The organism is Luteimonas gilva, from assembly GCF_005239095.1.
Taxonomy (GTDB): domain Bacteria; phylum Pseudomonadota; class Gammaproteobacteria; order Xanthomonadales; family Xanthomonadaceae; genus Luteimonas_C; species Luteimonas_C gilva.
In genome coordinates, this window is record NZ_SZUA01000002.1 from 1,069,162 (window position 1) to 1,126,832 (window position 57,671).

General features: G+C 65.0%; 50 protein-coding genes and 2 tRNA genes (2 of these 52 only partly in view). 39 read left to right on the forward strand and 13 right to left on the reverse strand.

Annotation, left to right across the window (positions count from 1 at the left end):
- Together ybeY and FCE95_RS12900 are read right to left on the reverse strand one after the other, a co-directional pair.
- A protein-coding gene (gene ybeY / locus FCE95_RS12895) for an rRNA maturation RNase YbeY (protein WP_137267414.1) crosses the window boundary here: on the reverse strand, positions 1 to 220 show its beginning. It extends 269 nt beyond the left edge of the window; 220 of the gene's 489 nt are visible here — the first part of the coding sequence; its start codon is at positions 218 to 220; the stop codon falls past the left edge of the window.
- Positions 221 to 231: 11 nt separating this feature from the next.
- Entirely contained in the window at positions 232 to 1,209 is a 978-nt protein-coding gene (locus FCE95_RS12900) for a PhoH family protein (RefSeq protein WP_137267415.1), read from the reverse strand.
- 99 nt (positions 1,210 to 1,308) lie between these two features.
- On the opposite strand from FCE95_RS12900, the gene FCE95_RS12905 reads away from it, so the two are divergent.
- The 6 genes from FCE95_RS12905 to FCE95_RS12930 all read left to right on the forward strand — a co-directional run bounded on the left by FCE95_RS12905 (position 1,309) and on the right by FCE95_RS12930 (position 8,595).
- A complete protein-coding gene (locus FCE95_RS12905) occupies positions 1,309 to 1,986 on the forward strand; it encodes a TetR/AcrR family transcriptional regulator (protein WP_137267416.1) in 678 nt (225 codons plus the stop codon).
- A complete protein-coding gene (locus FCE95_RS12910) occupies positions 1,983 to 2,960 on the forward strand; it encodes an HlyD family secretion protein (RefSeq protein WP_137267417.1) in 978 nt (325 codons plus the stop codon). The genes FCE95_RS12905 and FCE95_RS12910 overlap by 4 nt, the downstream gene beginning before the upstream one ends.
- Before the next feature lie 166 nt (positions 2,961 to 3,126).
- The gene (locus FCE95_RS12915) at positions 3,127 to 4,077 is read left to right on the forward strand and encodes an ABC transporter ATP-binding protein (protein ID WP_137267598.1); all 951 of its coding nucleotides are present in this window, start codon (positions 3,127 to 3,129) and stop codon (positions 4,075 to 4,077) included.
- Positions 4,074 to 5,192: an ABC transporter permease gene (locus tag FCE95_RS12920; RefSeq protein WP_137267418.1), complete on the forward strand. Its 1,119-nt coding sequence runs from the start codon at positions 4,074 to 4,076 to the stop codon at positions 5,190 to 5,192. The genes FCE95_RS12915 and FCE95_RS12920 overlap by 4 nt, the downstream gene beginning before the upstream one ends.
- 213 nt (positions 5,193 to 5,405) lie before the next feature.
- On the forward strand, positions 5,406 to 7,181 hold the full coding sequence (locus FCE95_RS12925; RefSeq protein WP_189644745.1) for a DUF1800 domain-containing protein: 1,776 nt from the start codon (positions 5,406 to 5,408) through the stop codon (positions 7,179 to 7,181).
- A 22-nt stretch (positions 7,182 to 7,203) separates the two neighbouring features.
- Positions 7,204 to 8,595: a DUF1501 domain-containing protein gene (locus tag FCE95_RS12930; protein WP_137267420.1), complete on the forward strand. Its 1,392-nt coding sequence runs from the start codon at positions 7,204 to 7,206 to the stop codon at positions 8,593 to 8,595.
- A 168-nt stretch (positions 8,596 to 8,763) separates the two neighbouring features.
- Here FCE95_RS12930 and FCE95_RS12935 read toward each other — a convergent pair whose 3' ends face one another.
- From FCE95_RS12935 to miaB, 3 genes are read right to left on the reverse strand one after another with little or no spacing between them, the layout of a single operon-like run.
- A complete protein-coding gene (locus FCE95_RS12935; protein WP_137267421.1) occupies positions 8,764 to 8,970 on the reverse strand; it encodes a hypothetical protein in 207 nt (68 codons plus the stop codon).
- A 13-nt stretch (positions 8,971 to 8,983) separates the two neighbouring features.
- Positions 8,984 to 9,478, reverse strand: coding sequence for a GNAT family N-acetyltransferase (locus FCE95_RS12940; RefSeq protein ID WP_137267422.1), 495 nt, complete (start codon positions 9,476 to 9,478; stop codon positions 8,984 to 8,986).
- Positions 9,475 to 10,905 carry a tRNA (N6-isopentenyl adenosine(37)-C2)-methylthiotransferase MiaB gene (gene miaB, locus FCE95_RS12945; protein WP_189644746.1) on the reverse strand — a complete coding sequence of 477 codons (1,431 nt, stop codon included), beginning with the start codon at positions 10,903 to 10,905 and terminating at the stop codon, positions 9,475 to 9,477. Before miaB ends, FCE95_RS12940 begins: the two co-directional genes overlap by 4 nt.
- Positions 10,906 to 11,053: 148 nt before the next feature.
- Here miaB and FCE95_RS12950 point away from each other — a divergent pair, with 148 nt between their 5' ends.
- The 6 genes from FCE95_RS12950 (at position 11,054) to FCE95_RS12975 (ending at position 16,236) form a co-directional block, all read left to right on the forward strand.
- Positions 11,054 to 11,974 (forward strand): lytic transglycosylase domain-containing protein, encoded by a 921-nt coding sequence (locus tag FCE95_RS12950; protein WP_137267423.1) that lies wholly within the window; start codon positions 11,054 to 11,056, stop codon positions 11,972 to 11,974.
- A gap of 293 nt (positions 11,975 to 12,267) precedes the next feature.
- Positions 12,268 to 12,876, forward strand: a complete 609-nt coding sequence (gene petA / locus FCE95_RS12955; RefSeq protein ID WP_137267424.1) for a ubiquinol-cytochrome c reductase iron-sulfur subunit — start codon at positions 12,268 to 12,270, stop codon at positions 12,874 to 12,876.
- 3 nt (positions 12,877 to 12,879) lie between these two features.
- Positions 12,880 to 14,151: a cytochrome b gene (locus tag FCE95_RS12960; protein ID WP_137267425.1), complete on the forward strand. Its 1,272-nt coding sequence runs from the start codon at positions 12,880 to 12,882 to the stop codon at positions 14,149 to 14,151.
- 82 nt (positions 14,152 to 14,233) lie between these two features.
- Positions 14,234 to 14,932 carry a cytochrome c1 gene (locus FCE95_RS12965; RefSeq protein WP_137267600.1) on the forward strand — a complete coding sequence of 233 codons (699 nt, stop codon included), beginning with the start codon at positions 14,234 to 14,236 and terminating at the stop codon, positions 14,930 to 14,932.
- Positions 14,933 to 15,079: 147 nt separating this feature from the next.
- Complete coding sequence (locus tag FCE95_RS12970) at positions 15,080 to 15,715, forward strand: glutathione S-transferase N-terminal domain-containing protein (protein ID WP_137267426.1); 636 nt, start codon at positions 15,080 to 15,082, stop codon at positions 15,713 to 15,715.
- A gap of 98 nt (positions 15,716 to 15,813) precedes the next feature.
- Complete coding sequence (locus FCE95_RS12975) at positions 15,814 to 16,236, forward strand: ClpXP protease specificity-enhancing factor (protein WP_137267427.1); 423 nt, start codon at positions 15,814 to 15,816, stop codon at positions 16,234 to 16,236.
- A gap of 30 nt (positions 16,237 to 16,266) precedes the next feature.
- Here the strand turns inward: FCE95_RS12975 and FCE95_RS12980 are convergent, their stop codons facing one another.
- The 4 genes from FCE95_RS12980 to FCE95_RS12995 form a co-directional block, all read right to left on the reverse strand.
- The gene (locus FCE95_RS12980; protein WP_137267428.1) at positions 16,267 to 16,590 is read right to left on the reverse strand and encodes a DUF3301 domain-containing protein; all 324 of its coding nucleotides are present in this window, start codon (positions 16,588 to 16,590) and stop codon (positions 16,267 to 16,269) included.
- A gap of 134 nt (positions 16,591 to 16,724) precedes the next feature.
- A complete protein-coding gene (locus FCE95_RS12985) occupies positions 16,725 to 17,846 on the reverse strand; it encodes a DUF2272 domain-containing protein (RefSeq protein ID WP_137267429.1) in 1,122 nt (373 codons plus the stop codon).
- A gap of 82 nt (positions 17,847 to 17,928) precedes the next feature.
- Positions 17,929 to 18,789, reverse strand: coding sequence for a carboxylating nicotinate-nucleotide diphosphorylase (gene nadC, locus FCE95_RS12990; protein ID WP_137267430.1), 861 nt, complete (start codon positions 18,787 to 18,789; stop codon positions 17,929 to 17,931).
- Positions 18,786 to 19,055, reverse strand: a complete 270-nt coding sequence (locus tag FCE95_RS12995; RefSeq protein ID WP_137267431.1) for a Trm112 family protein — start codon at positions 19,053 to 19,055, stop codon at positions 18,786 to 18,788. Before FCE95_RS12995 ends, nadC begins: the two co-directional genes overlap by 4 nt.
- A 58-nt stretch (positions 19,056 to 19,113) precedes the next feature.
- On the opposite strand from FCE95_RS12995, the gene purE reads away from it, so the two are divergent.
- Both purE and FCE95_RS13005 read left to right on the forward strand, forming a co-directional pair.
- Positions 19,114 to 19,617: a 5-(carboxyamino)imidazole ribonucleotide mutase gene (gene purE / locus FCE95_RS13000; RefSeq protein WP_137267432.1), complete on the forward strand. Its 504-nt coding sequence runs from the start codon at positions 19,114 to 19,116 to the stop codon at positions 19,615 to 19,617.
- Positions 19,614 to 20,762 (forward strand): 5-(carboxyamino)imidazole ribonucleotide synthase, encoded by a 1,149-nt coding sequence (locus FCE95_RS13005; protein ID WP_137267433.1) that lies wholly within the window; start codon positions 19,614 to 19,616, stop codon positions 20,760 to 20,762. The genes purE and FCE95_RS13005 overlap by 4 nt, the downstream gene beginning before the upstream one ends.
- Before the next feature lie 158 nt (positions 20,763 to 20,920).
- Here FCE95_RS13005 and FCE95_RS13010 read toward each other — a convergent pair whose 3' ends face one another.
- Entirely contained in the window at positions 20,921 to 21,499 is a 579-nt protein-coding gene (locus tag FCE95_RS13010; RefSeq protein WP_137267434.1) for a superoxide dismutase, read from the reverse strand.
- 115 nt (positions 21,500 to 21,614) lie between these two features.
- Between FCE95_RS13010 and grxD the strand changes: the two genes are divergently transcribed.
- The 13 genes from grxD (at position 21,615) to FCE95_RS13075 (ending at position 36,487) form a co-directional block, all read left to right on the forward strand.
- Positions 21,615 to 21,935, forward strand: coding sequence for a Grx4 family monothiol glutaredoxin (grxD, locus tag FCE95_RS13015; RefSeq protein ID WP_137267435.1), 321 nt, complete (start codon positions 21,615 to 21,617; stop codon positions 21,933 to 21,935).
- Complete coding sequence (locus tag FCE95_RS13020) at positions 21,932 to 22,675, forward strand: SDR family NAD(P)-dependent oxidoreductase (protein WP_223266887.1); 744 nt, start codon at positions 21,932 to 21,934, stop codon at positions 22,673 to 22,675. The genes grxD and FCE95_RS13020 overlap by 4 nt, the downstream gene beginning before the upstream one ends.
- Entirely contained in the window at positions 22,672 to 23,271 is a 600-nt protein-coding gene (locus FCE95_RS13025; protein WP_137267436.1) for a YhgN family NAAT transporter, read from the forward strand. Before FCE95_RS13020 ends, FCE95_RS13025 begins: the two co-directional genes overlap by 4 nt.
- 253 nt (positions 23,272 to 23,524) lie before the next feature.
- On the forward strand, positions 23,525 to 26,764 hold the full coding sequence (locus FCE95_RS13030; RefSeq protein ID WP_137267437.1) for a TonB-dependent receptor: 3,240 nt from the start codon (positions 23,525 to 23,527) through the stop codon (positions 26,762 to 26,764).
- 91 nt (positions 26,765 to 26,855) lie between these two features.
- Complete coding sequence (gene ppnN, locus FCE95_RS13035) at positions 26,856 to 28,238, forward strand: nucleotide 5'-monophosphate nucleosidase PpnN (protein WP_137267438.1); 1,383 nt, start codon at positions 26,856 to 26,858, stop codon at positions 28,236 to 28,238.
- Positions 28,239 to 28,448: 210 nt separating this feature from the next.
- Positions 28,449 to 28,913 carry a GspH/FimT family pseudopilin gene (locus FCE95_RS13040; RefSeq protein WP_317616485.1) on the forward strand — a complete coding sequence of 155 codons (465 nt, stop codon included), beginning with the start codon at positions 28,449 to 28,451 and terminating at the stop codon, positions 28,911 to 28,913.
- The gene (gene pilV / locus FCE95_RS13045) at positions 28,910 to 29,392 is read left to right on the forward strand and encodes a type IV pilus modification protein PilV (protein ID WP_137267440.1); all 483 of its coding nucleotides are present in this window, start codon (positions 28,910 to 28,912) and stop codon (positions 29,390 to 29,392) included. The genes FCE95_RS13040 and pilV overlap by 4 nt, the downstream gene beginning before the upstream one ends.
- Entirely contained in the window at positions 29,389 to 30,543 is a 1,155-nt protein-coding gene (locus FCE95_RS13050; RefSeq protein ID WP_137267441.1) for a PilW family protein, read from the forward strand. The genes pilV and FCE95_RS13050 overlap by 4 nt, the downstream gene beginning before the upstream one ends.
- Before the next feature lie 12 nt (positions 30,544 to 30,555).
- Positions 30,556 to 31,062, forward strand: a complete 507-nt coding sequence (locus FCE95_RS13055; RefSeq protein ID WP_137267442.1) for a pilus assembly PilX family protein — start codon at positions 30,556 to 30,558, stop codon at positions 31,060 to 31,062.
- A 10-nt stretch (positions 31,063 to 31,072) separates the two neighbouring features.
- A complete protein-coding gene (locus FCE95_RS13060) occupies positions 31,073 to 34,777 on the forward strand; it encodes a pilus assembly protein (RefSeq protein WP_137267443.1) in 3,705 nt (1,234 codons plus the stop codon).
- A gap of 26 nt (positions 34,778 to 34,803) precedes the next feature.
- Positions 34,804 to 35,223, forward strand: coding sequence for a type IV pilin protein (locus FCE95_RS13065; RefSeq protein WP_137267444.1), 420 nt, complete (start codon positions 34,804 to 34,806; stop codon positions 35,221 to 35,223).
- 334 nt (positions 35,224 to 35,557) lie between these two features.
- Positions 35,558 to 35,980 carry a TcpQ domain-containing protein gene (locus FCE95_RS13070; RefSeq protein ID WP_137267445.1) on the forward strand — a complete coding sequence of 141 codons (423 nt, stop codon included), beginning with the start codon at positions 35,558 to 35,560 and terminating at the stop codon, positions 35,978 to 35,980.
- Between the two features lie 174 nt (positions 35,981 to 36,154).
- Positions 36,155 to 36,487 (forward strand): VirB8/TrbF family protein, encoded by a 333-nt coding sequence (locus FCE95_RS13075; RefSeq protein ID WP_137267446.1) that lies wholly within the window; start codon positions 36,155 to 36,157, stop codon positions 36,485 to 36,487.
- Positions 36,488 to 36,679: 192 nt separating this feature from the next.
- Here the strand turns inward: FCE95_RS13075 and FCE95_RS13080 are convergent.
- Together FCE95_RS13080 and FCE95_RS13085 are read right to left on the reverse strand one after the other, a co-directional pair.
- Positions 36,680 to 36,756 (reverse strand) — tRNA-Asn (locus FCE95_RS13080).
- A gap of 58 nt (positions 36,757 to 36,814) precedes the next feature.
- A complete protein-coding gene (locus FCE95_RS13085; protein WP_137267447.1) occupies positions 36,815 to 37,354 on the reverse strand; it encodes a GspH/FimT family pseudopilin in 540 nt (179 codons plus the stop codon).
- A gap of 131 nt (positions 37,355 to 37,485) precedes the next feature.
- Here FCE95_RS13085 and uvrB point away from each other — a divergent pair, with 131 nt between their 5' ends.
- Entirely contained in the window at positions 37,486 to 39,552 is a 2,067-nt protein-coding gene (uvrB, locus tag FCE95_RS13090; protein ID WP_137267448.1) for an excinuclease ABC subunit UvrB, read from the forward strand.
- An 86-nt stretch (positions 39,553 to 39,638) separates the two neighbouring features.
- A tRNA-Val gene (locus FCE95_RS13095) sits at positions 39,639 to 39,713 on the forward strand.
- A 48-nt stretch (positions 39,714 to 39,761) separates the two neighbouring features.
- Here the strand turns inward: FCE95_RS13095 and FCE95_RS13100 are convergent.
- The gene (locus FCE95_RS13100) at positions 39,762 to 40,562 is read right to left on the reverse strand and encodes a MipA/OmpV family protein (protein ID WP_137267449.1); all 801 of its coding nucleotides are present in this window, start codon (positions 40,560 to 40,562) and stop codon (positions 39,762 to 39,764) included.
- 310 nt (positions 40,563 to 40,872) lie between these two features.
- On the opposite strand from FCE95_RS13100, the gene FCE95_RS13105 reads away from it, so the two are divergent.
- The 10 genes from FCE95_RS13105 to FCE95_RS13150 form a co-directional block, all read left to right on the forward strand.
- Positions 40,873 to 41,724, forward strand: coding sequence for an HpcH/HpaI aldolase/citrate lyase family protein (locus FCE95_RS13105; RefSeq protein WP_137267450.1), 852 nt, complete (start codon positions 40,873 to 40,875; stop codon positions 41,722 to 41,724).
- 52 nt (positions 41,725 to 41,776) lie between these two features.
- Positions 41,777 to 44,212 (forward strand): sodium:solute symporter family protein, encoded by a 2,436-nt coding sequence (locus FCE95_RS13110; RefSeq protein ID WP_223266888.1) that lies wholly within the window; start codon positions 41,777 to 41,779, stop codon positions 44,210 to 44,212.
- 74 nt (positions 44,213 to 44,286) lie between these two features.
- Entirely contained in the window at positions 44,287 to 45,168 is an 882-nt protein-coding gene (locus FCE95_RS13115; RefSeq protein ID WP_137267451.1) for a LysR family transcriptional regulator, read from the forward strand.
- 368 nt (positions 45,169 to 45,536) lie between these two features.
- Positions 45,537 to 47,774, forward strand: coding sequence for a TonB-dependent receptor (locus FCE95_RS13120; protein ID WP_137267452.1), 2,238 nt, complete (start codon positions 45,537 to 45,539; stop codon positions 47,772 to 47,774).
- A gap of 68 nt (positions 47,775 to 47,842) precedes the next feature.
- Positions 47,843 to 49,132: a serine hydrolase domain-containing protein gene (locus tag FCE95_RS13125; RefSeq protein ID WP_137267453.1), complete on the forward strand. Its 1,290-nt coding sequence runs from the start codon at positions 47,843 to 47,845 to the stop codon at positions 49,130 to 49,132.
- On the forward strand, positions 49,129 to 50,118 hold the full coding sequence (locus tag FCE95_RS13130) for a ribokinase (RefSeq protein ID WP_137267454.1): 990 nt from the start codon (positions 49,129 to 49,131) through the stop codon (positions 50,116 to 50,118). The genes FCE95_RS13125 and FCE95_RS13130 overlap by 4 nt, the downstream gene beginning before the upstream one ends.
- Positions 50,115 to 52,298: a formylglycine-generating enzyme family protein gene (locus FCE95_RS13135; protein ID WP_137267455.1), complete on the forward strand. Its 2,184-nt coding sequence runs from the start codon at positions 50,115 to 50,117 to the stop codon at positions 52,296 to 52,298. Before FCE95_RS13130 ends, FCE95_RS13135 begins: the two co-directional genes overlap by 4 nt.
- Entirely contained in the window at positions 52,295 to 55,258 is a 2,964-nt protein-coding gene (locus FCE95_RS13140; protein ID WP_189644748.1) for a ThuA domain-containing protein, read from the forward strand. The genes FCE95_RS13135 and FCE95_RS13140 overlap by 4 nt, the downstream gene beginning before the upstream one ends.
- Positions 55,255 to 57,108: a glycoside hydrolase family 127 protein gene (locus FCE95_RS13145; protein ID WP_137267457.1), complete on the forward strand. Its 1,854-nt coding sequence runs from the start codon at positions 55,255 to 55,257 to the stop codon at positions 57,106 to 57,108. Before FCE95_RS13140 ends, FCE95_RS13145 begins: the two co-directional genes overlap by 4 nt.
- Positions 57,109 to 57,208: 100 nt before the next feature.
- Positions 57,209 to 57,671: the start of a CaiB/BaiF CoA transferase family protein gene (locus FCE95_RS13150; RefSeq protein ID WP_137267458.1), read on the forward strand. The gene runs 755 nt beyond the window's last position; 463 of the gene's 1,218 nt are visible here — the first part of the coding sequence; the start codon lies at positions 57,209 to 57,211; the stop codon falls past the right edge of the window.

A 57,671-nucleotide genomic window follows, 5' to 3' on the forward strand; every position in this document is an offset into this window, starting at 1 on the left:
GGAAGCTCAAGACGTTGGTCGCGTAATCCTTGCCGCGGTAATGGCGGTTGAGCGCGCGGCCTTCCTTATTGTCGACGATGCGGATGGCCAAATCGGCCTCGAGAATGCGCCCGTGCAGCGCGGCGGCGACCCATTTGCGGAAGCTGGTGGCAGCGGGCAAGCCGGCCCGAGGCACGGCATAGCCGACGGAAACATCGAGGCGAACGGGGCCGCGGGTCATAGGCTTGGAGTTTACGCCGCTCCGGTCCCGGCGTCTTTCGCATCGCGCGCGTCGTACGCGTTCACGATGCGCGCGACCAGCGGATGCCGCACCACATCGCGCGATTCGAAGAAGGTGAAGCTGACGCCTTCGACGTTGTGCAGCACGTCGACCGCGTCGCGCAGGCCCGAGCGCACGTGCTTGGGCAAGTCGATCTGGGTCAGGTCGCCGGTGACCACGGCGGTGCTGCCGAAGCCCAAGCGCGTCAGGAACATCTTCATCTGCTCGATGGTGGTGTTCTGCGCCTCGTCCAGGATCACGAACGCGTCGTTGAGCGTGCGGCCGCGCATATAGGCCAGCGGCGCGATTTCGATCACGTTCTTTTCCAGCAGCTTGATCACCTTCTCCACGCCCAGCATTTCGTACAGCGCGTCGTACAGCGGACGCAGATACGGGTCGACCTTCTGGGTGAGATCGCCGGGCAGGAAGCCGAGCTTCTCGCCGGCCTCCACCGCGGGGCGCACCAGGATCAAACGCTGCACCCGCGATTCGTTCAACGCTTCGACCGCCATCGCCACGGCGAGGAAGGTCTTGCCGGTGCCGGCCGGGCCGACGCCGAAATTGATGTCGTGGGTGGCGATCGCGTGCAGGTATTTGGCCTGGTTCGGGCCGCGGCCGCGGATGGTGCCGCGCTTGACCCGGATCGCGACGTCCTGCGGCACCACGTCCTGTTCGCGGCCGTCCACGGCCGCGCTCAGGCGCAGGTTGATCGCGTGATCGTCGAAAGCTTCTTCGGCCGCTTCGGAGTAGAGCGTGCGCAACAGCTTTTCGGCACGGGCTGCGGCTTCGCTCGGCCCGGTGATCCGGAATATGTTGCCGCGGTTGGCGATTTCCACGCCGAGGCGCAGCTCGATCTGGCGCAAATGGCCGTCGAACGGGCCGGCCAGATTGGCCAGCCGCTCGTTGTCATCGGGTTCCAGGACGAAATCGCGTTGGTTGGGGGTTGGCATAGGCGGGGAAGCGTAGCGCGGCCCCCGTTAAGCGGCCACAGACGGAGTTCGTACAGAGCGGACTTGCAAATAATTAATCAATCAATTAATATAAATTCCATGGATAAGCCCAAATCTCCCGGAGCCTCCCGAGGCCATAAGAAAACAGGCAAGCGGGCGGTCGGCAGGCCGCAGCGCGATGCCCGCGACCTGCGTCCGCAGCTGCTCGATGCGGCCATCGCCTGCTTCATCCGCCAAGGCATGGCCGCGACCTCGCTGCGCGCCATCGCCACCGAAGCGGGCGTGACCCCGGCTTTGCTGCACTACTACTTCGGCGACAAGGCGCAATTGCAGGAGGCCTTCGTGCAGGAGCGGATGATGCCGGCGTTCATGACCGTGCGGGAGGGGATGGTGCGCGCCGGCGACGACGTCGCCGCCACGGTCGCCGCATTCGTCAATGGCGTGACCGAGGTGGTGCGCGGGCATCCTTGGTTTCCGCAGATCTGGGTGCGCGAAGTGCTGAGCGAAGGCGGCGCTTTGCGCGACTTGCTGATCACCCGAGTCGCGCCCGAGATCACCCGCACCATCGCCGGCCGTTTCGCCGCCGCGCAAGCGCGGGGCGCTTTGAATCCGGATCTGGATCCGCGGCTGCTGATGACTTCTCTGATCGGACTGACTCTGTTCCCGATCGCCGGTACGCCGATCTGGCGCCAGATTTTCGATGCCCAGGATCTGGGCCTGGACGATATCCGCATGCACGCGCTCGCTTTGCTCGATCGCGGATTGGAGCTGAAATGAAACCGATCGCCATGTCCCGGTTGCGCACACCTTTCTTCGCCGCGGCGATCCTGGCGCTCGCCGCCTGCCAGCAAGAGCCGCCGCAGGCGCTCGGCACGCTGGAATTCGACCGCATCACGCTGCCGGCGCCGGTCAGCGAGAAGATCGTGCGAATCGACGTGCGCGAAGGACAGCAAGTCGCGGCCGGCGCGCCGCTGATGCGACTGGAATTGACCCGCACAGAATCGCAGCTCGCCGCCGCTAAAGCGCAGGCGCAGCAAGCTCGCGATGCGTTGCAAGAGTTGAAGACCGGACCGCGCAGCGAGGACATCGCGCAAGCGCGCGCCAACCTCGCCGCCGCGCAAGCGCAGGCGCGCGACGCGCAGGCCTATTACGCGCGGCTGCAGCCGCTGGGCCGGCAGAAACTGGTCGCCGCCTCCGACGTGGATCGCGCCCGCGCCGCCGCGGGCAACGCCCAGGCGCAAGTGAGCGCGGCCGAAGCCGCCCTGCTGGAATTGGAACGCGGCACGCGCAGCGAGCAGATCGCGCAGGGCGAGTCCGCGCTGGCCGCGGCCGAGGCGCAGGCGGCGACCCAAGCGGTAACGCTACAGAAGCTGGATCTGGTGGCGCCGCGCGCGGGCCGGGTCGACAGCGTGCCGTACAAACTCGGCGATCAGGCGCCGGTCGGCGCGCCGCTGGTGGTGATGCTCATCGGCGATGCGCCGTACGCGCGCGTGTACGTGCCCGAGCCGATCCGCGCAGACGTACAAGTCGGCCAGGCCGCGCGGGTCTTCGTCGACGGTCGCGACCAAGCCTTGAACGGCCGCGTACGGATGATCCGCAGCGAACCCAGCTTCACGCCGTACTATGCGCTGATCGGCAAAGACGCGGCCCGGCTGAGCTATCTGGCCGAAATCCAGCTGGACAAGAGCGCGGCGGAATTGCCGGCGGGTTTGCCGCTGCGGGTCGAATTCGCGAAAGGCAACGAAAAATGAGCGCGCGGGTTTTCGCCTCTGCCTTTCTTTGTAGAGCGGAGCTTGCTCCGCTGCTCTGGATTTCGATTCTCGGCCGAGAAGAAAAAGCAGCGGAGCAAGCTCCGCTCTACAAAGCGCCGAGTGCGACAGCGCTATGAATACATCGCCGCAAAACAACGGTCTTGCCATTCGCGCTCGTGGCTTGAGCAAGACCTTCGGCCAGCTGCAGGCGGTGAAGGACGTCGACCTGAGCGTGCCGCGCGCTTGCGTGTACGGCTTCCTGGGGCCGAACGGTTCGGGCAAGTCCACCACCATCCGCATGCTGTGCGGGCTGTTGACGCCGACCGCCGGCGAAATCGAAGTGCTGGGCTTGCGTATTCCGGAACAGGCGGAGGAACTGCGCCGCCGGATCGGCTACATGACCCAGAAGTTCTCGCTGTTCGAAGACCTGACCGTGCGCGAGAACCTGGAGTTTTTGGCCGCGGTGCAGGACATCCCGAAGAAGGAAGCGGCCAAGCGCATCGACGAATTGGTCGAGCAATACCATTTCGAAGACCGGCAAAAACAGCTCGCCGGCACGATGAGCGGCGGCCAGAAGCAGCGTCTCGCCTTGGCCGGTGCGGTGATCCAGAAACCCGAATTGCTGTTCCTGGACGAACCGACCAGCGCCGTCGACCCCGAATCGCGCCGCGACTTCTGGGAGAAGCTCTTCGACCTGGCCGACGCCGGCACCACGATTCTGGTCTCCACCCACTACATGGACGAGGCCGAGCGCTGCCATCGCATCGCGATCCTCGATTTGGGCGTGCTGGTCGCCGACGGCACGCCGGCCGAGCTGACCGAAGCCCTGCGCGGCCGCACCGTGCTGGTCGACGCCGCGCAACCGCGCCGCGCGCAAAAAGCGCTGGTGTCGGTGCCTGGCGTGCTCAGCGTGGCCCAGATCGGCAACAGCTTGCGCGTGCTGACCGATGAGAACGGCGACGCCGCGGAGCGGATCCGCCAAGTCTTGCGCGACGCCGGTCTGCAGGCCGAAGTCGGCGCGTCGCAGCCGAACCTGGAAGACGTGTTCGTCTCGGCCACCGGCGGCGGCAGCGACGACGAACGCGGCGCCACAGGCAAACGGCAGGAGGCGGCATGAACTTCCGTCGCCTCTCCGCGATCGTGGTAAAGGAATTGCGCCAGATGCGGCGCGACCGCATTACGCTGGCCATGATCGTCGGCATCCCGGTGATGCAGTTGATCCTGTTCGGCTATGCGATCAATCTGAATTTGCGCGGCTTGAGCGCAGGCGTGGCCGACCAGGCCAATACCGCCGCATCGCGCGCGGTGGTGATGGACATGGTGGCCACCGGCGTCGTCAAGCCGACCTTCAGCGCGACTTCGCCTCAGGAACTGATGGAACGCCTGCGTCGCGGCGAGATCAGCGTCGGCATCGCCATTCCACCGGATTTCGAGCGCCGCCGCTACGACGGCCGCGAGGCGGTGCAGGTGCTGGTCGACGGCAGCGACACCGTCGTGCAGAGCGCGGCGGTGCAGCTGGCGCAGATGCCGCTGGACAACGCGCCGACCGCCAATACGCGGCCGCTGCGCACGGGCGCGACCTCGCTCGGCGCCGGGCAGATCGGTGTGGTCAGTTTCTACAACCCGGAGCGGCGTTCGGCGGTGAACATCGTGCCCGGGCTGATCGGCGTGATCCTGACCATGACCATGGTGCTGTTCACGGGCGTCGCGATCGTGCGCGAGCGCGAACGCGGCAATATGGAACTGCTGATCGCCACGCCCGTCAGCCGTTCCGAATTGATGATCGGCAAGGTGCTGCCTTACGCCGCCATCGGCTTGATCCAGACCACGGTGGTGCTGGCCCTGGGCGTGTGGCTGTTCCAGGTGCCGGTGCGCGGCGGCGTTCTGGACGTCTATCTGGCCGCGGTGCTGCTGATCCTGGCTAATCTGACCTTGGGATTGCTGATCTCGACCAAGGCGCAGTCGCAGTTCCAGGCGATGCAAATGACGTTCTTCGTCTTCCTGCCCTCGATCCTGCTGTCGGGTTTCATGTTCCCGTTCGCCGGCATGCCGAAAGCGGTGCAGTGGCTGGCCGAGGTGTTGCCGCTGACCCATTTCCTGCGTTTGATCCGCGGCATCATGCTGCGCGGCGCCGGCCTGTGGGAGCTGTGGCCGGACGTGCTGGCGCTGCTCGCTTTCACCACGGTAATGATGACGCTGGCGATCCTGCGTTTCCGCAAGCGGCTGGACTGATTCCGTCCGGGCGTTCGCCCCGGCATGCGGGCCATTCATCCCATCGCGTCGGTGCCAAATCCGGACTGTGTGCTCCGTCAAAATTCCGTACGACGGCGCGTGCTAACGTCCGGCGCCGGTGGCGGGGGAAGCGCTATGGATTGGGGCGGTTGGCGGGTGTGGTCCGATGATGGCGGTTTCCGCATCTGGACGTGGATCGGGTCTTGGCCCGGATTGCAATTTTTACTGTTGCTGGCCGCGTTGCTGACGGTGCGGCAGGACACGCCTGCGCCCGCAGTGCGAACGCAAGCCGCGGCTGCGCGCACGGTTGCGTCCGCGTCGGCCGCCGCGACCGTCAAACCGCCGCCGAGCAAGTCGGGTCCGATGCCGGCGCAGCGTGCGCCGGTCACGGCTAACGATGCCGCGCGCTTCCTGGCCCAGGCCACTTTCGGGCCCAAGCTCGAAGAAATCGACCGTGTGACCCAGATCGGCTATGGCGGCTGGCTCGACGAACAATTCGCGCAGCCGGCGTCGTCGCAATTGGATTTCATTACCGCCGCAGGCCCGGACTACCAGCGCGAGTGGCGGTTGGACGCCTGGTTCATGAACGCGCTCGGCGGGCAGGATCCCTTCAACGCCTCGCTGGTCCACCGCGACCAATTACGCCAACGCGTCGCCTTCGCCTTGAGCGAGATCTTCGTGGTTTCCGACGCGACTTCCGACCTGCTGGGCGGCCAAGTACGCGGAATGACGCATTACTACGACACGCTCGCCCGCGACGCCTTCGGCAATTACCGGCAGCTTCTGGAGGACGTCACGCTGCATCCGGTGATGGGCATCTATTTGTCCGCGCTCGGCAACCAGAAGCCGAATCCGGCCAGCAACATTCGCCCCGACGAAAACTACGCGCGCGAAGCGATGCAGTTGTTCAGCGTCGGCTTGGTGATGCTCAACCCAGACGGTACGCCGAAGCTGGATACGGCCGGCAAGCCGATCCCGAGCTACAACCAGGAAACGGTGAAGGGTTTCGCCCACGTCTTCACCGGCTGGACTTTCAAGAAATGCGTGACCTTGGGCGATTTCACCTGCTACGTCTGGGATTCGTCCGATCCCTCGTGGACGTCGCGGATGGAGAACTTCGCCTCCTACCACGCCTCCGCGCAAGACAAGCAGTTGCTGATCTATCCGGGCGTGGCCCTGCCCAACGGCGTGCTGGCGGGCGGCGGCAGCGCGCAGAACAACCTGAAAGCCGCGCTGGACAATATTTTCAACCACCCCAACGTCGGCCCCTTCATCGGCAGGCAGTTGATCCAGCGCTTGGTCACCAGCAATCCCAGCCCGGCCTATGTCGCCCGCGTCGCGGCCGCGTTCGACAACAACGGCCAGGGCGTGCGCGGCGACATGAAAGCAGTGATCCGCGCGATCCTGTTCGACGCCGAAGCGCGCGACCCCGGTTCGCGGCCGCCGAATTTCGGCAAGGTGCGCGAGCCGCTGCTGCGCTTGACCCATCTGTGGCGGGCCTTGAACGCGCGTTCGCAATCGGGCCACATGGACGAGTTCTGGACCTTGGACATGAACATCGGCCAGTCGCCGATGTACGCCCCTTCGGTGTTCAACTTCTTCAGCCCGCGCTACACGCCCAGCGGCGAATTGACCGATTTGGGACTGGCCGCGCCCGAGTTGCAATTGGCCACCGATTACATGATGCCGAGCACCGAAGGCTATCTCGGCTACAAGACTTACGAGGTCTATACCGAGAACCCGGATCTGGGGCCGAACGAGATCGCGATCGACATCAGCCGCGACACGCCGCTCGCCGCCGATGCGGCCGCGCTGGTGGATCGCTACAACCTGCTGTTCTTGTCCGGGCAGATGTCCGCCGGCATGCGCCAAGCGCTGCTCACGCGATTGAACGGCATGCCCGCCAACAGCTTGGAAGCGCGCCGCACCCGGGTGAAGGAAGCTTTGTACCTGATCGTCAATTCGCCCGAATACGTGGTGCAGAAATGAGCGCGCGAACGAGGACGCCACGATGAAACGCCGAGAATTCCTGCGCAACAGCATCTGCGCCGCCCTGGGCGGCGCCGGCTTGTACTCGGCGCTGGGCAACCTGCGCCTGCTCGAGGCGGCGACCCGCGCGTATGGGCCGACGGCCTTCGACGACTACAAGGCCATGGTCTGCATCTTCATGTTCGGCGGCAACGACGCTTTGAACATGGTGATCCCGCGCGACGCGTCGCACTACAGCCAATACGCCACGGCGCGCGCGACGCTGGCGGTGCCGCAGTCCGCGCTGCTGCCGCTGACGCCGCAGGCCGGAGGCGGCGCGTCGGACGGCGCCGATTACGCATTGCAGGCTTCCACCAGCGCCGAGGAAACGGTCGGCATGAGCGGCCTGCAGTCGTTGTTCAACAACGGCAAGGCGGCGATCCTCGGCAACGTCGGCACGCTGGTGCGGCCGGTGACCAAGGCCGAGTTCCAGAACGGAACCGCGCCGCTGCCGCCGCAGCTGTTCTCGCACAACGACCAGCAATCGTACTGGCAGGTCTCGCGCAGCGACGACGGCCGCAATCTGGGCTGGGGCGGCCGCATCGCCGATCTGTTGCACGACGCCAACCCCGGCGCATTCATTCCTATGACGGTGTCGCTGAATTTCGAAAGCGGGTTGGAGCGCTCCGCGAACGGCAACCAATACGTGGTCGGCAACGACGGGCCGCGTTACTTCAACTGGTTCGAATGGGACGGCGATCGCCGCACCGCGTACCTGAAGCTGAATTCCAAGACCCAGGCGCACGCGATGGAACGCAGCTATGCGGCTTCGTTCCATCGCGCCCGCGAGAATGCGAGCGCGGTCGGCACAGCGTTGGAGAGCTCGCCGCCGCTGGCCACGCCGTTCCCGGACAACCATCTGGCGGGGCAACTGAAGATGGTGGCGCGACTGATCAAGGTGCGCGCCGAGCTGGGCATGAAGCGGCAGATCTATTTCGTGTCGATGGGCGGATTCGACCATCACGACGGGCTGCTCAGCGGCCAGCCGGTGCTGTTGGCGCAGTTGTCGCGGGCGGTGAAGGCGTTCTACGACGCGACCGTCGAGCTTGGCGTCGCCAACAACGTCACCGCGTTCACCGCTTCGGATTTCGGCCGCACGCTGTCGTCCAACGGCGACGGGTCCGACCACGGCTGGGGCGGCCACCATTTCGTCGTCGGCGGCGCGGTGCGCGGCGGGCGCTTCTACGGAACGATGCCCAAGCTGCAGAACGGCGGGGTCGACGATGCGGGTTGGGGGCAGATCATTCCGACCACGTCGGTCGACCAATACGCGGCGACGCTGGCGCGGTGGTTCGGGGTGGCGGATACGGATTTGGATTTGATTTTTCCGAATCTGGGGAATTTCAACAGCCGCAATCTGGGCTTCATGACTTAGCGAACATGGCTTTTTCCCTCCTCTGCGGAAGAGGATGCCCGAAGGGCAGGGGAGGGGAACGAGTGAAGCGAGTGCTTCTTCTCTATTTGCGGCCTTCCCAAAGCCGAACCCTCTCCCTGGCGCTTCGCGCCTTTCCCTCTCCCGTAAAAGGGAGAGGGACAAAGCGGATCAGTCGCGCTTGCGGCGCTCGCGCCAAGCGAGGAAAAGCGATAAAGCCAGCAACACGAACGAACCGATCAGCCATATCCAGGCGATCGCGTTCAACTGAAAATCGTTGCGATAAGCCTTGCCGTAGAACTGGGCCAAGCCGAGCACGGCGATGCCCAGGAACCAGAGGCTGAGCGCATAGCTCGGCCGTTGCGGCGAGCCCGTCATTGCCGGAGACGGTTCACAAGAACCGGTACATCACGTACGCGTCCACCGGCCCCAGTTGCGCGTGCCGGAACGCCTTCGGCAAAGTGCCGACGATCTCGAAGCCATGCCGCTGCCACAGCTTCACCGCGCCGGCATTGGTGCTGACGACGCAATTGAATTGCATCGCGACGAACCCCGCGCGCCGCGCCTCTTCCAGCGAGTGCTCGCACAGCAGCGCACCGATGCCGCGGCCGCGCACGGCCGAGGACACCATGTAGCTGCCGTTGGCGACGTGATCGCCCAGGCCGATTTGGTTGGGTGCCAGGCGATAGGCGCCCAGTACCTCACCGTCCGCTTCGGCGACGAAGCAGCGCGCCGGTTTCGTCGTCCACATATCCCGTCCCTGTTCGAAGCGCAGGTCGGGCGGGTAGGAATAGGTGTCGCCGCGGGCAACGATTTCCCGGAAGAACGGCCAGACGCGGTCGAATTCGTCCGCGCCGATTTCGCGGAACGTTACGTCGCCCGTCACCGGTCCGCTTCCGCATCGTCGGTCGCGACCACCCGCCCGCGCAACGAATTCGTCAGCGCTTCGGTGATCGTCACGTCCAAGAACTGCCCGATCAGCCGCGGGTGCCCCGGGAAATTCACCGAACGCATGTTCTCGGTCTTGCCGGTCAGCTCGTTCGGATTCTTTTTCGACGGACCTTCGACCAGCACCGACTGCACGCTGCCGACCATCTTCTTGGAGATCTCGGCCGAATGCGCATTGATGTGCGCCTGCAACCGCTCCAGCCGCGCGTGCTTCACCGCGTCCGGCGTGTCGTCTTCCAGATCGGCGGCCGGGGTGCCGGGGCGGCGCGAATAGATGAAAGAGAAGGACTGGTCGAAGCCGACGTCTTCGATCAGCTTCATGGTCTTGTCGAAGTCGGCATCGGTCTCGCCCGGGAAGCCGACGATGAAGTCGGACGAGACCGAAATGTCCGGCCGCACCGCGCGCAGCTTGCGGATCTTCTGCTTGAACTCCAAAGCGGTGTAGCCGCGCTTCATCGCCGACAGGATCCGATCGCTGCCGGCCTGCACCGGCAGATGCAGGTAATTGGCCAGTTGCGGCACGTCGCGATAGGCCTCGATCAGCGAGTCGGAGAATTCCAGCGGATGCGACGTGGTGAAGCGGATGCGGCCGATGCCTTCGATTTCGGCGATGGCGCGGATCAGCAATCCCAGGTCGGCGACTTCGCCCTCGCCGTACGGACCGCGGTAGGCGTTGACGTTCTGCCCGAGCAGGTTGATCTCGCGCACGCCTTTCGCGGCCAGTTGCGCGACTTCCACCAACACGTCCTCGAACGGCCGGCTGACCTCTTCGCCGCGGGTGTAGGGCACCACGCAGAAACTGCAGTATTTGCTGCAGCCTTCCATGATCGACACGAACGCGCTCGGGCCTTCGGCGCGCGGCTCGGGCAGGCGGTCGAACTTTTCGATTTCGGGGAAGCTGATGTCGACCTGCGGCTTGCCGGAGTCGCGGCGGGCGCGGATCAGTTCCGGCAGGCGGTGCAGCGTCTGCGGGCCGAACACCAGGTCGACATAAGGCGCGCGCTTGACGATGGCTTCGCCTTCCTGCGATGCGACGCAGCCGCCGACGCCGATAATCACCGGTTTGCCGTCGGCTTTGAGCGCCTTCCAGCGGCCGAGTTGGCTGAAGACTTTCTCCTGCGCCTTCTCGCGGATCGAGCAGGTGTTGACCAGGACCACGTCGGCTTCCTCGACGTTGTCGGTCAGCTCCAAGCCGTCGCTGGCGGCCAGCACGTCGGCCATCTTGGCCGAGTCGTACTCGTTCATCTGGCAACCGTGGGTCTTGATATAGAGCTTTTTCGCAACAGGCGAGCCTGTTGCGGGCTTGTCCTTAGCGGGCAGGGCAGTAGCACGCTCTTCGGCGGCCGGCGAAAGGATGTCGGTCATGGCAGTTCCGGGCGGCGGCGGTTAGTCCGTTCCGGATGGCGGGTGGAGAGGCCGAATAGTGTAGTCGGTCACGTCCCGGATGGCCCGCTGGATGCGTTTAACAATCAAGGGCTTGGCAACGGCGCCGGGAGGGGAGACACTCCGCGCGATGAAGGGGGCTAGGGGACTGACGCTGCTGATCTGCCTACTGGCGGCCGCTCCGGCCGTGGCCGGTACGGTCTACCGTTGCGACATGCCGGACGGCAGCCGCAGCTACGTCAGCAAGCGCCCGGCCGGCGCGCGATGCACCGCGGTCGGCCACTCCGGCGGTTCTTCGTCCAAAGTCAGGAAGGATCCCGCGGTCGCTTCATGGCTGCCGCCGAAGGCCGCGGTCGGCAGCGCGACGGCGCCCGCCACGGTGGCGGGATCGCCGGCTTCGGGCGCCGCGCCGGCATTGACGGCGTCGACCATCGCACCCGCGGCGGCTTCGACGCCGACGCGCAGCGGCCCGCGCCTAAACGCCGGCACCACCTACTGCTATCGCTCCGGCGGCGTGCTCAACTGCAAACCCTACGCGCCGCGCGGCATTCCGCTGGCTTCGGTGCGCAGGATCACCTACAGCTTCATGGAGACCTGCTTCGCCTGCGGCGCCCGGCCCGGGGTCAACTTCGGCACGCTGCGCTTGAACACCGCGGCCTACCAGCAGGAGATCAGCAACGCGGCGCGCGAATTCGGCGTCGAGGAAGCGATCGTCCGCGCCATCATCCACGCCGAGTCCGCGTTCAATCCGAACGCGTTGTCGCGGGTCGGCGCGCAAGGCCTGATGCAGTTGATGCCGGCCACCGCGCGCCGCTTCGGCGTGGGCAACGCCTTCGACGCCGGCCAGAACATCCGCGGTGGCGTGCAATACCTGGCTTGGCTGCTGAAGCGCTTCAACGGCGACCTGACCTTGGCCGCGGCCGGCTACAACGCCGGCGAGGGCGCGGTGGACAAATACCGGGGCGTGCCGCCCTACAGCGAAACCCAGCGCTACGTGCAGCGGGTCGGCGTGCTGGCCGAGCGCTATCGCGGCGGCGTGGCGAAACAATAGCCAGGGTCGGCGAGCCTTCGCAGAGCGGGCTTTTGTAGGAGCGGCTTTAGCCGCGAGCTTTTCCCATATTCCTGCGGCCTGAAGATAAGAGCTCGCGGCTAAAGCCGCTCCCACAAAGGCCGTCGCTGCGCGGGATCGGGGCCTAGAGAGCCCCGCAAACCGCTCTAGACCGCCGAAACGTTGTCGGGCGATTCAGCGTTCCGTTACACTTTGCCGTCTTTTGCGGCCGTTCCGGGATACGGGCCGGGCCGCGGCAGCCAGATAGCTACCAATCGTTTTTTGCGGAGTTCCGGATGTCCAACGATGGGGTCAAGGGTCCCGAAAACCTGGGCCGACGCAGGTTCCTGACCGCGACCACGGCCGTGGTCGGCGCGGTAGGCGCCGGGTTCGTGGCGGTACCGTTCATCAAGTCATGGCTGCCCAGCGCCAAGGCCAAACTGGCCGGCGCGCCGGTCACCGCCGATATCAGCGCTTTGCAGGAAGGCCAACGCCTGGTCCTGGAATGGCGCGGCCAGCCGATCTGGATCGTCAAGCGCTCCAAGCAGATGCTGGAAGTGCTGCCGACCCTGGATCCGCGTCTGGCCGATCCCAAGTCCAGCACCGATCAGCAGCCGGCGTACACCAAGAACGAGCTGCGCTCGATCAAGCCGGAAATTTCGGTGCTGGTCGGCCTGTGCACGCACCTGGGCTGCGCGCCGGAAATGGTCGCCGAGATCAAACCCGAGCCGTTCGATCCGGAGTGGAAGGGCGGCTACTTCTGCCCTTGCCACAAGTCGCGCTTCGACATGGCCGGCCGCGTCTTCGCCGGCGTGCCCGCGCCGATCAACCTGCTGGTGCCGCCGCACCACTACGAAAACGACACCACGATCGTCATCGGTGTCGATCCGACGGGGGCCGCGTAAGCCATGGCGAACATCCTGACGCGTACCGCCAACAACGTGATGGACTGGGTCAACGCGCGCGCGCCCGGCATGATGCCGGTCTACCGCAAGCACATGACCGAGTACTACGCGCCGAAGAACTTCAACTTCTGGTACTACATGGGCTCGCTGGCGTTGCTGGTGCTGGTCAACCAGATCGTCACCGGCATCTTCTTGACGATGCACTTCAAGCCGTCCGCGGCCGAAGCGTTCTCGTCGGTCGAATACATCATGCGCGACGTGGAATGGGGCTGGCTGATCCGGTACATGCACAGCACCGGCGCCTCGCTGTTCTTCATCGTGGTCTACCTGCACATGTTCCGCGGGCTGATGTACGGCTCCTACCAGAAGCCGCGCGAGCTGGTGTGGATCCTGGGCATGGTGATCTACCTGGTGCTGATGGCCGAAGCCTTCATGGGCTATGTGCTGCCCTGGGGCCAGATGTCGTTCTGGGGCGCGAAGGTGATCATCTCGCTGTTCGGCGCGATCCCGGTGATCGGCAACGGCCTGACCGAGTGGATCATGGGCGACTACCTGCCCGGCGACGCCACCCTCAACCGTTTCTTCGCCCTGCACGTGATCGCGCTGCCGCTGGTGCTGCTGCTGCTGGTGGTGCTGCATCTGGGCGCGCTGCACGAAGTCGGTTCGAACAACCCGGACGGCGTCGACATCAAGAAGGGGCCGAAGGGCAACCGCTGGGATGCGAACAAGCCGGCCGACGGCATCCCGTTCCATCCGTACTACACGGTCAAGGATCTGGTGGGCGTCGGCTTCTTCCTGGTGCTGGCCGCCTTCATCATCTTCTTCGAGCCGACCTTCGGCGGCTGGTTCCTGGAGCACGACAACTTCACCGAGGCCAACCGCCTGGTGACGCCGGAGCACATCAAGCCGGTGTGGTACTTCACCCCGTACTACGCCATGTTGCGCGTGGTGCCGTCGTTCTTCGCGATCAAGCTGTGGGGCGTGCTGGTGATGTTCGCCGCGATCGCGGTGCTGTTCCTGGTGCCGTGGCTGGACAAGAGCCCGGTCAAGTCCTACCGCTACCGCGGCAAGCTGTCGTGGGCGATGCTGCTGATGTTCGCGGTGTGCTTCCTGTGGCTGGGGAAGATCGGCGCGGGCCCGGGTACGGATCCGGTCGAGACCATCATCGGCCGCGTGCTCACCTTCCTGTACTTCGTGTTCTTCATCACCATGCCGCTGTGGACCAAGTTCGACAAGACCAAGCCGGTGCCGGAACGGGTGACGATGCATGACTAACAGCGCCCAGAACCCTTCGTACAGCCAGCCCTTCCGGAAGAACGCCCTCGTGAAGAAGCTCGCCATTTTCGCCGCCGGCCTGATGGTCTCGTTCGCCGCCGCCGCCGCCGAGCACGGCGATCTGCAGCAGTCCGGCACCGATCTGGGCGACCGCGCGTCGCTGCAGCGCGGCGCGCAGCTGTACATGAACTACTGCTCCGGCTGCCATTCGCTGAAATACCTGCGCTATTCGCGCATGGCAGAGGACCTGGGCCTCACCGAAGACGAGGTGATGAACAACCTCAACTTCACCGGCGCCAAGTTCGGCGAGCAGATCCTGGTGTCCATGCCGGCCGACGGCGCGGCCAAGTGGTTCGGCAAGATGCCGCCGGACCTGAGCCTAATCTCGCGCGTGCGCGGCAGCAACTGGATCTACACCTATCTGAAGTCGTTCTACGTGGACGAGAGCCGTCCGCTAGGCTGGAACAACAAGCTGTTCCCGAATGCGTCCATGCCGAATCCGTTGTGGCAGCTGCAAGGCTTGCAGCACGCCGAGTTCGGCAAGGCGGACGCGGGCGGCGATCGCCCGGTGGAGAAGCTGGTGATTCCGCAGCCGGGCACGCAGACGCCGGAGCAGTTCAACCAGACCGCGCGCGACATCGCCGCGTTCCTGGAATACGCCGGCGAGCCGGCCGCGCTCAAGCGCCAGGGCATCGGCGTGTGGGCGGTGCTGTTCCTGGCGCTGTTCACCTTCATCGCCTGGCTCCTGAAGCACGAATACTGGCGGGACGTCGAACACTAATGCGATTCCCTCGCAAGAGCCTGCACATCTATGTGCGGACTTTCCAAGAAAAGCGTCGCTTCGCCGATGCGCTCTTGGGCTTTGCGAGCAAGATGACGGCTGTCCGCAGCGTGCGGGCAGCGTTCGCTGGCAAAGGAGGGGTCGATGATGGCCGCCAGTCCGCGTATGCGTAACGCTTTGACGCTGTTCTCGTCCGTCGATGATGTGCTTTGCCACCGCGTGCGCCTGGTGCTGGCGGCGAAGGGCGTGACCTACGATTTCGTCCCGGTCGATCCGCAGAAGCCGCCGGAAGACCTGATCGACCTGAATCCATACCACTCGGTGCCGACCCTGGTCGAGCGCGAACTGGTGCTGTACGCGGCTTCGGTGGTCAGCGAATATCTGGACGAACGCTATCCGCATCCGCCGCTGATGCCGGTGGATCCGCTGTCGCGCGCGCGGCTGCGTCTGGCGATGCTGCGCATCGAGCACGATTGGGTGCCGCAAGTGCAGGCCATCCAACTAGGCAACAAGCAGCAGATCGAAGGCGCCCGCAAGCGGCTGAAGGAGCTGCTCACCGCTTCGGTGCCGCTGTTCAAGGCCAGCAAGTTCTTCCTCAACCCCGAAATGAGCCTGGCCGACTGCGCTATGGCGCCGATCATCTGGCGCCTGGACTCGTTGGGCATCCCGTTGCCGAAGGACGGCAAGGTGATCGAGGACTACGGCAACCGCATCTTCCGCAACCCGGGCTTCATCCGCAGCCTGACCGACGAAGAGAAGAAATTGCGGGAAGTTCCGATGTAAGGAGAAACTAGTGAAGAGAAACCAGAAACGAGTGAAAGCATGTCGCCGCGACTCGTTCCTAGTTCCTAACCTCTAGTTCCTGTTACACGTTCAACGCTATGAGCGAAGACGCGCCCCGCATGACCAGCCACCGTCCGTACCTGCTGCGGGCGCTGTACGAGTGGATCGCCGACAATGGCATGACCGCGCATCTGCTGGTCGACGCGACCCATGCCGGCGTGCAGGTCCCGCCCAGCGCGGTCAAGGAAGGCAAGGTCGTGCTGAACATCGCCGCGCGCGCGGTGGCCGGACTCGAGCTCGGCAACGAGGCGGTGAGCTTCACCGCGCGCTTCGGCGGCGTCAGTCAACAAGTATGGGTGCCGGTCGCCGCGGTGTTGGCGATCTATGCGCGAGAAACCGGGCAGGGCATGGCCTTGCCGGAAGACGTGGGCGGTCCCGCGCCGGACGACGAACCGCCTTCGCCGCCTTCGCCGGAAGACGACCCGGCCGCCAAACGCGCGCATCTGCGCGTCGTCAAATAGCCGCTCCCACAAAATGCCAAAGCGGGGATGTCAGTGCAGGGTTTCGTACTCGGGCAGCGGCCCGCTAAAGGAAACCAACTCGCCCCCGCGCAGCACCAGCCGGCCGACGTGGCGGTCGCTGCCGTCGCGCGAATAATCGAAACGGAAGCTGCGTTCGAACCCCAGCCAACCGTTGCGGCCGCGACGCAGGCGGATGCCGGTGGCGTGCACCGACTGGTCTAGCCATTGCACGTTCGCGGCGCGGCAGGCCTCGCGGCCCAGGGTTTCGGCGCGCTCGGCCGCGGCCCGCGCGCTGTTCCATAGGGCGAGGCCGATCGCGACGGCGATCATCAGCAGGAGCGGCAAGCTGGACATGATGGTCAGGTGCGGCCGAGGAACCGGTTTCGCAAGTATCGTCGGTTCGCGGCGGCTTTGTAGAGCGGAGCTTGCTCCGCTGCTCTTTGGCCCGGTCCACTAAAAGCAGCGGAGCAAGCTCCGCTCTACAAAGCCTAAAACGGTTGGGTTTGGGTAGGCGCGGGCTGCACAGGCGCGGGCTGCACAGGTGCGGGTTGCACAGGTGCGGGTTGCACAGGTGCGGGTTGCACAGGTGCGGGTTGCACAGGTGCGGGTTGCGCAGGCGCGGGTTGCGCAGGCATGCCTGTCGCCGTAGTCGGGTAATCGGCTGCGGGCTTGAGCTTCAACAGCACCGCCCAGTTCTGCCGATTGAAGTCGCAGGCGGCTTCGTTGCTGGGGCTGCAGGCGGCGGAATAGCTGCCCGAATCGCCGTCTTCGTAGCCCGACATCGACACCGGCCGCGGCAGCACCGCGCGTCCCTGCACGTCTAGCTTGAGTTTGCGCATGGTGACGCCGTTGAACACGTTGCCGCCGATCGTGCGCAGTTCGCGGTCCCGGCCGACCACGATGTCGCAATGGCTCGCCAACGAACCGCCGTTGGCGTTCAAGCGCGCGGTCAGGCCTTCGAAACCGTAGACCGAGCCGTTGCCGCGCACGAAGCACAGCAGATCGCCGGGGTCGGCGCGCTGCGTCGCCGGATCGGCGTAGTAATAGGGGCCGCCGGAATCGACGTTGAAAGCCTGGCGGATGTAGTCGTAATGCCGCGGCGAAGCGCGGAACCCGGGCACGCGCGCCTGCACCATCACGTAAGAGACGAATGCCGCCGACCATGCGTTGTCGACGATAAAGGCCCGGCACTCGGCCTTGCCTTGCGCGAATCCGGTCGGGAACTGGCAAGCGTAGGCGCCGGGGATATTGCTTTGCGACATCTCGTACAGCGTGCCGCTGTTGCGCCAATAGCCCAGCACGCGCTGCCAAGCTTCGGTGCCGTCGGCGAGCAGCGAATTTTCGGCTTCGGATACGCGATAGCTCGCCAGCCGGCCGTTGGCGTCGATGAAGGGCTGGTACCACATCGCGTGTTCGCGCAGCGCCACGGCGACGATGCGCTGCGCGGTGGAACCGGACAAATTCAAGGGCGGCACCGGCGTGCGCGGCGGCGGTTTGGAAACTGGCGCCTGCACCGGCGGCGTCGGCGGCGGCTTGCGCACGTTCGAACCGCAAGCGGCCGCCAGTAGTGCGAACGTCGCCGCGACAAGGCCTCCCCGTTTCATCTCCATCCCGTGCCGCTCCTTTGAGATTGCGCCGATGGTGGCAAAAGCCACTGCGAAAGCCAGGTGAATCGACGATAGCGCGCCCGAATCAGTTCCGATCCGGCGGTGGCCCGAGCTTCAGCGACAGGTCGATCGCCTGCACATGCTTGGTCAACGCGCCGATGGAGACGCAGTCCACGCCGTCCTCGGCGATCGCGCGCACCCCGGCCAGATCGACGCCGCCGGATACCTCCAAAGGAATACGTCCCGCGGCGATGCGTACGGCCATGCGCCGGGTCGGCGCATCGAAATCGTCGATGAGGATGCGTTCGCAGCCTTCGGCCAAAGCCTCTTCCAATTGCGCCAGCGTTTCGACTTCCACGATCAGCGGCAACTCCGGATGCATCGCCCGCGCGGCGCGGATCGCCGCGGTCAACCCGCCGGCGGCGCGGACGTGGTTCTCCTTCAGCATCACGGCGTCGTACAGCCCTATCCGGTGATTGACGCCGCCGCCGACGCGCACCGCGTATTTCTGCGCCAGGCGCAGGCCGGGCAGGGTTTTGCGCGTGTCAAGGATCTGCGCTTTCGTGCCGCGCACCGCGTCGACGTAGGCGGCGGTGGCCGTGGCGGTGCCGCTCAGCGTCTGCAGGAAATTCAGCGACGCGCGCTCGGCGCTGACCAGGCTGCGCGCGCGGCCTTGCAAGGTCGCCAATACCGTGCCTTTCGCGGCGCGATCGCCTTCTTCGATGCGCCAATCGATGCGCACGTCCGGATCCAGCGCGCGGTGGCAGGCGTCGAACCAAGGGCGTCCCGCGATCACCGCGTCCTGTTTGCACAACAGATAGGCCGCATCGGCGACATCGGGCAGCAGCGCCGCGGTGACGTCGCCTTTACCCAGGTCCTCGGCCAATGCGCGCGCGACGTCGGCTTGGATCGCAGTAGCCGGCGGCGGGTCGAAGCGGCCGCTCATGCGCCCGGGAAGCCGTCGATCTGCGCGGTGGCGATGCCTTCTTCGACCAGCAGCACGGGGATGCCGTCGTCGAGGCGGTAGACGGTCTTGCGGTCGCGGGTGACCAGCGCCTCGCGGATCGCCTCCGATTGCGCGGAACCGTCGTTGCGCTTCAAGCCGCCCGCGGCGACGCCGCGGTTCAAGGCGTCCAGGCCGCTCTTGTCGAGCAGGGCCAGGGGTTGCCGGTTGGCGGGGCAGACGAGGATGTCGAGCAATTTCCGGTCCATGGGCGGTGCCGTGAAGACGTGGGGCCGGTAGAATACGTCTTTGCGACTGGGGACGACCATGTCCGGCCAATCTAACCGCCCGCTCGTCGGCATCGTGATGGGCTCCCGCTCCGATTGGGAAACGATGCAGCACGCCGCGCAGAAGCTGGAAGCGCTCGGCGTTCCGCACGAAGTGCGCGTGGTGTCGGCGCACCGCACGCCCGACGTCCTGTTCGAATACTCCGCCACCGCGGCGCAGCGCGGCCTGCGCGCGATCATCGCCGGCGCCGGCGGCGCGGCGCATCTGCCGGGCATGCTGGCCGCGAAGACCGCAGTACCGGTGCTGGGCGTGCCGGTGCAGTCGAAAGCGCTGAACGGTTTGGATTCGCTGCTGTCGATCGTGCAAATGCCCGCCGGCATTCCGGTGGCCACGTTCGCGATCGGCCAGGCCGGCGCGTCGAATGCGGCGCTGTTCGCCGCGGCGATGCTGGCTTCGGATCACGCGGACATCGCTACGGCGCTCGATGCGTTCCGCAAGCGCCAGACCGACGAGGTCGCCCAGAACGACGATCCTCGCAAATGACGACGGTCGGCATCCTCGGCGGCGGGCAGCTGGCCCGCATGCTCGCGCTTTCCGGCGCGCCGCTGGGCCTGCGTTTCCTGGTGATGGACACCGCGGCGGACGCATGCGCGGGCCAGTTCGTGCCGATGGTGGTGGGCGACTATCGCGACGAAGCCGCGTTGGCCGAATTCGCGTCGCGGGTCGACGTGGCCACTTTCGATTTCGAGAACGTGCCGGCCGAAAGCGCGCAATGGCTGAGCGAGCGCGTGCCGGTGTTCCCGAATCCGCGCGCGCTCGGCGTCGCGCAGGATCGGCTGGCGGAAAAAACCTTGTTCCGCGAACTCGGCATTCCCGTGCCGGATTTCGCCGATATCGCCACGCGCGCAGCGCTGGACGAGGGCATCTCCCGCATCGGCGTGCCGTGCATCCTGAAGACGCGGCGGCTGGGTTACGACGGCAAAGGCCAGTTCCGGATCAAGTCGGCCGCGGACGTCGATGCGGCATGGCAAGCGCTCGGCGCGCAGGCGCAGACGGTCGGATTGATCCTGGAAGCTTTCGTGCCGTTCGAACGCGAATTGAGCGTGGTCGCCGTGCGCTCGCGCGACGGCGAATTCCGGGCTTGGCCGCTCACCGAGAATTGGCACGTCGACGGCGTGCTGTCGGCGAGTTTGGCGCCGGCGCAAGCTTCGTCCGAGCTCGCCGATACCGCTTTCGGCTATGCGCGGAAACTCGCCGAGGCCTTGGATTACGTCGGCGTGTTCGCACTGGAGCTGTTCTGCCGCGATGGACAATTATTGGCCAACGAGCTGGCCCCGCGCGTGCACAACTCCGGGCACTGGACCATCGAAGGCGCCGAGACTTCGCAATTCGAAAACCACCTGCGCGCCGTGCTCGGCCTGCCGCTGGGCGATACGCGCATGCTGGGCCACGCCTGCATGCTCAACTGGGTAGGCGAATTGCCCGATGCGGCGCCGGTGCTGCGCGAACCGGGCGGGCATTGGCACGATTACGGCAAGTCGCCGCGCGCCGGGCGCAAGGTGGGGCATGCGACGTTGCGGGCGGATTCGGCCGAAGGGATTACGCGAGCATTGCGGCGCGTGGGAGCTGGCTTGAAACGCGAAAGCCAGGTCGATCCCGTCGTCGCCCGCATCGCGGGTGCTTTGTAGAGCGGAGCTTGCTCCGCTGCTCTTGCTTCATCAGCGCGGTGATCGAAAAGCAGCGGAGCAAGCTCCGCTCTACAAAGCGAGGGTAGTGCGACGGAACCGGCTTACCCTCACCCAACCCTCTCCCGCGAGCGGGAGAGGGCACTAAACGGCATCGCGACTTATTTCAGGTTCGACGCGACGAAATCCCAGTTCACCAGATTCCAGAACGCCTCGACGTACTTCGGCCGCGCGTTGCGGTAGTCGATGTAGTAGGCGTGCTCCCACACGTCGCAGGTCAGCAGCGGGGTGTCTTCGCCGGTGAGCGGGGTGGCGGCGTTCGGGGTGCTGGCCAGGGCCAGCGAGCCGTCCGGGCGCTGCACCAGCCAGCCCCAGCCCGAACCGAAGGTGCCGATCGCGGTCTTGGTGAATTCTTCCTTGAAGCGGGCGAAATCGCCGAAGGCCTTGTTGATGGCCTCGGCCAGCTTGCCGGTCGGTTCGCCGCCGCCGAGCGGCTTGAGGCACTTCCAGTAGAAGCTGTGGTTCCAGACCTGGGCCGCGTTGTTGAACATGCCGCCCTGGGACTTGCGGACGATGTCTTCCAGCGCCATATCGGCGAACTCCGTCCCCTCGATCAGCTTGTTGAGGTTGTCGACGTAAGTCTTGTGGTGCTTGCCGTAGTGGTAGTCCAGGGTTTCGCCGGAAATATGCGGTTCCAGGGCGGTGCGGTCGTAGGGCAGGGCGGGCAGTTCGATGGCCATGGCTGGACTCGGTTTGGGCTAGGCGGAGGAGGAAATCGGGCAGCGCAAGGCCGCCCGGGTCTAAAATGGCAGTTTAACCGACGGGCCCGACGGCCCGTCATGCAGGAGAAGGGCAATGTCCGTAATGGAGCGGATCCAGGCCGAAGTCGAAGGCCATCCGATCGTACTTTTCATGAAGGGGACGCCGCAGTTCCCGATGTGCGGCTTTTCCAGCCGCACGGTGCAAGCGCTGAAGGCCGCCGGCGTGGGCCAGATGCATACGGTCAACGTGCTGGAAGAGCCCGAGATCCGCGCCAACCTGCCGCGCTATTCCAATTGGCCGACGTTCCCGCAGTTGTTCATCAACGGCGAGCTGATCGGCGGCTGCGATATCGCCTTGGAACTGTACGAATCCGGCGAATTGGCGCGGATGGTGGCGGAGACCCAGCGCGCGTGAGCGCATCGCCCGCTCTCGCCGCCGAATCGGCTTTGGCCGGGCGCGTGGTGCTCGTCGCCGGCGCGTACGGCGGTTTGGGCGCGGCCGCGGCCAAAGCTTGCGCGCGCGCCGGAGCGACGCTGGTGCTGCTCGGCCGTCGCGTGCCGAAGTTGAATCGCATCTACGACGCCGTCGCCAAGGAAGGGGCCGAGCCGTTGCTGTATCCGCTGGATATGGAAGGCGCCGCGCCCGGCGATTACGCCGACATGGCCGAACGGGTCGATGCCGAGCTCGGCCGTCTCGACGGCGTGCTGCATTGCGCGGCCGAGTTCCGCGGCCTGACGCCGCTGTCGCACGCCGATCCGGCCGACGTGGCGCGCGCGCTGCACATCAACGCGACCGCGCCGTGCTGGCTCACCCAGGCCTGCTTGCCGCTGCTGACGCGCGCGCCGGATGCGTCGGTGGTGTTCGCGCTCGACGAACTCGCGCGCGTGGGCCAGGCGTACTGGGGCGGCTATGGCCTGGCCCAGCATGCGCGCGCGGCGCTCGTGGGCATGCTGCACGCGGAACTCGCCGGCACTTCGGTCCGCGTCGCCGGCTTGCAGCCCGGCCCGATGCGCACTTCGCTGCGCTCCACCGCTTACGCCGACGACAACGACCGCAGCGCGCGCGATCCCGACGCTTACGCCGAAGCCTGCGTGACGCTGCTGTCCGCGGCCGGGGCCGAACATCGCGGCCAAGTCTGGCGCGTGCGCGCATGACCATCGCCTCGGCCGCGCTGCTGCTGTTCCTGATCCTGGATCCGCTGGGCAACATCCCCGTGTTCCTCAGCCTGCTGCGCGGCATGCCCGCGCGGCGGCAGCGCATCGTGCTGGCGCGCGAGCTGTTGATCGCGCTGGGCGTGCTGATGCTGTTCCTGTGGTGCGGCAAGTACGCGCTGGAGGCGATGCACCTGCGTCAGGAGTCGGTATCGATCGCCGGCGGCATCGTCCTGTTCCTGATCGGTATCCGGATGATCTTCCCGCCGCCGGAAGGCCTGATGGGCGAAATCCCGGAAGGCGAGCCCTTCATCGTGCCGATGGCCATTCCCTTGGTCGCCGGCCCATCCGGCATGGCGGCGGTGATGCTGATGGGCAGCCAGGAACCCGACCGCATGGGCGCCTGGAGCTTCGCTCTGATCCTGGCCTGGGGCGCGACCGCCGCGATCCTGTTCTCGGCCACCTTGCTCTACAAATTGCTGGGCCGCCGCGCCCTGATCGCCCTCGAGCGGCTGATGGGCATGCTGCTGGTGGCCATCTCGGTGCAGATGCTGCTGGACGGCATCGCCGCCTACCTGCGTGTAAGCGCTTCCGCTTGATCTCCGCCACCGGCGGACAAGCACTTAGAGAACCTTGCTGAGCCTGCGTCCGAAGCGCGGTTCAGCCGCGCATTGCAGGTATTTTCCAGCGTCATTTCCCTGTCATCTGCACCCGCTAACGTGTTAATCTGTCGTTAACCCGTGCAGAGCGTCACGCCGCCGGGTTTCAGGGGTTCCAACCGGGTTTCTTTTCGTCGCCATGCGCCGAAGCGCGCTTCGCTATTCCCATAAAAAGCTCGAGGTCACTAGGAAAATGACTCATACCAACCGTGTCCGGCTGTCCAAGCTGTCGCTAGGTCTGATCGTCGCGCTCGCCGCGGCGCCCGTGTTCGCCCAGAGCACTTCGTCCGGCATCGGCGGCCGCGTGGTTGGCGCCGACGGCGCGCCCGTGGCCGGAGCGGAAGTCACGATCACCCACGTCGAATCCGGCACGGTCAGCCGCGCCGTCACCGACGCGAACGGCCGTTACGCGGCGCGCGGTCTGCGCGTGGGCGGTCCGTACTCGGTGACGATCAACAAGGCCGGCGCGGGCACCAGTTCGAAGAACGAGGTCTATCTGCCGCTGGACCAGGTGGCCGAAGTCGATGCGCAGCTGAAGAACGACGTGTCCACGCTGGAAGCGGTGACCGTGGTCGGCGCTTCCAGCGCCGACGTGTTCCAGGCGTCCAACAAGGGCCTGTCGACCACCGTCAGCCAGCGCGACCTGCAGAACAACCCCTCGCCGAGCCGCTCGATCCAGGACGTCGCCCGTTTGGATCCGCGCGTGGTGATCACCGACCGCGCCCGCGGCGAAATCTCGGCCCTGGGCCAGAACAGCCGCTTCAACAACGTCACCGTCGACGCGGTCGGCGTCAACGACCCGTTCGGCCTGGAAGCCAACGGCCTGCCGACCATCGGCACGCCGATCTCGGTCGACACGATCGAGGAATACAACATCTCCACCGCCAACTACGCAGTGACCAACCGCCGTTCGGTGGGCGCCAACATCAACGCGGTGACCAAGTCGGGCACCAACGAGTTCCACGGCTCGGCCTACTACGCGTTCCGCAACCGCAACAACATGATCGGCGAGTCCCCGGAAGGCAATAAGTTCCAGGGCCTGGGCCGCGAATGGACCGGCGGCGTCACCCTCGGCGGCCCGCTGATCAAGGACAAACTGTTCTTCTTCGCCAACTACGAAGAATCGCACGCCAGCCTGGGTTCGGACTTCGGTCCGTCGGATTCCAGCGCCACCAACAAGATCGCCGGCATCACCCAGGCGCAGTTGGATGCGGTCATCGCCCGCGCCAAGGAGTTGGGCCTGATTCCGGGCACCCGCGAGGCCTCGTCCGATCTGGAAGGCAAGCGCGCCCTGGTCAAGATCGACTGGAACATCAACGACGACCACCGCGCCAGCTTCCGCTACCAGCGCAGCCGCGAAGACGAGCCGATCGTCACCAACGGCAACGGCAACAACAGCTTCGCGCTGTCCAGCTACCGCTACAACAAGCAGCGCAACACCGACAACTACGTGCTGAACCTGTACGACGACTGGAGCGATTCGTTCTCCACCGAGACCTCGCTGTCGTACCAGAAGTACGACCAGACCCGTAGTGCGCTGGCGCAGCAGCCGCAAGTCGGCATCGCCTTCGGCGGCACCGCGGCCAGCCCGCAAGGTCCGTTCATCAACCTCGGCGAAGACCAGTTCACCCATTACAACGTGCTGGGCGTGAAGACCTTGAACGGCTTCTTCGCCGGCATCTGGTACGCCGACGACCACACCATCAAGGCCGGCTTCGACTTCCAGCGCGACGAGTACTACAACCTGTTCGGGCGCACCCAGTTCGGCGCCTACACCTTCACCTACGCCAATTTCCTGGCCGGCGGCGCCAACCCGGTGTACAGCCAGTACGACCTGTACCGTCCCAAGGCCGGTTATACCCTGGACGGCATCGCCGCCGAGTGGACGCTGAGCCAGAAGGGCTTCTTCGTCGAGGACAACTGGCAGGTCAACGACAGCCTGTCGGTGCAGTACGGCTTCCGCTACGACGTCGCCAGCACCAACGACAAGCCGCTGTACAACCCAACGTTCGAGCAGGCTTTCGGCTTCCGCAACGACGCCACGATCAACGGCAGCCGCGTGATCCAGCCGCGCTTCTCGTTCAACTACAACTTCCCGACCGAGAAGTACCAGACCCAGCTGCGCGGCGGCATCGGCCTGTTCCAGGGCAATAGCCTGGGCGTGTGGCTGACCAACCCGTACCAGAACGACGGCCTGCGCGTGGACACCTATTCGGTGCGCACTTACAACCCGGCGGTGCCGTTCAAGTCCGATCCGTTCGGCCAGGTCACGCCGACCGTCGCCGCGAATTCGCAGCAGGCCGTGGACTCGCTGGATCCGGCCTTCAAGCAGCCGACCGTGTGGAAGGCCAGCTTGGCCTTCGATCGCGAGCTGCCGTGGTGGGGCACCGTGTTCTCGGCCGAGTGGCAGCACCTGAGCGTGAAGGACGCCATCTACTACAAGAACCTCAACATCGGCGCGCCTAACGGCCGCCTGCCCGATGGCCGCTACAACTACTACCGCACGCTCGGCCAGGCGCCGGTCTCCAACGATGCGCGCGTCAACCAGGACCGCCGCTTCGCACAAGCGGTCACCTTGTTGACCAACAGCGGCAAGGGCAGCGCCGACAACATCTCGCTGACCTTGCGCAAGCCGTTCGCCGACAACTGGGCGGCCAGCCTGGGCGTGTCGTACGGCCGCGCCACGGAAGTCAATCCGGGCACTTCCAGCCAGGCGAGCTCGAACTTCTCGAACAACGTCTGGATCAACCCGAACGAAGACGTCGCTTCCGATTCCAACTACGCGATCGACCGCCGCATCAACGCGTCGATCACCTGGCAGCACAATTTCTTCGGCAACTACGCGACCGCGATCTCGGCGTTCTACGACGGCCACACCGGCCAGCCGTACAGCTGGGTGTTCAGCAACGACGCCAACGGCGACTCGTACAGCCAGCGCGACCTGGTGTACATCCCGAACCGCGGCGACGTGGTGTTCCAGGCGGGCACGCCGCAGTCGGTGATCGACCAGTTCTACGCCTATATCGACAGCGACGACTACCTGCGCCAGCACAAGGGCGAAATCGCCACGCGCAACGCCAGCCGTTCGCCCTGGATCAACCAGATCGACCTGAGCATCCGCCAGGAGATCCCGGGCTTCTTCAAGGGCGCCAAGGGCGAGCTGCGCATCGACGTGTTCAACTTCGCCAACCTGCTCAACGACAAGTGGGGCCGCGAGGAGCGCATCGGCTTCCCGTTCGTCCGCAACCTCGCCGGCTACAACGGCGTCTGCGGCGCCACGGTCACGGCGACCTGTACGGCGGGCTCGGCCGGCAAGTACATCTATACGCTGCCGACCACCAACGGCAATTACGCTCCGGGCCAGTACATCATCTACGACGACAAGGCCGTTTCGCGCTGGTCGATCCTGGTTACGGCGCGCTACACGTTCTAAGCTGCAACCGCGAAAAGAAGATGGACGCATCGGCCGGGGAGACCCGGCCGATGGCGTTTCCGGGACTCCGAATTGCGCTAAAGTCGCAGGCATGAACGAAGCCGCGACAACCACCTTGCCGACCGTCGACGCCCGCATCTACCCGCGCGGCGGCCTGGACGTCCTTTCCCGCGACGAAGTCGCGCGCCTGCGCGATGCGTCCAGCGGCGGTATGCACGATCTGCTGCGCCGCTGCGCGCTGGCCGTACTGACCAGCGGCAGCTCTTCGGACGATCCGCGCGCGGCCGGCGAGCTGTATCCGAATTTCGACATCCAGGTGCTGCAGCAGGACCGCGGCGTGCGCATCGACTTGCTCAACGCGCCGGCCATGGCTTTCGTCGACGGCGAGATCATCCGCGGCGTGGCCGAACTGCTGTTCGCGGTCGTGCGCGACCTGGCCTACACCGCGATCGAGTTGGGCGAGCGCGGCAACTACGATCTGGATACCTCGGACGGCATCACCAGCGCCGTGTTCGGTCTGCTGCGCAACGCGCGCATCCTGCATCCGGCCGAGCCTAACCTGGTGGTGTGCTGGGGCGGCCATTCGATCGGCCGCGACGAGTACGTCTACACCAAGCAGACCGGCTACGAGCTGGGGCTGCGCGGATTGGACATCTGCACCGGTTGCGGCCCGGGCGCGATGAAGGGCCCGATGAAGGGCGCCACCATCGCCCACGCCAAGCAGCGCAAGCGCGTGACGCGCTACATCGGCATCACCGAGCCCGGCATCATCGCCGCGGAATCGCCGAACCCGATCGTCAACCATCTGGTGATCATGCCGGACATCGAGAAGCGGCTCGAAGCCTTCGTCCGCATCGGCCACGGCATCATCGTGTTCCCGGGCGGGGTGGGGACCGCGGAGGAGATCCTGTATTTGCTCGGCATTCTGCTGCGTGAAGAGAACCGGGATCTGCCGTTCCCGTTGATCCTGACTGGGCCGGCCATCGCCGCGCCTTATTTCGAACAGATCGACCAGTTCATCCGCCTGACCTTGGGCGACGACGCGGCTTCGCGCTACGAGATCGTCATCGGCGACGGCGCCAGCGTGGCGAAGAAGATGGCGCACGGGATCAAGAAAGTGCGCGAATACCGCATCGCGCAGAAGGATTCGTTCTTCTTCAACTGGGCCCTGGACGTGCCGCTGGAATTCCAGAAGCCGTTCGTGCCCACGCACGAGGCGATGGCGGCGCTCGACCTGCACCACGGCCGCAAGCCGCACGAACTCGCGGCCGACCTGCGCCGCGCGTTTTCCGGCATCGTCGCCGGCAACGTCAAAGAGGACGGCATGCGACGGATCGAAGCGCACGGCCCGTTCGATATCCACGGCGATCCGGACATGATGCGGGCGCTGGACGCTTTGCTGCGTGCCTTCGTCGATCAGCGGCGAATGAAGATCGCAGGCGAGTACAAGCCCTGCTACCGGGTCCTGGCCTGACTCGGCGCCGGCCCCGCGGCCGGCCGCCTGGAAGGCCGATGTGACGGCCCGCACGGAACCGTATCGCGCCCGTCCCCTTTAGCTGACCGCCTGTCCGTCGGGGCTTGCGCCGGCTGCCGGCAGGCCGCAGCCTTGCGGGGTCTCCCCGGGGAAGGGTGGCTCGAAGCCATGCATCAGATCCGCGCCAAAGGGTTCACTTTGGTCGAGTTGATGATCGTCGTCGTCATCGTGGCGGTCTTGACGGCCATCGCTTTTCCAAGCTTCCAAGGTTCGATGCGTTCCAATCGCGTCGCGACCACCAGCAACGAGTTAATGGCTTCTTTCGCCTTGGCGCGTACCGAGGCGATCCGCAGCAAGGTCGGCAGCGGCGTCTGCACCAGCGCCAATGGCACGGGTTGCGGAGGCACTTGGAACGATGGTTGGATCGTCTGGACAGACGGTGCGGGCGGCAAGCAGGGAGAGCTGGACCCTGGCGAGACCGTAATCCGCTACGTCAAGCCCAACCAACGGATGACCATGAGCGGTTCCGCCGTGATTCTCGGTTTCGACCCGCGTGGGCGGTCCATGGCAGGGTCCCAGACGATCGGTGTGAAACCGAAAGACTACGACAAGCCCGCGCGATGCGTAGTGCTAACTGCCACCGGTCAAATGCGCATACAAGACACATGCTCATGAAATCTTCCTCATTCCGCCATGGCGGTCCGCGCCGAGCGCGCGGCTTCACTCTGCTAGAAGTGCTGATCGCCCTGCTGGTGCTCGCCTTCGGCCTGTTGGGTTTCGCCCTGCTGCAGACCATGAATTTGCGCTTCACCCAAAGCGCAAACCATCGCACCCAAGCCACGAACCTGGCCTACGACCTGCTCGACCAGATCCGCGCCAACCGCTTGCAGGCGCCGGAGTACACGGCGATCACGCCCGGCACGTTTGCCGGCGAAACCGGTTCGAACTGCCCCCAAACCGTAGCTGTCGTCACCGACAGCATCAAGCGCTGGCGCTGCCAGGTCGTGGCCACGCTTGGTACGGGCGCCAATGCCACGGTCAACTACACCGCGGCCGACGGCATGGTCTCGGTGCGCGTGGCCTGGAACGACCAGCGTTGGGTCGAAAATCCGCTCGATCGGGAAAAGTACTTCGAACTGAGGACGCAGCTATGAGACGGTCGTCGGTACGGGGCGTGTCGCTGATCGAGCTGATGGTCGCGGTGCTGATAGGTTCGATCCTGGTGTTGGGCCTGGTGGAAGTATTCGCGGCTTCGCGCACGGCCTACCAGATGTCCGAGGGCATGGCCCGCGTGCAGGAAAATTCGCGCTTCGCGATGGATTATCTGCAACGCGACCTGCGCATGGCCGGGCACTTCGGTTGCGTCAACGACCAATCGCACGCGCAGACCGCGGGCGCGCTGCAATCGCACTTCGAGAACAAAGACTTCCCGCTGCAGTTCAACGTGTCGATCCAAGGCTACGAAGCGCAAGGCACCGCACCGGGCAATAACGTCGATTTGTCCGTGGCGGGCGGCAGCTGGACGCCGGCGTTGCCGACCTACATAACAACGCTTAATCCCGTACCGCTGGGTCGCAGCGACATCGTCGTTCTGCGCTATTTGTCGGCCGAAGGCGTGCCGGCCGCGTCCGTTGCGATGGCGCCGGGCACGACCACCATCAAGATCGACCCCGCGCGCTGGTCGACGTTGACCGGAAACGGCGCTCCCAACCCGCGTTTGTTCGGCATCGCCGACTGCAATTACGCCGACATTTTCCAAGCGTCGACGGCGCCCGACGGCACCATCACGGTGCAGAACACCGGCCTCAACAAGACCGATTTTACCAGCGACCGTTACAGCGCCAGCCCGGCCGGGCAGGCGATGGTCTATCGCGCCGAAGCGGTGGTCTATTACGTCGGCGAGGGTTCGGCGCCGGGAACGCAGCGGGCCCTGTGGCGCGCACGCTTCATGGCCGATGACGCCAATCCGGTCATGGAAGAATTGGTCGAGGGCGTGGATAGCCTGCAAATGCTGTACGGCCTGGACACTTCCGCCGGCACGGGCAATCCTCCCAGCGGATACATCAGGGATCAGGTAACAGCGAACGTGGTCGACGCCGGTGCGAATTGGCGCAACGTCGGTCTGGTGCGCATCGGCGTGTTGATGAAAAGCCCTAACCGGGCGGCATCGATCGCCCCGGCCAGCGCCGACCGCATCCCCGCCGCGCTCGGCGTGAAGTTCACTTCGCCGGCCCCGTACGACGGCAATTACCGCACCACTTACGAGTCGACGATCGCATTGCGCAATCGTCTCTACGGCAACTGACGAGGCTTTGCCATGCGCCCCATCCGCCCACCCGTCTTCCCGCCGCGATCGCGTCAGCGCGGCGCGGTGCTGTACGTGGCCTTGATGATGCTGATCCTGCTCGCACTGATCGGCGTCATCGGCGCCCAGGTCAGCAGCATGCAGGAACGCATGTCGGCCAACTATCTGGCTTCGAACATGGCTTTCCAGCGCGCGGAGATGGAAGCGCGCTCGCAGGAAAAATGCATCGAAGGCGCGGTCAACCGCGTCGCCGCGTGCGCCACCAGCGTCGACCAGTATTGCGATTCGCCCACCGAGCCCGATGCGGTCAGCTGGGCGGGCAAGGGCAAGATGTCGGACGACAAACTGGCGCGCGTGCGCTCGATCGGCAAATGCATCGCCGGCGGTATGGGTCTGGGCATGGGCAAGAAGCCCGACAGCGAAGAAGCCAACCCGGTCTTCCAGATCAGCGCGTATGCCGCAGACCGTGCGGTCGATCCGAGTTCGTCGGCCGCCGTCGACACCATTTTCAGGCCTTGAGGAGCCCATCATGGCATCCCCTCGCAAGAAGACCCTTTTCGTAATCGCCTCGGTCCTGGCCGCCGGCGCCGCCGGCTACTACCTCTATTCGGCTTTCGCCGTGCAGGGGCAGGGCACGCTGGCGCAAGCGCCCTTGAACGTTCAGACCACGGTGCCGCCGGCGTTCATCATGGGCGTGGACAACTCCGGTTCGATGAGTTCCGACGAAACCCTTTGCCGCACCGGCCAGGGCCAATGCGCCTGGAACGCCACGACCCGCAGTTTCTTCGACGCGAACGGCGTGGCGCTGGAAAGCGGCGACAACAGCTACGTCAAAGTGATGGATTCGGGCGCGCCGCGTCCCGACCATTACGGCGCTGCGCGAGATCCCGAGTTCAATCGCGCGTATTTCAATCCGCACACCGTCTACCTGCCTTGGCAGAAATACGACGGAACGTTCGAAGCGGATTCGCCCGTCAATGCGGCGGTGGAAGACGTGCGTACTCCGACGTCCGGAACCACCTACAACTTCACCACTTACCTGGAAAGCAGCTTCACGTACAGGAACGGCATGGTGATGGCCAAGGGCACCACCTATTTCAACGACAAAACCTGCAACCGCGCTCCGGGCAGTTTTTCGACGACGAACAACTGGGTGACGCTGACGCAAGACAAAACGTTCACAACCGATTGCGCAACGACGTTCCGCTACTACCCCGCCGTGGTCTATTTGACCACCACGGCCGCGCCGCCGCCTGGATTCGATACCAGCAAGCGGGTATTGATCGTCGGTGCGGGCCCCAAGGGTGCCGATCTCTACAAATACGAATACCTCGAAGCCAATTTCACCACCGGCGGCAAGGCCGCGGTGCAGAACTTCGCGAATTGGTGGACCTATTACGGCAACCGCAATCGCGCGATGATCGCGGCGATGACGCAGTCGATGGTCGACATCACCAACATGCGCGTCGGTTATTTTCAGATCAATCCGGCCCCGCCCGCCGGCAATGTCACGATGTACGACATGAGCGTGGCGACGGACAAGCAGTCGCTCTACACGAAGATGAGGGCGCTGGACGCCAGCGGCAACACGCCCACCCGTCGCGCCGTGGCCTACATGGTCCAGCAATTCAAGCGCACCGACCGAGGCGCGCCGGTGCAGCTTGTTTGCCAGAAAAACGCGGGCATGCTGTTCACCGACGGCTACACCAACGACACCGCGACGCCGAGCCCGACCGTAGGCGACGTCGACGGCGCGTTGCCGGCGCCGTTCGGCGGCGGCGTGACCTCCAGCAACACCATCGCCGACTATGCGATGGACGGATACATCAACAATCTGCGCTCGGACCTGAAGGCGGGACTCGTGCCGGTTCCCAAGGCCGCTTGCGAAGTGGCCAATCCGGATCCGCGCCTGGATTGCCAGAAAAACCTGCACATGAATTTCTACGGCATCACGTTGGGCGCGCGCGGCGCGGTGTACGACGTCGATGCAGCGGCTACCGCCGATCCTTACAAGAATCCTCCGGCCTGGGGCGCTACCGGCACCATGAACCTGGATCCCAGGAACGTGGACGACATCTGGCATGCGGCGATCAACAGCCGTGGCGAATTCATCAACGCCACGTCGCCGGCCGCGGTCACCGCGGCGATGCGGCGCATTCTCCAGCAAGTGGGCGCAGGTGCTACGCCATCGGGCAGCATCGGCCTTACCGGCGCACGCGTGGGCACGGGCTCGCTGACGGTCGTGCCGTTCTACGAATCGACCAACAGCGGCACCGACTGGTACAGCACCTTGACGGGAGCCGAGGTCAGCAAGGACGCCGCCACCGGGTCGCTCGTCTACAAGGACAAGTGGGAGGCGAGCGTTAAGCTGCCGGCCCCGGCGGTGCGTGCCGCCACCACTTGGTTCGGCTCCACGACCGGCAGCGTAGTGCCGACAGTGAAGCAGTTCGCCGTGGCCAATCTCGGCGCTAAGCCTTTCGAAACGCTGTGCAGCAACGTCACGTTCGCGCGCTGCACCGAGGCCAAGATCACGGCGTTGGGCGCCTCCAGCACCCAGGTGGTCGATTATCTGCTGGGCGATCAGTCTCTTCAGGCGAAGAACGGCGGCACCATCAAGCTGCGCGACCGCACCACGCCGCTCGGCGACATCGTCAATTCCTCGCCGGTGATCTCCACGCCCAGCATGGACGATTACGGTTACGCCAGCCTGCGCGGCGCCACCGCCACCGATTTCGATCCGTACAACTACAGCAACTATCTGAAGACCACCAAGGCGAGCCGCGATTCGATGGTCTACGTCGGCGCCAACGACGGCATGCTCCACGCTTTCGACGGCAAGACCGGCGTCGAAAGGTTCGCCTATATCCCGGCGACCGCGCTCGGCCACATGGGCAACCTGGTGTTCCCCTACAAGGTCGAAGACAGGAACGATCAGGTCTTCAGCCACCGCTATTACGTGGACGGACCGATCACGGTTTCCGATGCCTACTTCGGCAGCAAGTGGGAGACGGTGCTCGTAGGCACGGCCGGTGCGGGCGGACGCGGCGTGTTCGCGCTGAACGTTTCCAACCCGGCGAGCTACAAGACCAGCGCTTCGGTGTTGTGGGAGCTCAACGACAAAGTCACCGACGCCAACATCAAGGGCAACATCGGTTACGTGCTGGGCAAGCCGGTGATCGTTCCGGTGAAGATCGGTTCGGTGGTCAAGTGGAAGGCCATTTTCGGCAACGGCTACGGCAGCGCGAACGGCGTGGCCACGCTGTTCGTCGTCGATATTGAAACCGGTGCCGTCGAATTCCGTCAGGCGATCGAGACCGCGGCTCCGGCCAGCTCCAACGGCTTGGGCAACATCATCGTCATCGATCGCTGGCTGGGCAGCACCACCAATGCCGGTCGCGACGGCTACGCGGACACCGTGTACGCCGGCGACCAGAACGGCGCGGTCTGGAAGTTCGACCTGCGCACCGCCAAGCCGACGATCGCCGTCGGCGGCAAGCCCTTGTTCGTGGCCAAGGACGCCAGCGGCAACCGTCAGCCGATCCTGGGCGGCTTCGAAGCGGCCAGCGGTCCTGCCGGCGGCGTCATGCTGTATTTCGGCACGGGCAGCTTCTCCTTCCTCAACGACGGCAGCGATACCACGATGCAATCGCTGTACGGCGTGCTCGACGCGTTCACTACGACGCCCGTCGCCGGCCGCACCGACCTGTTGGAGCAGCGCATCTTGTTGGACGGCACCGCCGTTCGCAGCGTGACCAAGAACGCGGGGCTCGGCAAAATGGGCTGGTACTTGGATCTCGGCGTTTCCGGCGCCTCGGGCCCGCCAGTGGCGGAGGGCGAGCGTTTCGTTGGCAATCCGATCATCGCCAACGGCATCGTTTTCTTCCCCACTTACGATCCGAGCACGACCGTCGATTGCGGCACTTCGGGCAACAACTGGCTATACGGCTTGAACGCGCTCACCGGCGGCGCCGCGCTCAACGGCACCCGGGTCGGTTCGCCCACGGGCGACAGTTATAGCGATACGACCGGCGCGGTGAAGCTGGATACCAAGGGCACCGCGCCAATCAAGGACGTCGCTGTATTGGCAACGCCAAGGCAGGGCATCCTGCCTCTGGGTTCCGACCCAACCGATGCGCTGAAGGCGCAGTGCTCCATGGTGGTGCAAGTGGCCGGCGCCTCTCCGCTGTACTTGCCGCGGCCGTGCGGCCGGCAGTCTTGGAGACAGGTCCTATGATCGATAGAGCCAACAGGGGGCAGGCCATGTCGTTCGCGCGCAATCCAGGCATCTCGTACCGCAGCCGGATCGGCGGATTCACGCTGATCGAGCTGATGATCGTCGTCGCGGTGGTGGCCATCTTGGCCGCCATCGCCTATCCCAGCTACAACGACAGCGTACGTAAAACGCGCCGCGGGCAAGCCAAGGCAGATATGGTGGAAATGGCCCAGCTAATGGAGCGGTTCCACACGATCAACAACACCTATGTCGGCGCCTCCGCCGGCTTGCCGGATCAGTCACCTAAGACCGGCACCGCACGCTATAAATTCGCCTTCAACGAAACGCAATCTACATTCGTTATCACCGCGACTCCGGAGACGGGTCAAAACAAGGACAAGTGCGGCGCATTGGGATTGAATCAAGCGGGGAGCAAGACGCCCACGACGGATGGGTGCTGGAACTAGTAGCCGTACCTTACATACCGATGTCTGCTAAGGGCCGCCCAGTGCGGCCCTTTTTCTTGCCTGAACGATCTGCGCCATGCGGTCGAAAGGCCGCGCTCGAAGCCGTGACGCAAACCGGTCCAGTTTTTTGACGCAAGCGTCTCGTGCGGCTAGTCACGACTGCGGCCATGACCAATCTGACGCCACGCCCGGACGCTGCCGGATGCCGGCCTGATCGTCCATTCGCCATGGCCACTATGCTCAAGACTTTACGTCTTGAACCTTGCTTCCATTGCGCCGCATCCGGCGGATCGGAGGGCAACGGACAAGAAACCATTAGCGGACTATCGGTTTAATGAATAACACGCAGCGGACGCTCATCACTATCGGAATGCTTCTGATCGCCACAGCCAGCGGATGCTCCACGCATACGGCGCCCGGCTTAAAAGGAAAGTGGAAACCGATCAACCATTTTTCGGAAACCGCCGAAGCAGTGCCGATCAACCCACCGTATATCTTCAGTGCCACACCTGCAGATGCGACGCTGAAAACATTGTTAGAGCGTTGGGCCAAAGATTCCGGGAAGACGCTCTCGTACCGGCACCCCAACGACTACACGTTATATGCCCCGGTTAGCCGCATCCGAACGCGCAGCTTGGATGAAGCGTTAACGGCCTTGACCGCGGCGTATGCGAACCAGAGGGTATCGATAACGCTGGAACAGCAAGCGATCGTCGTCAGCGAGAGCCCGCAGCTCGACGGTAACAAACTCCCTTAAGTGAGAGCTGCATCACGCATTCGAAACTATCTGGCGAGAGGCGGCCGCTTTCATAAGCGCGTTCCGTCATAGCCAAGGCCAGATCGCATCGGGGGGGCGGTTTCGGCGCAACTGACGCATAGCGTCGCGCAAGAACTTGGGCTGATCTTTGGACAGGGAATTCTGATCATCCACATGCTGCAGGAATCGCTAAGAAAATCCAGCCAGTTCGAAATAACCATCGCCGACATGGCCCTTCGCAGCGAGCGCCGCGCCTGGCGTGTATCGGCCGCGGCCTCGATCCTGTCGCTCATGCTGGGCGCAGGCTATTTCTACATTCTCCCTCTTAAGGAAAAAGTGCCATTCCTGGTTATGGCTGATGCCTATACCGGAACCAGCACCGTCGCCCGCCTTCGCGAAGACTTCAGCAAGAGCAGCATAACAACCAGCGAAGCTATCAACCGCAGCAATGTCGCGCATTTTGTCCTGGCCAGGGAATCCGGCCAACCTGCGGACACATATCGATAAAGCGTTAGCTGCCGCGCAGCCCATCCAACTCAGCACGTTGCAGATCGATACCATGCGGGAGAAGCAACAACCCGAGCCATCGATGTCTGAAAAAGAGCGAGGGGCAGCGATAGGCCGCTGAAGTTGGGCGGAACGCGGGATTTTCGTCCAAAAACAAAAGGCTTGCGTGCTACGCAAGCCTTTTTGGTTATTTGGCGCCCGAAGTTGGACTCGAACCAACGACCCCCTGATTAACAGTCAAGTGCTCTAACCGGCTGAGCTATTCGGGCGGGGAGAGGTATTTTAAGGGGTGACGGGCCTGGGTCAAGTTCGGCGGCCGTGGGCGGCTTATGGGGCGGCCGCGCAAGTGGGGTCCTGGGCCGGGTCGCGAACGGTGCGTGCGCGGCCCCAATTGTTGAGGATCACTTGCCCCAGCGGACGATGGCCGTTTCTGAGGCAAAGGCTCAGGGTGAGCGTGCTGCCGGTGGACTGTCCGTTCGGCTGGAATCGGGCGCGAGGGCGGCCCGGCGTCGCGCGCAGGATCAGGCTGGCGCTTAAAGGCTCCGCAACACGCAGGATGTCGCTACTGCTAGCAGGCTGCCCCGTTTTCTTGTCGTCGACGAACACGATCCATCCGTCCTCCCAAATGCCGTCCTTGCGGCACGTCAGACCCTCCTGGCTCGGGCAGACCGATACGGCCTGGCGCCGCATCAGCGCGGTGCTGCGCGCGGAGGACAAGGTTGCGGTAAGGCGGTTGAGAGCGGTGGCCGTGCGCGTGCGTTCCAAGGTGCCTTTGAAGGATGGCAGGGCCAGCGCCGTCAAGATCGCCAAGATGGATAGGGCGACGACCGTCTCGACCAGATTGAATCCTCGTTGTCCGCACCGCATGCGCAGCTCCCGACCGGCGATGCGTCAGGCTGCGCATCGGGCGAAGCCGCCGGTATCGGTGCGGGCCAAAATGCGGGGTAGGAAAACGCCGTTCGCATCCCCATATCGTTCCGCCCGGCTAAACTCGACCGATGCTCGAACTAGACGCCAACACCAACCCCGCCCAGCCCGCCGGCTTCAAGCTCGTGGCGCCGTATTCGCCCGCCGGCGACCAGCCGCAGGCGATCGTCAAGCTGATCGACGGCTTCGAAGCCGGGCTGGCTAGCCAGACCCTGCTCGGCGTCACCGGGTCTGGCAAGACCTACACCGTCGCCAACATGATCCAGGCGGTGCAGAAGCCGACCTTGGTGATGGCGCCGAACAAGACCCTGGCCGCGCAGCTATACGGCGAGTTCAAGGCCTTCTTCCCGCACAACGCGGTCGAGTACTTCGTCAGCTATTACGACTACTACCAGCCCGAGGCCTACGTTCCTTCGTCGGACACCTTCATCGAGAAGGACAGTTCGATGAACGAGCACATCGAGCAGATGCGGCTGGCGGCGACCAAGACCCTGCTGTCGCGGCGCGATGCGATCGTCGTCGCCACGGTGTCCGCGATCTACGGCCTGGGTTCGCCGGAAGACTATCTGTCGCTGCGCCTGATCCTGTCCCGCGGCGAACGCATCTCCCAGCAGGATCTGATCCGCCATCTGATCTATCTGCAATACAGCCGCAACGAATACGAGTTGCAGCGCGGCACTTTCCGCGTCCGCGGCGAGACGATCGACGTGCACCCGGCCGAGAACGACGCCGAAGCGCTGCGCATCGAGCTGTTCGACGGCGAGATCGAAAAGCTGTCGATGTTCGATCCGCTCACCGGCGAGACCCTGCGCGTGATCCCCCGCTTCACCGTGTACCCGAAAACGCACTACGCGACCACGCGCGAGCGCACGCTGTCGGCGATCGACACGATCAAGATCGAGCTGAAGGAACGCCTTGAACAGCTATATTCGCAGAACAAACTAGTCGAAGCGCAGCGCTTGGCGCAGCGCACCCAGTTCGACCTCGAAATGATGAACGAAGTCGGCTACTGCTCGGGCATCGAAAACTACTCGCGTCACCTCACCGGCAAGGCGCCGGGCGAGCCGCCGCCGACCTTGTTCGACTATCTGCCGCCGGACGCCCTGCTGGTCGTCGACGAATCGCACGTTACCGTTCCACAGCTCGGCGCGATGTATAAAGGCGACCGTTCGCGCAAGGAAACGCTAGTGGAATTCGGATTCCGCTTGCCATCGGCGCTGGACAACCGGCCGCTGCGTTTCGAGGAATGGGAAGCTCGTGCGCCGCGCAGCGTGTTCGTTTCGGCGACGCCGGGACCGTACGAATTGCGCAAGTCGGAAGGGCAGGTGGTCGAACTGGTGGTGCGGCCGACCGGCCTGGTCGATCCACAGGTGGAGATCCGCCCGGTCGCGACCCAGGTCGACGACCTTTTGTCGGAGATCAACGAACGCGTGGCGATGGGCGACCGCGTCCTGGTCACCACGCTCACCAAACGCATGGCCGAGAATCTCACCGAATACCTGTCCGAGCACAACGTGAAAGTGCGCTATCTGCACTCGGACGTGGACACGGTGGAACGCGTGGAGATCATCCGCGACCTGCGCTTGGGCAAGTTCGACGTGCTGGTCGGCATCAATTTGTTGCGCGAAGGCTTGGACATGCCGGAAGTGTCGTTGGTCGCGATATTGGACGCGGACAAGGAAGGCTTCCTGCGTTCGACCGGTTCGTTGATCCAGACGATCGGCCGCGCGGCGCGCAACCTGCGCGGCAAGGCGATCCTCTACGCCGACCGCATCACCGATTCGATGAAGCGCGCTTTGGACGAAACCGACCGGCGCCGCGAACGCCAGGTGCAGTACAACGCTGAGCACGGGATCACCCCGCAAAGCGTGGTGCGGGCGATCATGGACACGATGGAGGGCGCGCGCGACGAGCCTGATGCCGTGCGCGGCCGCGGCCGGAGCGCCGAGCGCAAGGCGGCGCGGCGGGTGGCCGAGGAAACGGAGGAATACCTGGCGCTGGACCCGGCCAAGTTCGCGCAGCGGCTCAAAGCGCTGGAGCAGCAGATGTACCAGCATGCCCGCGATCTGGAGTTCGAGGCGGCGGCGCAGGTGCGAGATCAGATCCGGCGGCTGAAAGAGGCCAGCCTGGCGGGCTGAAGCGGGCGGAACCCGGGATTTCGGTTGTCCGGGCCCCGTCCCGTCGGCTAAACTGCGCGGCCTCGCCGGAGCATCCGGCGGGCTTAGGGCGGTTAGCTCAGCGGTAGAGCACTACCTTGACATGGTAGGGGTCACAGGTTCGAACCCTGTACCGCCCACCAATTAAATCAATGGCTTAGGCTGTTTTTAATTGGATCGAATTTAGCCCCTCAAAACTGCCGGGACACGCCGATGAACAACCCGGCGTTGCCGTCGATGTCCTCTTTCAGCAGTGGACTGTCCGTAATTTCGCTGGGCAGGAATTCGTAGCCCGCATTCGCCATGGCCCGCCACTTCTCGGCGAACGGCCGCGCTACGGTGATGCCTATATAGCGAAGCATCGCGCTGCCGGGTTCGTAGCGAACCACGCCGCGGGCGACTTCTTTATCCAAGGTGCCGTAGTAGTAGTCGGCGGTGTCCTTGGATAGGTATTTCACCCCTACGCTCGGCGTCAGCACGAATCCGCCGAGCCGCATCGGGTACAGATAACCGATGTCGGCCTCGTAGCCGCCGCTGGTGTCCGTGATGTCCGCCTTGAGCTCGAATTTGATCTCGCCAGCCTTGCCGCGCCAGCTGGCCGCCAACCCGGCATCGACGCTGTCGTCGCGGTCTTCCAGCAGATCGCGGTCGATGCCGCGCCGCGCCAGCTCTTCTCTGCCGAAATCGTCGGCGTCCATGGCGCCAAGACGCCCAGCCAGGAAACCATCCAGAACGAAGCTCTCGCCCTTCACCAGATGGTAGCCGGCCGTGATGCCTCGCCAGTAGAAGCGCTCGCCCTCATAACCGAAGAACGGCACGACTCGCGTATAGGTACCTTCGCCCGCATACAGCTCGGTGCGCGCACCCGCCGCCAGACCGACACTCCAACGCGATGGCGCCACATCGGCGCGTTCCTCTCCTTTCTCCACTACCTGCGCATTCGCGATCCAAGGCATCAGCAGTACACACGACAAGATTGGGCGAACCTTCATGGCGGACTATCCTCGGCGGGGGCGAAATAGCGTGCCGAAGCTATCGGGATGTTTTTAAGATCTGTTTAATGCCTGCCACGGTATTCACGTCCTGCGATGTCGGTCAGGACATAGAGCAGGGCGATGACGGCGGATAAGGCGCAGGGATCCGACCGGCTCTTTCGCAGCTATTGAGTGTGCCGCTTTGCTGCGGTGCGGAATCCGCTGCCGATCGCGGATCGAAAGAATTCCTATCTTTTGAAACCCCGGCCTGCCTATCCAAAACAAGGACTTGCCTGGCGCACACTGCCGGCCATGACGGCGGACCCCCATGCGTAGCAAGTTGTTCGTGCCCGGTTCGCGGCCGGAATTGTTCGCCAAGGCGTTGGCGAGCGAGGCCGACGCGCTGTCCTTCGATCTGGAGGATGCCGTCGCCGCGGAACGCAAGGCGGAAGCGCGGACAGCGGTGGCCGAATTCGTCGGTTCGGAGAAAGCCCTCAATGCGGCCAAGGTCGTGATCGTCCGGGTCAACGCGCCGGGCACGTTGGAATTCGAAGAAGACCTCGCTGCCGTCGCGCGCGATGGCGTCGCCTTATTGAACTTGCCCAAGATCGAATCCGCGCAAGCGCTGCAGGCCGCCGCGGTGCTGATCGAGCATGCGGAAACCAAGAACCGCGTCGAGCGGCCGATCCAGTGGCTGATCAACATCGAAACGCCGAAGGCGCTGGCGAATGCCGCGTCGATCGCCGCGGCGCACCCACGCGTGGCGGGTTTGCAGTTGGGATTGGGCGATTTGTTCGGCCCTTACGGCATCGACCGGCGCGATGCCGCCAACGTGCACGCGGCGATGTTCGCGGTGCGGATGGCGGCGGCGCAGTCAGGCGTGTTCGCGCTGGATGGCGCTTATCCCGATCTCGACGATGCCGCAGGCTTTTCCGCGGAAGCCGGCATGGCGCGGCGCCTGGGTTTCGCCGGCAAGAGCTGCATCCATCCGCGCCAGGTGGCGCTGGCCAATGCCGCATTCGCGCCGTCGGAAGAAGAGTTGGCATCGGCGCGGCGCATCGTCGCCGCCGCCGAACAAGCGGCGGCCCGAGGCGACGGCGTGTGCGTGGTGGACGGCAAGATGATCGATCTGCCTTATCTGAAGCAGGCGCAGGCATTGCTCGCGGCCGTGCGAACATGACAGCGACGCGAGAGCAGGGGGCGACCATGGGCCATTTCGGAAATCGCGGACCGTGATCCGTCGACTCGCTCGCCTCTGCGCCGGTAGCGCGCTGCGCGGATTCGCCTTCGCCTGCGCGTTGTTGCTCGCCGGACCGGCCGTCGCGGAAAGCTTGACGCCGATGCGCGCGGGCTCGCTGCCCGCGATCGAATCCGCCGCTCCACTGACGGGCATCGCCGCCGTCGACGGCAATACGGTCGCGCTGCTGCGCGATTCGGCCTGGCGTCTCGAAGCCGGTGCGGAAGCCTGGTCGCCGGTGCGTTGGCGCGCGGGCAGCGACGGGGCCGATGTCCTCAGCGTGTTCGGCGACGAAAATCGCGGCTATGCCTTGCTCGGCGGAAACGGCGCTTCGCCGAAAGCGGCGAACGGCGTCGCCCAATTTAGCCTGGCGGGCGGCGCGCTGTCGCTGCAACCCTTGCCGCCTTTGCCGGCGCCGCTGCGCGATGCGCGCGGCGCGCTGAAAGAGAGCGCTTTGTACGTCGCCGGATTCGAGGGCGACAACGCGCGGCTGTTCAAGATCGACCTGGCGGCCGAACGCCCGCAATGGGCGGCCCTGGCGGCTTGGCCCGGAAACCGGCCGATTCTTTCGCTGGCCACTCAGACCAATGCGGTCTTCGTCGTGACGGAGGATGCCGGCGCGCAAAAAATATGGCGCTGGAGCGCCGACGGCGGATGGAGCGACAAAGGCGCGGTGCCGGGCCGGTTGGTGCCCGGTTCGGGCCGTGCGGTCGGACAGGCGCACGTGCTGTATCTGCTGCGCGACGCGGCGCAACCCGAAGGCGCGGCCAAACCGACGACGTACCAAACCATTACCGGCGCATGGGCGGCGCTGCCGGGCGCGAGCGTCGCAGGCGCGATCGCCACGGCCCCCTGGCGCGACGGCTTGGTTTGGGCGCAACCGGCGCCGACCGGCGGAATCGCCTTCGGTTATGCGCAGATCCAGTCCAGCAAATTGCTGCTGAAATGGTTGGACTGGGTGGTGATCGTCGTCTACCTGGCGTCGATGATCGGCATCGGCCTGTATTTCTATCTGCGCGAAAAGCGCAACAACACCGCCGGCTTCTTCGTCGGCGGCCGCAGTATCCCGTTCTGGGCGGCGGGCATCAGCCTGTACGCCGCCAACACCAGTTCGATCAGCTTCATCGCCATTCCGGCCAAGGCGTTCGAGACGAACTGGCAATACCTCACCAACAACCTGATCGCGGTGCTGGGCTTGATGTTCGTCGCGGTGTGGATCGTGCCGCTGCTGCGCCGCTTGGATCTGATGTCGGTGTTCTCGTACCTGGAAACGCGCTTCCATCCGGCGATCCGGATGCTGGCCAGCGCGTTGTGCATCGTCATGCAGATCGGCAGCCGGATGAGCGTGATCCTGTTCCTGCCGGCGCTGGCCATCGCCACCATCACCGGCATCAGCGTGGTGTGGAGCGTGATCCTGATGGGCGGCTTCACCATCGTCTACACCGCGATGGGCGGCATGAAGGCGGTGATCTGGACCGATTTCGTGCAGGTGATCGTGAAGATGGGCGGCGCGATCTTCGCCATCGGATTCATCGTCTGGACCCTGCACGGCGGCGTCGGCGAGTTCTGGTCGACGGCGATGGCCGAAGACAAGATGCATCTGTTCGATTTCAGTTTCGACCTGACCAAGGCGACGGTGTGGGGCTTCATCTTCCTGGTGATCTTCGACGTCGTGCTGACGTTCCCGAAAGACCAGGTGCTGATGCAGCGCACGCTGTCGACCAAGTCGGACAAGGAAGCCGGGCGCTCGATCTGGGCGTTCGCCGCGATCATGATTCCCGGCGGCTTCGTGTTCTACATGATCGGCACCGCCCTGTTCGTCTACTACAAGAACAATCCGGAGCGGATGAATCCGCTGCTGCCGATCGACGCGACGTTCCCGCTGTTCATCGCCGCCGAACTGCCGAGCGGGGTGACCGGGCTGATCATCGCCGGCATCTTCGCCGCGGCGATGGCCACGCTGTCGGGCATCATGAACAGCGTCGCGACCCTGATTTCGGTCGATTTCTACGAAAAAATGGCCAAGAACCCGACCCCGGCCAAAAGCGTGCGCTTCGCAGAATGGATGACGGTCGCGGTCGGTCTGGTCGGCATCGGCGTCGCGCTGTTGCTGTCGCGGTTCGACATCCATTCGCTGTTCGACGTGTCGATCGAGCTGGCCGGCCTGCTCGGCGGGGGGTTCGCCGGCGCCTACACGCTGGGCATGTTCACCCGGCGCGCGAATTCGCCGGGCGTGGCGATCGGGATCGGATCGGCCATCGTCCTGACCCTGGTGGCCTGGTCGTTCAAGCTGGTGCATCCGTACTACTACCTGGCGATCTCGATTCTGTTGTGCATCGTCATCGGCTACCTCGCGAGTTTGTTGTTCCCCGCGCCGCAGCGCTCGCTGAAAGGGCTGACGATCTACGCCGACAGGGCCTCGGATACCTGAAATACAGTGACTAACGGCGCATTGGCGCCGGATGCGCGGCTCGTGTAGCCTGCGGGATCGCCGAGCGAGATGCCGTGGAGACCCAGTTCCTCAACACCTTCGTCACCGTGGTCGACCAGGGTTCCATGGCGGCCGCGGCGCGCGTGCTCAACATCACGCCGGCGGCGGTGGCGCAGCAGATCCGCACCTTGGAGCGCGAGATCGGCGCCACGCTGATCGCCCGCGTCGGCCGCACCGTCAGCGTCACCGAGGAAGGCTCGCGCATCCTGCAGCGCTCGCGCGATCTGCTGCGCAACGTCGCCGACCTGCGCAGCGTGGCCAACGACAACGCCGTCTCCGGCGAATTGCGACTGGGCGCGTGTCCCACGGCATTGGCCGGCATGTTGCCGGATGCCTTGGCGCGGATGGTGGAAGCGTTTCCATTGATCAACGTCTTCATCAAGCCGGGCTATTCGGCCGATCTGTACCGGGCGGTGGAAGAGGGCGATCTGGACGCCGCGTTGGTGCTGCAAGCGCCTTACGCGCTACCCAAGACTTGCGAATGGCAGCTGCTGCGCGAAGAGCCGCTGGTCGTGCTCGCGCCGGACAGCATGGCCGGACGCGACCCGCACGAATTGCTCGCGACCGAACCGATGATCCGCTACGACCGCCACCAGTGGGGCGGCCGCCAGGCCGACGAATACCTGCGCGCGGCCGGCATCGTGCCGCGCGAACGGTTCGAGCTGAACGCGCTGAACGCGATCGCGGTGATGGTGGATCGCGGCCTGGGCGTGTCGTTGGTCCCGGATTGGGCGCGGCCCTGGCCCGAAGGCCTGAAGGTCGTCCGCATTCCGCTGCCGCAGGCCACGGTGCCGCGGCGGATCGGCGTGGTCTGGTCGCGCTCGAGCGTGCGCGTGCGCTTGGTGACGGTGTTCCTGCAGGAAAGCCGTAAGGCGATGCAGGCGCAAACGCGCTAGGGCGTCGCCTTTGTAGGAGCGGCTTTAGCCGCGAGCTCTTCCCCTCACGCTCCCGCCATGCGCCGGGTTCGTTCCGAACCGGCCGAAAAAGCTCACGGCTGAATCCGATCCTGCAAAAGCCGATTGTTTTGTTGCACTGCGACAAATCTTTTCTATCGTCGTAAGCAACAAAAAATAGTCTCTGAACATAGGCCGTGGCGGTTCTACGCGCCCAGGGGAGCGCATAGGCTCTCGCGCAACAAGGCTGTTGCTTTAGCGCCGGGGGAGAGGTGCAGGCGGGGCGCGCGGAGACGCGCGTCCCATGAGCGCTTCATAGATTCGAAGCACGGGCAACACGCGCTTCGCAGCCACAGGAATCCACGACCGACATGATCAAGCCACTTTCCGCAGCGATCGCCTGCATCCTGATGGCCTCCGCATCGGCCGCCTATGCGCAGGATGCGCAGACGCCGGCCCCGGACGACGCCAAAAAAGATACGACGGCGACCAACCTCGACGGCGTCATCGTCACCGGCACGCGCGCGCCGAAAGCGATCGAGAAGATCCCGGGCGCGATCACCGTCGTTTCGCAGCAGGAAGTCCAGCACACCCTGGCGGTGACCGAAGACGCGACCGCGGTGCTGTCGCGCAGCGTGCCCGGCTACGCCGAATCCTCGCAGGCAATGAGCAATACCGGCGAAACCCTGCGCGGCCGCCTGCCGCTGCGCCTGTTCGACGGCGTGCCGCAAGGCTCGCCGCTGCGCGAAGGCACCCGCAACGGCACCTTCACCGACATGGGCATCATCAGCCGGGTCGAAGTGATCAACGGCCCGTCCGCATCGGAAGGCATCGGCGCCACCGGCGGCGTGATCAACTACATCTCCAAGACGCCGGACAAGGAAGGCTACGAAACCACGCTTACCACGCGCTACAGCACCCAGGGCCACGAGGACAGCGAAGGCTGGAAGATCGGCGCGACCTTCACGGCCAAGAAGCAGGCCTGGGACTTCATCGGCGCGGCTTCGTACATCGACCGCGGCATCAGCTACGACGGCAACGGCCGTCGCATCGGCATGAACACCAGCGGCTCGCTGGCCAGTTCCGAAGCCAAGAATCTGTTCCTCAAAGGCGGCTACAACTTCGGCGAAGACGGCGTGCAGCGTCTGCAGTTCAGCTACAGCAAGTTCAAGATCGAAGGCAAGGGCGAGTACATCCAGGTGCTCGGCTGCCGCGGCCCGACCGACAACCCGCCGTGCGCCGTGCCGCGCACCAATACTTCGGAAAAAGGCCAGATTTTCGGTTCGAAGGACGCATTCAACGATTTCGAACAGTATCAGCTCGAATATTCCCACCAGGATTTCTTCGGCGGCACGCTGGTGGTGAACGCCTACAAGGCCGACCAGGCCATGCGCTACCTGCCCGAGAACAGCGACGACAAGCAGCTGATCAAGGTCCCGCCGTATCCGCCGGGTTTCGTCGCGATCTACGACCAATCCGAAATCGATTCGCGCAAGAAAGGCCTGCGCACGTCCTGGACCCGCACCTCGCTGTTCAACGTCGACGGCCTGGAACTGCACGTCGGCGTCGATCTGGTGGAAGACGAAGCCGAGCAGCGCTTGGCGCTGACCGACCGCACCTGGGTGCCGCCGATGAAGTACACCAGCACCGCGCCGTACGCGCAGCTGTCCTACGACATCGGTCCGGTCACGGTCAGCGGCGGCTACCGCCGCGAAGACGGCGAACTCGAGGTGGACGACTACACCACCACCGCGTTCCGCAACAGCGTGTTCGTCAAGGGCGGCAAGCTCGACTACAAGGCCGACCTGACCAATGCCGGGATCATCTGGCGCATCAACGACGGCTGGTCGGCGTTCGCGGCCTACAGCAAGGGCTTCACCTTGCCGAACGTGGGCATCCCGCTGCGCAACATCAGCGTGCCGAACCAGACCGTGGCCGGCATCCTGGATCTGCAGCCGATCATCGTCTCCAACAACGAAGCCGGCGTGAACTGGCGCGGCAAGCACGGCTCGTTCGCGGGTTCGATCTACCGTTCGTACTCCGAGCTCGGCGTTTCGCTGCAGATCGACCCGACCACGAACGATTTCATCATGACCCGCGCGCCGGTCGAGATCAAAGGCTTCGAGCTGAGCGGCGAAATCATCTTCAACGACAACTGGAAGATGAGCGCGCTGTACTCGGAGATCCGCGGCAAGACCTCGTTCTGGTCCGCGGACCGCGACGGCCGTTTCGGTCCGGGGCCGCTGCACAAGCCGATGGGCGTGCTGGACATCAACCCGGACAAGCTGGCGATGTCGCTGACTTGGAAGTTCCTGCCCAATGCCGATGCGACGTTCGGGTTCACCCGTTTGTCCGATCGCGACCTGTACGGCAAGGACGTGCGTCCGTTCGACAACGCGAAGTTCAGCTATACGGAAAAAACCGAGGGCTACACGCTTTACGACGCCAGCGTGAACTACGACGCCGGCAAGATCGGCAAGTTCACCCTAGGCATCGAGAACGTGTTCGACAAGCAGTACATCCTCAGCTGGTCGCAGCTGGCCGGTTTCCAGAACTACTGGGCAGGCCGCGGCCGGATGACCTCGCTGACCTACACCATCAAGTTCTGAGCCCGTCGCGGCTCCCCCTTGGAGCGGGCTGACCCCCGCTCCATTCTTTGTTCGTGGAAAGGACACCGATGACGTTGCGCGCGCTTTGCCTGTTCGTTGCCGCCCTGGCGGCGACGCCGGCTTGCGCGCGCGCCGAAGAGCCCGTGCCGCTGCCGATCGCGGCTCCGGCGTCGGCCGGATTCTCCGCGCAAAGATTGGAAAGCCTGCATCGGTTCATGGGCGAAGCGACGGACGCCGGCGGTTATCTCGGCGGCGTCACCCTGATCGTCCGCGACGGCCGCATCGTCGATTGGCGCGCCTACGGCCAACGCGATCTCGCGCGCAAAGAACCGATGGCGAAGGATTCGATCTTCCGCATCTACTCGATGACCAAAACGGTGGCTTCGGTCGCCGTATTGACGCTGGTGGAGCAGGGCAAGATCGCGCTCGAAGATCCGGTTTCGCGCTATCTGCCGGAGCTGTCGAAGATGCAGGTGCTGGCGGGCGGCAGCGCCGATGCGCCGAAACTGAGGCCGGCGGCGGGACCGATCACGATCCGCCAACTGCTCACCCACACCGCCGGTTTTCCGGCAGGCTTGAAAGGCGACGAAGCCGCGGTAAAGCTGCAGGAGCGCATCGATCCGCACGCCGCGGCCGATCTGCGCGGTTTCGTCGAAAGGCTGAGCCGCACGCCTTTGGCCGCCGATCCGGGCAAGCGTTTCGGCTACGACGGCGCTTCGATCGAAGTGCTGGCGCGACTGGTCGAGGTCGTCGTCGGCGAAAGTTTCGAAAACTATTTGCAACGACGCATCTTCGATCCGCTGAAGATGCGCGACACCGGTTTCGACATCCCGGTCGAGCGACGCGGCCGCATCGCCGACCTGACCCGGATGGGCGACGACGGCCGCCTGGCCATCGATCCCAGCCGCAGCGCGCAGTACCCCGGCGAGCGCTTGAACGCCTACGCCAGCGGCGCCGGCGGCCTGTATTCCACCGCCGGCGACTACGCCCGCTTTTGCCAGATGCTGCTCAACGGCGGCGAGCTCGACGGCGCATCGATCCTCGGCCGCAAAACCGTCGAATTGATGATGCAGAACCACCTGACCATGCTCGACAAACCGGTGACCCAATTCAGCGACGCCGAAGGCTTCGGCCTGGGCGGCTATGTGGTGATCGACGTCGCCAAGCGCGGACAGCCGGGTTCGCTCGGCCAGTTCGGCTGGTCGGGCGCGGCGTCGACTTCGTACACGATCGACCCGAAAGAGAAGATGGTCGCGATCCTGATGCTGCAGCATTTGCCGCGCGAAGACGGCCGCAAGGACTTGCCGCGCATCGCGCGCAATTTCTACGGTCTGGTCTATCAGGCGCTGACGCCATGATCGCCGCGGGGCGTTCGGGCGTGCTGGTGGCCGGTTCGGCCAATCTGGATTTCGTGGTCCGCGCCAGCCACGTTCCCGCGCCGGGCGAAACCGTGCTGGGCCGCGATTTCGCCACTTTTCCCGGCGGCAAAGGCGCGAACCAGGCGGTGGCTTGCGCCCGCGCCGGCGGCGCGCCGACGCGGATGCTGCTCGCGTTGGGCGAAGATCCGTATGCGGCCGTGCTGGAGGATTCCTTGCGCGCGGCGGACGTGCGCTTGCACATCGTCCGTTCCCGCGACCGCGCCACCGGCACCGCCTTCATCTGCCTGTCCGACGATGCCGAGAACGCGATCACCGTCGCGCCGGGCGCGAACGAGGCCTTGCGGCCGGAGCATCTGCCCGATCTCGCCGGCGATGGATATCTGTTGCTGCAGCTGGAAACGCCGCTGGATGCCGTCGAAGCCTATGCGCGCGCCGCGCGCGCCGCCGGCTTGCGCGTGGCCTTGAATGCGGCGCCGGCGCGTCCGTTGCCGGCATCGCTGCTCGCGTTGCTGGATGTGCTGATCGTCAACGAAGGCGAGCTTTCCCTGCTGGCCGGCGGCCGCGGCAGCGTCGCCGCTTGCCTGGCCGCGATCGACGTGCCCTGCGTGGTGGTGACGATGGGCGCGCGCGGCTGTTGCGCGCGCGCCGACGGGCGGATCCTGCTGCAGGCCGCGTTCGCCGTCGACGCCGTCGACACCACCGCCGCGGGCGACACCTTTTGCGGCACACTGATCGCCGCGCTGGGCCGGGGCGATCCGCTGGCCCGGGCCCTGCGCGAGGCCGGCGCCGCGTCCGCGCTCGCCTGCACCCGGCTCGGCGCGCAATCGAGCATTCCGACCCGCGCCGAAGTCCGCGCCTTGCTTGCGAGCGATGCGGAGCGGGGCGGTGGCGCGCTCGACGAACTGGCCGTCCACTGCGGCTGGACGCCGCGCGGATCCTTCCAGAACACGATGCGAATCACATGACATCCCACGACGACCACGATCCTTCCGCCGCTCCCGACGCCGCGCGCAAGCCGGTGAAGACCGAATTCAAGTTCTCGCACGTCACCACCGGCCGCTACCTGCCGACGCCAGGCAAAGCGCCGGGCTGGCCGTTCGCCGAGATCGGCCATTGGAAGATCGACGTCAACAACAGCGCCGACGATTGGATTTCCGAACTGATCGACTGGCGCCGCGAGCATCTCACCCGCATCGGTTACGACGACGCCAACTACCGCCGGCCGGAACTGCAATGGGCGCAGCGCAATTTCGTGCACGCGCAGATGATGGTCGAGGACCGGTACTTCTACGACCCGGTCGCGGGCGAGTACACCGTCGACCGCTACCTCGACGACCTGGAAGCGCGCTTCGGCGGCATCGACAGCGTGCTGATCTGGTTCGTCTATCCGAACATCGGCATCGACGACCGCAACAAAACCGACCTGGCCCGCGACCTGCCCGGCGGCATCGCGGGGCTGCGCGGCGCGGTGGACGACTTCCATCGCCGCGGCGTGAAGGTGTTCCTGCCGACCATGCCTTGGGACAACGGCACCCGCGAACCGGAAAAGAACGACTGGCTGACGATGGCCGAACTGGTCGCGGCGGTCGGCGCCGACGGTGTCAACGGCGACACCTACAACGGCGTGCCGCGCGCGTTTTTCGACGCTTGCGATGCGGCCGGCCGTCCGGTCGTGCTGCAGCCCGAATCCACCATCAGCGCCGAAGAAGCGCTGATCTGGAACGTGCAGAGCTGGGGCAAGAAAGTACCGGCGGACGTGGTTCCGTCCGTGGCCAAGTTCAAGTGGCTGGAACCGCGCCACATGATCAACTACGAGAACCGCTGGGGCCGCGACCGCACGAACGACCTGCAATACATCTTCTTCAACGGAGTCGGCTACAACGCCTGGGAAAACATCTGGGGCATCTGGAACCAGCTGACGCCGCGCGATGCCGAAGCTCTGCGCCGGATAGCCGCGATCGAGCGCCGATTCCCCGACGCGATGGTCAGTCCGGACTGGCGGCCTTACGCGGCGGCTTTGCAACGCGACGTGTTCGCCAGCCGCTTCCCCGCCGACGGCTATACGCTGTGGACGTTGGTCAATCGCAACGAATATGAAGTCGCCGGCGAGCAGATCGCGGTGGCGCATCGCGACGGCACGCGCTATTTCGACGCTTGGAGCGGCACCGTCCTGCAGCCGCGCTTGGAAGACGGGCAGGCGATCTTCGAATTCGCGATCGAGGCGCGCGGCTTCGGCGCGGTGCTGGCGCTGGCGCCGGGCAAATCGGTCGACGGCCTGGTCGAGTTCCTGGCCGCGATGCATGAACGCGCCAAGACGCCGCTGCAGGCGTTTTCGAACGTGTGGCGGTCCATTCCGCAGCATCAGATCGAAATCGCGCCGACGGCCGCCGCATCCGCCGCGCCGGAAGGCATGGTCGCGATACCCGCGGGAGATTTCGACTTCGTCGTCGGCGGCATCGAGATCGAGGGCCAAACCTGGGACGGCGTGGACGTGCAATATCCCTGGGAAAGCAGCGCGCGCCGCGGCCACCGCCGACGGATGCGGATGCGGCCGTACTACATCGATCGCTACCCGGTGACCAATGCGCAGTTCCGCGCCTTCCTGGACGCTACCGGTTACGCGCCGCGCGATCCGCACAACTTCCTGCGCGATTGGCGCGACGGCGCGCCGCGCCCCGGATGGAGCGACAAGCCGGTGACTTGGGTGTCGATCGAAGACGCCCGGGCTTACGCGCAGTGGGCCGGCAAGCGCCTGCCGCACGAATGGGAATGGCAGTACGCGGCGCAAGGCGGCGATGGCCGGCTTTATCCTTGGGGCGACGATTGGCGCGCCGATGCTGTGCCGGCGGTCAACCGCGGTCGCACGTTGCTGCCGCCGGACGACGTGGACGCGCATCCCGCCGGCGCCAGTCCGTTCGGCGTGATGGATATGGTCGGCAACGTCTGGCAGTGGACCGACGAATACGCCGACGAACACACCCGCGCGGCGATCCTGCGCGGCGGCAGCAGCTACCAGCCGCAGACTTCGCATTGGTATTTCCCGCAAGCCTACCGGCTCGATCAGCACGGCAAATACCTGCTGATGGCGCCGAGCAAGGACCGCTCAGGCTGCGTCGGCTTCCGCTGCGTGGTGGATGCGGATTGAGCCCAGCCTCTTCGACCGCTTCTGCTGTTCCCCCCTTTGAAAAAGGGGGGCAGGGGGGATTTGCTTTTGCTTTTGCTCCTACGAAGGTCAAAAGCAAATCCCCCTTTATCCCCCTTTTTCAAAGGGGGAAACGGCTGGCTTGGATCGTCGCCTGCTGCATCGTCCTGCTAGCGGCTTGCAATAGAGAACCGCCGCGCAAAGTCGTCCTCATCGGCGGCGCGAAAAGCGAAAAAGGCGCCGGCCTGCACGACTATCCGAACGGCATTCGCGCGCTGGAAGCGATCCTGGAATCGTCCCCGGACGCGCGCGGCAAGCTGGAAGTCGCCGCGTATCCCGAGGGCTGGCCGGCGGACCTGAAAGCGCTGGATGGCGCGGCGACGATCGTTTGGTACTTCGACGGCCTGGACAAGCATCCGCTGCGCGATGCCGCGCGGCGCGCGGCGTTCGAAGCGGCGATGCGCCGCGGCGCCGGCCTGGTCGCGTTGCACCAGGCTTCGACCGTGCCGCCGGACGACGCTCTCGGTTTGCCGCGCTGGCTCGGCGCGGCGCGCTACGGCATGTTCGACCGGACGACGCAGTGGGCCGAACTCGTGCCCGCGACGGCCAGCCAGCCTCTCGTGCGCGGCATCGATGCTTTCGCCTACCGCGATGAGTTCTATCCCACGTTCCGCCCCGCGGCGGGCGGCGGGAAATTCGTTCCGATCCTGAAAGCCGCGCTGAATCCGCAATACCGCGATGGGCATTATCTGGTCGAGGACCGTGCGGAAGCCGCGAACGTCGCTTGGGCTTTCGAGCGCGACGGCGGCGGCCGCTCTTTCGTCTACAGCGGCGCGCATTATCTGCGCACGCTGGACCAGCCAGATGCCAGGAAGATGCTGCTGAACGCCATCTTCTGGACCGCGGGTTTGGATGTGCCGGAAAACGGCGTGCGTTCGGCCGCGCCGAACGAGGCTGCCGCGCTGCTCGGCGACAAGGGTAGCACTGCAGAACGCGAAGCGACGCGAAGCGCGGAGCCCAGGCGCGCGACTTTCCACATCGATTCCGGGCGAAGCGGCTGGCGCTCGAACGAAACGGCGCTGACGCCGGAGAAAGTCGCCGGCGATGCGTTCGGCCTGGTTTGGGAATCCCCTCAGCTCGACGCCGCGGACGGCCAAGCGCCGCGCTTGTACGCGTCGCCCTTGTACGTCGACCGTATCGCGATGACGAAAGGCCAGCACCGCGGCGCCGAATTCGCGGTGGTGTTCGCAGCCAGCAGCAACGGCTATGTCTACGCGATCAACGCCAGGCGCAGCGGCGACGTCGCGCCCGGGCGCATCCTGTGGCGCACGCGCCTGGCCGCGCCCTGCCATCTGCAGCCGGCGCCGCTGGACGGCGTGCCGACAGGCATCCTCAGCACGCCGATCGTCGACATCGCGCAAGGCCGTCTTTACGTCGCGCATTGCGATCCGCAGAAGCGTTGGCAGGCCTATGCGTTGGATATCGCCAGCGGCGATGTGTTGCCCGGTTGGCCGGTGCGCCTGGACGAGGAAACCTTCAACGCCGTCAACGCGAACGCCGGCCCACAGCGCGTGCCGCCGAAGCGGCGTTTCGATTTCCGCGTGCAGCGCGGCGCGTTAAACTTGAGTCCGGACGGTTCGCAGCTGTACGTAGTGTTCGGCGAAACCGAAACCGGTTGGATCGCGGCTGTCGATACCCGTCGAGCCCGAGTGAGCAGCGCCTTCGCCGCCGTGGCGATGCCGCATCGCGGCAGCGGCGGCATCTGGGGCGCGGGCGGGCCGGCGGTGGATGCGCAGGGCAGCGTTTACGTGGTCACCGGCAGCGGTTTCGACGGCTATCAGGATTCGTTGCACGACTGGACACAGTCGGTGCTGAAGCTGTCCCAGCCCGGACCGAAAAGTTTCGTGCTGCAAGGCACCTATACGCCGTTCAACTACTGCCGCACGGCCAAGATGGACATCGACTTGGGCGCCGGCGGCGCATTATTGCTGCCGGATGCGAAAGCGGACGCCGCGCCTCGGTTGATGGCCGTCGGCGGCAAGCAGGGCAACGTCTATCTGCTCGATCGCGACAAGCTGCCGGGCCGGCTCGATCGGCGTCCGCCGTGCGGAGACGACGCTTCCCAGGACGGATCGCTGCTGGCGCCGCAACCGCAGCCGCAGTTCGGCACGCGCGGGCCTTTGAACGTATTCGGCCCTTATTCGGACCAGGACGCGGCGCTGGATCTGGCGCGCGCGCGTTCCGTGCCGGCGGCGTTCCGCGACGCGGCCGGCGAGGATTTCCTGTTCGTCACCGGCAATGCCAAGCGCGCGCAAGGATCGTCGGTCAGCGTGCCGCCTTCGCTCGCGCGCATCGCGGTGGTGAGGAAGAACGGCGGTGCGCCGTACTTGCGTGTCGACAAGATCCAGAAAACCTTGATCCTCGGCAATCCCGGATCGCCCGTGGTCACCAGCGACGGGCCGCGCAACGCCATCGTCTGGATATTGGACGAAAACGCCAGCCGTTCGGCGTTGCTGAGCGGCGCCGATGCGCCGCGGCCGGTGCTGTACGCGCTGGATGCGTCGACGTTGGATATCCTGTGGCGCAGCGCGCCCGGCGAACTGTTCACCAGCGGCAAATACAACGAACCCGCGTTCGGCGGCGGCTTGGTTTTCGTCGGCACCGACCGCATCCAAGCTTTCGGCCTCGGCGGCCGCAAGTTCGCGGGCCGGGCCGAAACGGCGCCGGCAGCGAAGCGGCAGGCGGATCCGGCGTTGGCCGGCCTGGACGGCGAAGCGATCTATGGGCAGCGCTGCGCGATCTGCCATGATCATCCGCAGGGCAATATCCCCCCGCGCAGCCTGATCGCGAGCCGTTCGCGCGAGCGCATCGTCGAAGCGCTGAGCCAGGGCGCGATGCGCGCGCAGGCGCAGGGCTTGAGCGCGGAACAGATCGAAGACGTAGCGCGGTACCTGAAGAAATGAACGAAGCCAAAGTCGAATTGCGGGGCTTATTGGGCGAAGCGCTGGACGCGAACCGGCGCGGTCGCCTGTCGCATTTCATCGTCGATGAGCGCAGTCCTGCGATCGAAGTGTTCTCGCCGGAACGCCGGCGCATCAATATCGAAGGCGATTGGTACGGCGAACACGCCGGCAAGTGGTTGTACGCCGCCGCCAAAGCCGCCGCGCGCAGCGGCGACGCCGCGCTCGCGGCGCACGTGCGCGAAGTCGCGGACTATCTGGTTTCGGTTCAAGAGGAAGACGGCTACCTGGGCACTTATGCGCCGGAACGCCGTTTCATGCGCAAACAGCCGCCCAAGCCCGGCACTTGGGACGGAGCGCCCAGCGTTCGCACTTGGGATATTTGGACGCACAGCTATCTGATCTTGGGTCTGCTGGAGACCTACCGTCACTTCCCCGCGCCGCAATATCTGGAAGCGGCGCGCAAGATCGGCGATTTGTGCTGGCGCGCGTTGACCGACGGCGGCATCGACATCAACGAACTGGGCAACCATCATGGCCTGTCGGCGACGGTGCTGATGGACCCGGCGACAGAGCTGTATTTCGTCACCGGCGACAAGCGTTATCTGGATTTGGCCTTGCTGGTGCTGGAGCAAGCCGAACGCAATCCGGCGTTGGCGCTGTTGAGCCGCGCCTTGGCCGGCGACGACGCGTCCGAGATCGCGACCGGGAAGGCCTATCAGCTGGCTTGGAACCTGGTCGGTCTCGCGAAGCTGCACCGGGCCACGGGCTATCCCGATCTGCGCCGCTCCGTCGAAAACCTTTGGCGCAGCATTCGCGAAAACCATCTCACCCTCGGCGGAGGGCCTTGGGGCGGAGTGGGGCACCGCTCGCGCGAAGTGTTTAATCCCGCCGGCGTGTTCAGTCCGTACGGCTATGTCGAAACCTGTTCGACCTTGGCCTGGATCCAGTTGAACCGCGAATTGCTGCGGATATCCGGCGATGCGCGCTACGCCGAGGAAATCGAGCGTTCGGCCTACAACGATCTGCTCGGCGCGCAGGCGCCGAACGGCGAGGATTGGTGCTACTACTCCTTCGCCAACGGCAAGCGCGTGCACACCACGTATTGGCGCTGCTGCAAATCCAGCGGCGCGATGGCGTTGGAGGAATTGCCGGCGGTCGCTTACACGGCGGAGGAGGGCGCGATTTCCGTCAATGTTTTCGGGCCCGGTTCCGCCGAATTCGAATGGCCTGGTGCGGGGCGGATCGCGATCGAACAGGAAACGGCTTATCCGTACGAAGGCGGCATTGCGATCCGGATCGCCGCGGAACGAGCGGCGCGGTTCGCGTTGAAGATCCGGATACCTTCGTGGGCCGATGGAGCGTCGTTGCGGATCGACGGACGAGCGTTGGACGTTCCGATCGAGCCCGGGCGGTACGCCGTCGTGGAACGCGAGTGGAAAACGGGCGACGAAATCGTGGCCAGTTTTCCGATGCGCCCGCGCACGCACCGCGCGGCGAACCGCAACGTGCAGGAATCGCGCGCGCCGGACGGCAGTCCGGTGCGGCAGGAAGTGCTGCACTTCGACTATCTGGCGATCACGCGCGGCCCGCTGGTGTTCGCCACCGGTTTGATCGACGGCTTTAAGATCGAGGAAACGTTGCGCCTGTCGCCGGAAGCGGAATCGGATTGGTTGCGGGAAGCGCCGCTCGGGGACGACGGCGTTCCGCGCATCCAATTGCGTCCGGGCTATCGTCCGCTCCTCGTTTTCGCGCCTTATTTCAGCGCGGGCGGCCGCAACGACGGCGCCTGGCGCCTGACCTGGATGCCGCTGGCGCCGGGCGAGGCGGCGCCGACCGCGCTCACCCAATAATTTGTGGCGCCAGAACATATGAATGCGGCCTGTTTCTTTGCGGCGCCTTCGCCCAGAGTTCAAGCTATGTCCGCGGGGGAATCCGCAGAAAACGCGACTTATGGATCCGATACCGCCCCATAACGGCGCCGCCTCCCGGCCCGCGCCCGCCGGCCCGCTCAGCGGCGTGCGGGTGCTGGACCTGAGCGCGTACATCGCCGGCCCTTACGGCTGCACGCTCCTCGCCGATCAGGGCGCGGAGGTGATCAAGATCGAACCGCCGGGCGGCGACAACCTGCGCCAATACCCGTCCACGCTGCCCAGCGAAAGCCGCGCCTTCCTCGGCGTGAATCGCAGCAAGCGCGGCGTAGTGCTCGACCTGAAGAAACCCGAAGACCACGCCGTGCTGCTGCGCTTGGTGCGCGACGCCGACGTGCTGGTGCACAACTTCAGGCCCAGCGTGCCCAAGCGCCTGGGCATCGATCACGAACGCCTCAATCTGATCAATCCGCGCCTGATCTATTGCGCGGTGACCGGTTACGGCGAAACCGGACCGATGAAGGACAAGGCCGGCTACGACCAGG

Bases quoted from the DNA above. Each gene is read 5' to 3' on its own strand.
- FCE95_RS13070 (WP_137267445.1), top strand. From the start codon at position 35,558: ATGAATAACACGCAGCGGACGCTCATCACTATCGGAATGCTTCTGATC.
- FCE95_RS13060 (WP_137267443.1), top strand. From the start codon at position 31,073: ATGGCATCCCCTCGCAAGAAGACCCTTTTCGTAATCGCCTCGGTCCTG.
- FCE95_RS13120 (WP_137267452.1), top strand. From the start codon at position 45,537: ATGATCAAGCCACTTTCCGCAGCGATCGCCTGCATCCTGATGGCCTCC.
- FCE95_RS13125 (WP_137267453.1), top strand. From the start codon at position 47,843: ATGACGTTGCGCGCGCTTTGCCTGTTCGTTGCCGCCCTGGCGGCGACG.
- FCE95_RS12985 (WP_137267429.1), bottom strand. From the start codon at position 17,846: ATGGAGATGAAACGGGGAGGCCTTGTCGCGGCGACGTTCGCACTACTG.
- FCE95_RS13010 (WP_137267434.1), bottom strand. From the start codon at position 21,499: ATGGCCATCGAACTGCCCGCCCTGCCCTACGACCGCACCGCCCTGGAA.
- FCE95_RS12970 (WP_137267426.1), top strand. From the start codon at position 15,080: ATGGCCGCCAGTCCGCGTATGCGTAACGCTTTGACGCTGTTCTCGTCC.
- petA (WP_137267424.1), top strand. From the start codon at position 12,268: ATGTCCAACGATGGGGTCAAGGGTCCCGAAAACCTGGGCCGACGCAGG.
- ppnN (WP_137267438.1), top strand. From the start codon at position 26,856: ATGAACGAAGCCGCGACAACCACCTTGCCGACCGTCGACGCCCGCATC.
- FCE95_RS13025 (WP_137267436.1), top strand. From the start codon at position 22,672: ATGACCATCGCCTCGGCCGCGCTGCTGCTGTTCCTGATCCTGGATCCG.
- FCE95_RS13105 (WP_137267450.1), top strand. From the start codon at position 40,873: ATGCGTAGCAAGTTGTTCGTGCCCGGTTCGCGGCCGGAATTGTTCGCC.
- FCE95_RS12900 (WP_137267415.1), bottom strand. From the start codon at position 1,209: ATGCCAACCCCCAACCAACGCGATTTCGTCCTGGAACCCGATGACAAC.
- miaB (WP_189644746.1), bottom strand. From the start codon at position 10,905: ATGACCGACATCCTTTCGCCGGCCGCCGAAGAGCGTGCTACTGCCCTG.
- purE (WP_137267432.1), top strand. From the start codon at position 19,114: ATGTCCGGCCAATCTAACCGCCCGCTCGTCGGCATCGTGATGGGCTCC.
- FCE95_RS12935 (WP_137267421.1), bottom strand. From the start codon at position 8,970: ATGACGGGCTCGCCGCAACGGCCGAGCTATGCGCTCAGCCTCTGGTTC.
- FCE95_RS13130 (WP_137267454.1), top strand. From the start codon at position 49,129: ATGATCGCCGCGGGGCGTTCGGGCGTGCTGGTGGCCGGTTCGGCCAAT.
- FCE95_RS13030 (WP_137267437.1), top strand. From the start codon at position 23,525: ATGACTCATACCAACCGTGTCCGGCTGTCCAAGCTGTCGCTAGGTCTG.
- FCE95_RS13075 (WP_137267446.1), top strand. From the start codon at position 36,155: ATGCTGCAGGAATCGCTAAGAAAATCCAGCCAGTTCGAAATAACCATC.
- FCE95_RS13100 (WP_137267449.1), bottom strand. From the start codon at position 40,562: ATGAAGGTTCGCCCAATCTTGTCGTGTGTACTGCTGATGCCTTGGATC.
- FCE95_RS13040 (WP_317616485.1), top strand. From the start codon at position 28,449: ATGATCGTCGTCGTCATCGTGGCGGTCTTGACGGCCATCGCTTTTCCA.
- FCE95_RS12910 (WP_137267417.1), top strand. From the start codon at position 1,983: ATGAAACCGATCGCCATGTCCCGGTTGCGCACACCTTTCTTCGCCGCG.
- FCE95_RS13050 (WP_137267441.1), top strand. From the start codon at position 29,389: ATGAGACGGTCGTCGGTACGGGGCGTGTCGCTGATCGAGCTGATGGTC.
- FCE95_RS12995 (WP_137267431.1), bottom strand. From the start codon at position 19,055: ATGGACCGGAAATTGCTCGACATCCTCGTCTGCCCCGCCAACCGGCAA.
- FCE95_RS12920 (WP_137267418.1), top strand. From the start codon at position 4,074: ATGAACTTCCGTCGCCTCTCCGCGATCGTGGTAAAGGAATTGCGCCAG.
- FCE95_RS13055 (WP_137267442.1), top strand. From the start codon at position 30,556: ATGCGCCCCATCCGCCCACCCGTCTTCCCGCCGCGATCGCGTCAGCGC.
- FCE95_RS12930 (WP_137267420.1), top strand. From the start codon at position 7,204: ATGAAACGCCGAGAATTCCTGCGCAACAGCATCTGCGCCGCCCTGGGC.
- nadC (WP_137267430.1), bottom strand. From the start codon at position 18,789: ATGAGCGGCCGCTTCGACCCGCCGCCGGCTACTGCGATCCAAGCCGAC.
- FCE95_RS13085 (WP_137267447.1), bottom strand. From the start codon at position 37,354: ATGCGGTGCGGACAACGAGGATTCAATCTGGTCGAGACGGTCGTCGCC.
- FCE95_RS12975 (WP_137267427.1), top strand. From the start codon at position 15,814: ATGAGCGAAGACGCGCCCCGCATGACCAGCCACCGTCCGTACCTGCTG.
- FCE95_RS12905 (WP_137267416.1), top strand. From the start codon at position 1,309: ATGGATAAGCCCAAATCTCCCGGAGCCTCCCGAGGCCATAAGAAAACA.
- FCE95_RS13145 (WP_137267457.1), top strand. From the start codon at position 55,255: ATGAACGAAGCCAAAGTCGAATTGCGGGGCTTATTGGGCGAAGCGCTG.
- pilV (WP_137267440.1), top strand. From the start codon at position 28,910: ATGAAATCTTCCTCATTCCGCCATGGCGGTCCGCGCCGAGCGCGCGGC.
- FCE95_RS12965 (WP_137267600.1), top strand. From the start codon at position 14,234: ATGGTCTCGTTCGCCGCCGCCGCCGCCGAGCACGGCGATCTGCAGCAG.
- FCE95_RS13065 (WP_137267444.1), top strand. From the start codon at position 34,804: ATGTCGTTCGCGCGCAATCCAGGCATCTCGTACCGCAGCCGGATCGGC.
- FCE95_RS13005 (WP_137267433.1), top strand. From the start codon at position 19,614: ATGACGACGGTCGGCATCCTCGGCGGCGGGCAGCTGGCCCGCATGCTC.
- FCE95_RS13135 (WP_137267455.1), top strand. From the start codon at position 50,115: ATGACATCCCACGACGACCACGATCCTTCCGCCGCTCCCGACGCCGCG.
- uvrB (WP_137267448.1), top strand. From the start codon at position 37,486: ATGCTCGAACTAGACGCCAACACCAACCCCGCCCAGCCCGCCGGCTTC.
- grxD (WP_137267435.1), top strand. From the start codon at position 21,615: ATGTCCGTAATGGAGCGGATCCAGGCCGAAGTCGAAGGCCATCCGATC.
- FCE95_RS12980 (WP_137267428.1), bottom strand. From the start codon at position 16,590: ATGTCCAGCTTGCCGCTCCTGCTGATGATCGCCGTCGCGATCGGCCTC.
- FCE95_RS12950 (WP_137267423.1), top strand. From the start codon at position 11,054: ATGAAGGGGGCTAGGGGACTGACGCTGCTGATCTGCCTACTGGCGGCC.
- FCE95_RS12960 (WP_137267425.1), top strand. From the start codon at position 12,880: ATGGCGAACATCCTGACGCGTACCGCCAACAACGTGATGGACTGGGTC.